Raw genomic sequence first — 57,671 nt, 5'->3', positions numbered from 1 at the left:
GTCATTTTCTGCCATTTTTATCACACCATAAGAACCTTGATATACCAGCTTATGTATTAAACCATACTATTAAAGGTGATACTTATGGGACTTCCAGCAACCAAACGTTATCTGATTGAATTGTTGCACATGCATAAACTTACTTACGAACAAGTAGCTCAATATACAGGTTTACCTGTTGAAAGGGTAAAGGCCATAAAGAAAGGTGAAGAACCCACGGATATAGAACAATATAAATTAAAACAGGTAGCCTTTTCCTTATCTGACCTCCGCTCGAAAGATACAGGCGAAACGATGGATTAAATAAAATTTAAGAATGAATGATGTTGAATTCATTAAACATCCTCTCATAAAACCTGATACCGTCGAGCAGAGATTATACCAGCTCTCCCTTGCAGGGGAAGCTATTAAGAAATCAAGTCTCATAGTGCTTCCTACAGGCCTTGGGAAAACCATAGTAGCATTACTCGTGATGGTATCATGTCTGCCTAAAGGGAAAGTATTGCTTCTTTCCCCGACAAAACCGCTTGTGGAACAGCATGCGGCTTTTTTCAAGGATACTCTTAATATTCCTCCTGAAAACGTTGTATTGTTTACCGGGAATACAAATCCTGGCAAACGGGAAAGCATGTATGAGAAAGCCCAGCTTATCATCTCCACACCCCAGGTCATAGAGAATGACCTGCTCGGAAAAAAAATAAGCCTTGAAAACGTTTCCTGCATCATCTTCGACGAAGCGCACAGGGCAACCGGGAATTATTCCTATGTTTATATCGCGAGAAAGTATATAGAGCAAAACCCCGCCCCTCTCGTCCTTGGAATTACGGCAAGTCCCGGAAGTAATTCTGAAAAGATACAGGAGGTTTGTGCAAATCTCCATTTAAAGTCAGTTGAGATAAGGACTGATTCAGACCCGGATGTTAAACCGTATATTTTTGATAAGGATATCGAAAGGATATATGTTTCCGTACCTGTCGAAATGAAAGGTCTGAAGGGATTAATGGATAAAGTCCTGAATGACAGGCTGACAAAATTACAGGAACTCGGGCTTTTATCAGATTTCCAGAAACGGCTCTCAAAAAGGGAAATGCTTGATCTCCAGGTGCGTTTGCAGGCGCAGGTTCGTTCTTTTCCAGACCAGAAGATATACCAGGGGATATCCCTTCTTGCCGAGATCTTCAAGGTCAGCCATGCTATCGAGATATCAGAAACACAGGGGTCATCAGCCCTGTCAAAATACTTTGAGCGGCTTGAGAATGAGGCATTATCGAGGGAGGGAAGTAAAGCTGCAAAGCGCCTCATGGAGGACCTGAGTATGCGCCAGGCTGTGCATCATCTCGGGGGCTGTGATGGCAACAACCCGAAATTGAATGTGGTAAAAGAGCTTGTTGAAAAGCAAATTCGTGACGCACCTCAATCACGTGTTATCGTATTCACCAATTACAGGGATACAGCAGAACTTGTTGCAAATTCACTTAAAGAGATAGCGGGTATCAAGCCTGTAAGGTTCGTCGGGCAGGCAAGTAAATATAAAGACACAGGTCTCACCCAGAAACAGCAGGTAGACATTATCCAGAAATTCAAGGACGGGGAATATAACACTCTGGTTGCAACTTCCGTTGCCGAGGAAGGACTGGATATACCTGCCACTGACCTTGTGGTGTTTTTTGAACCCGTGCCATCTGAAATAAGGAGCATACAGCGAAAAGGAAGGACAGGAAGAAAACACGCAGGAAGAGTTGTTGTCCTCATGGCAAAAGGATCAAAAGATGAGGCATATCACTGGAGTAGTAATTACAAGGAGAGACGGATGGTCAAGACCATGAAAAACCTGGATATTGACCTTGATGCTTCGGAAGATAAAACAGACGAACCAGACGGGCAAATGAAATTAATGGATTTTTCAGCTTCCCAGCTATCGAATTCGAATTCCGGGGTTCATAAGGTGAAAATCTATGTCGATAAGAGGGAGATCCGTTCCCATGTTGCACATTCCCTTGAAAATATGGGTGCAGAAGTGATCTTAAGAACACTTGAAGTGGGAGATTACATAGTGAGTGACCGTGTTGGCATAGAGAGAAAAACAACAGAAGATTTCCTTAGCACTTTCCTTGATGGCAGGGACCTCTTTGGCCAGATATCAGACCTTGCGCGCGCTTACAGGCGCCCACTCCTTATAATTGAGGGCGAGGGACTTTATTCAAAGCGCCAGATCAATCCCAATGCAATTCGCGGCGCGCTTTCAACTGTTGCAATTGATTTTGGTGTCCCGGTGTTATTCAGCAGGGATGAAGAAGATACTGCGTCACTGATAAGTGTAATTGCAAAAAGGGAACAGGCAGACGACCCGAAAAAGGAAATAAACCTTCACGGGATGAAATCTGCCTCAACACTTCCTGAACAGCAGGAATATCTGGTGTCTGCTATCTCAGAAATAGGACCGGTCGTGGCAAGAAACCTGCTGCGGCACTTTGGCAGCGTAGAACGGATCATGACAGCGACACGTGAGGAATTGATGGCCGTGGAACTTGTGGGACCAAAGACAGCAGACAGGATAAGAGAAGTTGTGAGCGGGGGGTATAAAGGTTAAACTCTAATGGTTTAACATCTGTATTCAAGAATTCATATCCTTGATATCTTTTTCATGAACCATTTAACAGGGATGAACATAGACACTTGTTCCTGATATTTCCTGTATTCATCCCCGAATGTTGAGAGCAGTCTTTTCTCTTCAATGAACGCACCTATAAGAAAATAACCTGTTATCAGCAGCACTGCTGTTAAATCAAGCAGAGTCATTTGCATCTGAGTAACCAGAAGGAGAATTCCTGCTGTGTAAAGCGGATGGCGGACTTTTGCATAAGCTCCGCGTGTAACAAGTACTTTTTTCTTCTGCCTCTTTATGCCGATAAATTCAAGGACGTCTGTCTGCAACAGGGCATACCCGAACATACCGATAGCGCCCAGGCGCACAAGGACAACAACCGGATACAAATTCTGCGGGATCACATAAATTACAGGGGTGGAATTTGAATACGATATCCACACCATCAAAGCAGGAGCAAATAAGGGAATGCTGATCAAAGAATATAGTAGCCTGTAATACCTGAAGGCTTTTCCAGGCAGCTTTTCTACCTTATTTTTGACATGATCCGTAGCAAGAAGACTGTGAATGACCGCAAAAAAAATGAAATATAAAAAGAACTTTATTATGTTGTCCATTGCGTATTATTTTATTGTGGTTAAACTATTTAATTGCTTGTGTCTTATACCTGAAAATCTATTTATGTAAACAGGTTCTTATTATATGCGGGAGGTTGCAAAAGGGAAAAATCGCAAATGGAGCATGTTATACAGATTTGAAGATAAAAAGCCCGTTATTGCAAAAAATGCTTTTATCGCGGATACTGCATGTCTTATCGGAGACGTATCAATAGGTGAAGGAACAAGCGTGTGGTTCAATACTGTCATTCGCGCTGACAGGGCAAAAATAAATATAGGTAAAAATTGCAGTATCCAGGATAACACTGTAATACATTCTGACGAAATTGATGTTGAAATTGGTGACGGGGTTATCATAGGTCACTCTTGCGTGATGCATGGGCGCTCCATTGAAAACAATGCCCTTATTGGCATGAATGCCACAATACTTCATGGGGCCCGGATAGGGGAATCAGCAATAATCGGAGCAGGCGCGTTAGTGCCTCCGGGTTATAAAATACCTGCCCACAGTGTGGCTCTGGGTGTGCCATGTAAAATTATCAGGATGGCAACAGAAGAAGATCTTGCTATGATAAGAAATACGCAGAATAATTATGAAAAATTGACCAGACAATATTTGAAATCAATAAAAATCAATAGAAATCAACAAAAATAAGGTGAATACTTGAGAAATATTGAAATTGACGAATTCAGTGCAACCCCGATAACTGAGCGAAAAGTCGAAGTTGTAGAACGAAAAGGACTTGGACATCCTGATTATATCTGTGATTCCATAATGAACGAGGTCTCCATTCGCCTGTGTAAGGAATATATGGAGAGGTTTGGAGCTATCATGCACCATAATATCGATAAGGGGATGCTTGTTGCAGGCGAGGTGAAGACAAAATTTGGAGGCGGGGTGATACTAAAACCGATGCGCATCATTTTCGGGGACAGGGCTACTTTTGAGGTCGAAAATGAGGTTATAGATGTAAATACTATTGCTATTGAAGCCGCAAAAGAATGGATTAATGAGAACTTGCGCTTTGTAAATAGTGATTCTATTCTTTATCAGGTTGAACTTGCAAGGGGTTCGGCAGAACTTACGGATATATTCAAGAGAAAAGATGCAATACTTGGCGCTAATGATACCTCGGCGGCTGTTGGATATGCACCTATGACACCCACGGAGACACTGGTTCTTGAAACTGAGAAGTATTTGAACTCCCCGGATTTTAAGAAAAGATTCCCTGAATCGGGTGAGGATATTAAGGTCATGGGTTTGCGGGAAAAGAATAAACTCAATTTGACCATTGCAGACCCTCTTATAGATATGTATGTCGAATCAGAAGCAGGGTATTTCAGGAAAAAAGAAGAATTGCTGGAAGAGATACGAACTTATGTTACCGGGAAGATGGAATTTGAACCTTCCATTTCCCTGAACACGCTTGACAGGGAAAGGCGGGGCATGGGCGGGATTTACCTCACCGTAACCGGAACTTCTGCTGAGGATGCGGATTCCGGCCAGGTGGGGCGCGGGAACCGCGTGAACGGCATCATTCCATTGAACCGTCCGGTAAGCAGTGAAGCAGCCGCCGGAAAAAACCCTGTAAGCCATGTGGGAAAAATATACAACGCCCTGAGCCACAGGATCGCAAATAAGATATATGCCAATGTCCCGGACATAAAAGAAGTCTATGTATGGCTTTTGAGCCAGATAGGAGAGCCAATCGACCAGCCAAGGATAGCAGCAGCGCAGGTCATTATGGAGAGAGGAACTCTTGAAAGTGTGGAAAAAGAGATAGATGAGGTTATCGACAGGGAACTTGCCAGCATCCAGGAATTCTGCATGGAACTGGCGTATGGGAAAATACCAGTTAACTGATCAGCGATCTTTTAGTTCTTTAACCTTTTCCGGCAGCCTCTTCTTAATCATTTCAAGAAGTGCATCGTAATCCCCTTCAGCAAGCGAGCGCACATCCTCGTCTCCTCGCAAAATAAGATCCACAAGGTAAACAAGCTCCTCATCCGTCAGCCTGTTAGCCCTGTTCGCAAAGTCCTCCGGGGATTCGGATAACTTATGCGAGACCGGAAGCAGGATGAATTTGTAGTCATGTCCGGGCGCGGGACCGGTTGCGCCTTCGAGTTCGGGAGCGAGTTTATTGAGGATTTTTTTATCAAGGTCTGATAATTGTCTCATGAAGTTCTCCATTCATTAAATAGTGCATCATAAAAACATCACGACCAAATCATTCTTAATTTTTTCAAAATCTCTATATAGAGTAACTAATTTAAAATCACTATCTTTCGCGATTTTATACTGGTAAGCATCATCAAAATCCAGCCCGAATTTCCTTCTCATATCAGACAGATTTTGATATGATAGTTTTGATAAAGTAATAATTTTTACATTCGGAAGAATATCTTTTACAAATTTCTGGAAAATTTTTTCTTTTTTATTCCTGAATAATATTACTCCAATCGAATGCAAAGAAAAGTCAGAAATGCATAGGTTCCCAATGTTTTTTTCGAGAAATTCTTTGCAGGCTTCTTGTCTTTCTTGTGTTAGCAGAACTTCCAAAAAAATATTTGTATCAATGAGGTACATTACCTCCACTCCAATGCTTTATGTTGGAGTGATACTGAGGTATATTTTTTTTTTAGGTCTGACAAACCTCCTTCCCAGTCAAATTTAAACTTATTTTTTTTTGCTCTTCGTTGATATGTTCCTTTTTGCAATAAAAATTCTATATAATCCAAAACTTCTTCTTTCAGATCTTCTGGCAATTGATCTAATTTTGATGTGATAACTTGTGTTTCCATTTTATCACCGAGCGCATTTACACATATATCATAGTCATATTATAAGATGATTGGATATCTATAGCTATCGGATATTTAAAACACCAGATTCACATCCGCTTCAAGTATCATGTCAGTCAATTCCGGAAGCGTTATCTTTTTTATCCCGTTTATGATCTCCGAATCTGTTATGTTGCGTTTTGCAATATCCTTATCAAGTGCATAGAAACCCACAAGTTCTATGTTCTTTGTGATCTCAGATTCCACGGACGGGACATCCTTGAACCAGACTGCCAGATCCCCGTATCCTGTTTTCTGTCCTTTCACGATCGAATGAACGCCGCCACTGACGAAAATCACAGAAGCCTCATTTCCTGCTGCGACCTGCGAAGCAGCCATCGGGATTGCTGAAAATGCATCTTCTTTTCCATAAGGGGGCTGCGTTACGATTACATTTACTTTTTTGCTCATGTTGATCACCCTATAAGTATTGTCTTATCGGATTCTGCTGTCCATTCGCCAAGGTCATAGAGTCCGCCGATAATGACGCCCTCTGTCTGCTGTTTTGTTACGCCTCTGGCATCCGTGCATTTTATACAGGCGATAGCATCTGCTTTTGGCTGTTTTATCCCTTTTTTGACTATTGTCCCGAAAATTGTCTCTACCGGAGGAAACTCTTTTGGTGCCTGGTCCCTGTGGGCGATTATTGTTGCATCAAGATAGTTAAAGAAGTTGACAGTTATGCCTTTTTCTTTAGCCGCGTGTGCAAGTCTTATCAATGTAAATACTCCTTCATCCCTGTATGGGCCGTTTATCGAAACGATCGTAAGTTGTTTTCCTGTCATTTTATCACCTTCACCTAAAACCAGACTACCCTGTCATATTCCATTATGTAATCAAGAAGTGCGCCGATTTCTTTTATTTCCACACCGCCAATTAATTTGTTGGTGAGCGATCTTGAAAGTACTGCTTTATCGTCAGCATATATCCTGATGCCCTTCTTCTGGGCTGCTGCGAGTTTATTTCCAAACTCGGACTTTCTTGCAGCGGTTATGCCGTCTTCAATGAGATATAATGAGACATCATTTCCTTTTTCTTTTGCATTCAACCCGATATCAAGCACAAGGTCGGGTGTTTCCGTAGTATACGGGTCTTTCGATAGGACGAGTAACAGATTTGTCATTTTTCTTTCTCTGATTCTATGATTAGAGGGGTTAATAATTATCGATTGAGTTTTAAATGTTTCCATGTAGGCAATATTAGTGAACTACCTCACGCTTTGAGGCTTCCTGCGTCATTGTGTCTGTGCTCAGACTACTCGGGCAGGCTTTGAATTCCGCAGTTCCTGCGGTATTTGATCTTTTTAGTATATTGATTGCAGCATTATGGTCTCTATCCAGAACAAGGCCACAGAAAGGACAAGAATGTTTCCTGACTGAAATGTTCTTCGATACGAAATTACCACATTTGCTGCAATTCTGACTTGTGTTCCTGGCATTGACCAATTCAACTATTTTCCCAGCGTATTCTGCTTTGGATTTTGTAAATCTGATCAACTGATACCATCCTGCATCGTTGATGGATTTTGCAAGACGATGGTTGTGCACCATGTTTTTTATCTGCAAATCCTCAAATACGATTTTATCATAGGTATCTACCAGTATTCTTGATGTTTTATTAGCAAAATCTTTTCTTTGATTCCTGATTGTCCTGTGTGTTCTGGCTACGATCGTAGCCTGATTCTTTCTGTTATTACTTCTTTTCTTTTTCCTTGAAAGCTTGATCTGTTCTCTTGTTAATCTCTTTTCGGAACATCTCAGGAACTTGGGCGGTTCTATTTGTTCACCATTGCTAAGGGTTAGTAATGATCTCAATCCAACATCTATGCCTATTGGTCTCTTGATCTCAACTGGAATTATTGGTCTGTCTATTTTAACTGAAAATATTGCATACCATTGATCAACATCCTTCTTAATCGTACATGTCTTGATTTTACCCTCTATCTCTCGATGCTGAACGATCTTGACAACTCCGATTTTAGAAATGTTAAGTTTCTCCTCTTCAAGATTAATCCCACTTTGTGGATATGTGAATGAATTGTATCTATCTCTTCCCTGGAATCTTGGGTATCCGAAGCCTTTGAAGAAATTCTTAAAACTCCTCTCTACTCTTTTTAAGGTATTTTGAAGCACTTGCGAATGTACTTCTTTCTGAAAAATAGTTTTATTATCAGGAAGAGCGTTCGCTTGATCTACATATGAGATCCATTCGGGTTTTCCCCATGGAGTAACTTCGAAGGTTTTACATAGATTATTAAGCTCAGATTGTCGTTTTCTCTCTGCAAGTGAATCATTGTATAGGTGTCTGCATATGGAAAGTGTTCTGTTCAGTTTAACTTCCTGATTCTTGTTCGGGTATATCCTGAATTGATATGCTTTTCTCATTTCCCACAACATCTTTATATTGTTTTGAAACTATTTATCGTTATGCATCTCCTTGATGTGCTTTCTCGACAATTGCTTTTCCGGCATAGGCATTACAATTAAAAAAGGGGGTAAGATTTCATCCCGTTGGTAAAGCAAATGGATTTTCTCTACCCTTTAACCTACGATTTTATTACCCATGCCAACCATTTCGCAGGAAGTATGCCGAGGTAGCCCAGCGGCCTAAGGCGCCGGTTTTGAAAACCGGTTGTGCACCGCACAGCGGGAGTTCAAATCTCCCCCTCGGCGTTTTGTTAATTTTCACTTCTCTTTCGGGTAGGTATAAATCACCATCCACTGCACTCCGAACTTATCCGTAAAACATTAGCCCTCGTATGCTTTCCTCAATTCTCCAATGTCAAACTTTTTCATTTTCAGGAAAGCATTGGTAACGCGTTCCACCTTCTCTTTATCGTGGTCTCGCAGCATCTCGTCCAGGCCAGCGGGAGCAACCTGCCATGAAACACCGAACTTATCCTTGAGCCAGCCGCATACACTTTCTTGCCCTCCGTCTGCTGTGAGTCTCTCCCAGTAGTAATCGATTTCTTCCTGGTTTTTGCATTTAACCATAAGCGAAATGGCCTCATTGAAGCTAAAGTCGTGCTTACGAGCGCTATCCATAGCCGCAAACCCCTGATTCTCAAGCGTGAAGTCGGCATGTTTTATTGTTCCTTCTTTGTCGGGTTCCTCGCCTTTGCCGTAGCGTAGGATGTTGCCAATCTCCACATTCTTGAATACCGATGTGTAAAAAATGATCGCAGCCTCTGCTTTTCCGGACTGCCCACCCACAAACATAAGCGTCGGGGTGATTTTCTGCTTAATCTTACGATCGCCCATGAACATCACCTGCCATGAAAGACCGTACCTGTCCTGCGTCCATCCATATTTTTCGCTGAAGGGATATTTACCAAGCTCCATGAGTGCCACACCCCCTTCAGAGAGTTTTTCCCATATTGTATCGACTTCCTCCTTAGTACTACAAGCAACAAGAAATGATATAGCTGGAGTGAATTTGAATATCGGTCCGCCGTTAAGTGCAATGAATTCTTGCCCCTCAATCTCAAATTCAGTGGTCATTACCGTTCCCTCTGCTCTTCCTGATGCCTTCGCGCCTGCTTCGCCATAGCGAGTAATATTCATGACCCTGGAATTTTTGAAAACAGAAGTGTAAAATTCCGCCGCTTCTTCTGCCTGATGGTCAAACCATAAGCAGGGATTGATTTTTTGTTTGATGTTCATGTTTGTCATAATTTACTCCTATTATTTTTCCTACTTCTTGCCTTCATTGGCCAGTCGTTTGCGTCTTTCAATTTCCGCTTCACTTGGATTATCAAGCCCAAACGATCCGGTCTTGAGTTCCCCGGCGGGTTCATAGGTAGTGATGATGACACCGGTGGTAGATATCTTGCTATCGGTAAGCTTGAGACTGGCAGGCTTTGTCCCGTCGCTAAATAGCCTTTTTCCCTTCCCTATCGTAACCGGGAAAATCCATAACCGGAACTCATCGATAAGATCATGTTTAAGCAGCGTTTGAATAAGATTGCCGCTGCCGTGCACCTGGATATCTGGACCGGTTTGTTCCTTGAGATTTCTTATTGCCTGCTCCACATTTCCTGTAACAAGTGTGGAATTATTCCAATCCACTTCATCAAGCGTTCTGGAGACAACATACTTCCTGACGCTGTTCAGTTTATCGGCAATCGGATCATCTTTAATGTATGGCCAGTACGCAGCAAAGATTTCATAGGTCTTCCTGCCCAATAATAATTCAGAAGGCTTTGCCATAAATTCGCCCATGACCTGCCCCATCATGTCATCCCAGTAATTGACAGACCATCCGCCATAAGTAAAACCGCCTGCCGGATCTTCCTCTGGTCCCCCTGGCGCCTGCATAACCCCATCAAGCGTTATAAATGTGGTTACAATAAGTTTTCTCATAATCGTTTCTCCTGAGGTTTAAGTATATTCCTCCGACTACTGTTGCATGGGCTCTGGCTCAAGCATGCTCACGCGGTTGCCTTCTGTGTCTATGAATGACACATAAAGTCCGACACCAGGGATACTGTCAGGTTTTCCGAGTACCTGTCCTCCCAGCACTTTTCCGCCTGCTTCTTCCACCATTTTCATCGCCTCCTTGATATCGTCAACTGCAATGACGACTGATGGATACTGCAACAGAGGATCGGTGCTCTCGTAAAAGCCGCCGTTGATTGCGCCGGGTCTCCTGGGAAGACCGGTTTTCTCATCGCTTTCGGTGGTAGCGACCAGCACATACTCGCCCATCTCCTTACCAAGCTGTTCCGTCTTCCAGCCAAAGGCAGTCTCGTAAAAATTCCTCATACGATCCTTATCTTTCGCCGGCATTTCAAAATGTACGACAGGATTCATTTTCATTATATTCCCCCATATAAGATAATTATGTAATTGATGATATAAGGATTTTTCGCGGGTTCATAAATTTCACCCTGAGAGACCAAGTTCTTTCATGGCTTTCTCCTCATCCTGGTGAGCTATGAACATGATGATTTTTGGTTCGGTGTCGGTTTCTTGGACAAAATACGTAACATCAAATTCGATCAGCTTATTCCCGGTCTTTTTGAACGTCGCTCCCCAGTGGACTTTGATCATCGAATATTCATTGCTGATTGGGATTTCGTCCATGGACAGGATTTTTGCGGATGTCTGCCCTACGCTTCTGTAAAATTCCGCAGCCTTGCCCGCCATCCTGGCGAATTCATCTCTTCCCAGCGCGATACTGCCCTTAGGACCTGCTGAAATGAAATGTTCTGCAAACAACGGCACCTGCTTTTCAACATCAAGTGAATTGAATGCTTTTTCGTAATCTGCAAATAGTTTTTTTATAGAATCTCTCATAATATTAGTCCTCCAGTAACTTCTTCAAACTTGCGAACATCATTCTCTCTGGTTCCCGTTTGAGAATTACGCCCCTGTCCTCATATGTTCATTTTGTTAGATTGATTTGTTTTCATCATATTAAAATGCCCCTATTTGGGAAATTGGTTTGAATCGCCTGACAACGATCACACATTTCTATAATATCCACGCCGATAAACCAAACGCCCGGATACGCCGAGAATAGGGCTTCACCGGATAATTTCGGTTAATGCCTGTTCATAAATCACAAGGTCATGAGGGCTATGAAGAATGAATCGGACTTCTTTAATATAAGAGAATCCTTCCAGGAATCCAATGACCGCGTTGAGAGCTACCGCGCTTGCTTTTTCAACTGGGTATCCATAGGCTCCCGTGCTAATCGAAGGAAAAGATATTGTTTTAATCCCGTTTTCGATCGCAACCTTAAGACTATTCTTATAGGAATCTGCAAGCAGTTGCGGTTCTTTATTATTTCCGCCGTGCCAGACAGGACCAACAGTATGTATCACTTTTTTTGCTTTTAGTGCTCCGCCTGTTGTGATTACTGCCTGACCTGATGGCAATCCATCAGGATATCTCTTGCGTATTATTTTGCATTCTTTCAAAATATCAGGCCCGCCCTTCCTGTGAATTGCGCCGTCCACCCCGCCACCGCCCATAAGGTCCGGGTTGGCGGCATTGACAATAGCTTCAGTTTCCTGTTCTGTGATATCCCCGCATATGAGGATCAGTCTGGTGTTTCCAATTAGCGTTTGCATAATAGGAGAAAAAGCACTCATATCGCTTCTTTTCCTCTTTCTCCGGTTCTTATACGAATTATTTCTTCTACCGGCAGGATAAAAATCTTACCATCACCAATATTTCCTGTCTTTCCGGATTCACAGATTATTTCTATGACCTTTTCCACAGCAGCATCATCCACAACAAGTTCAATTTTGGTCTTGGCAAGCATATCCACCCTGTATTCCTGAGTACGGTATTGTAATACAACTCCTTTTTGACGTCCGCGCCCTTTTACTTCGTAGGTGGTTAGACCTATAAAACCAGCGGTTGCCAGTGCTTTCTTGATTTCCCCTAGTTTTTCTGACCTGATTATTGCTTCAATTTTTTTCATGAGATCACCAGCCTGTTTTGCTTAAGCTATCCTTCTTTTTAAACATATGCCTTCTCTCCATGCTGAGTAATATCAAGACCTTCTACCTCTTCATCATCGCGGACACGAAGACCCATGGTTGCATTGAGTATCTTTAATATAATAACTGTCATTACAAATGAATAAACGCCAGTCACGACAATGGCTACAATTTGCGATATTATCAGACTGGAGCTACCAAAAACCAGACCATTTGCTCCGGCAGAATTAATCGCAATCGATGCGAAAATCCCGGTAGCAAGGACACCCCATGCGCTTCCCACACCATGACATGCAAATACATCAAGTGAGTCGTCGATATTGGTTTTGTGGTTCTTGAAGTGCATTGCAAAATAGCATAAGATCCCGGCTGCGCCGCCTATGATTATTGCTGCAAGCGGCCCCACATATCCTGATGCCGGTGTAATTGCAGCAAGACCTGCGACTCCGCCTGTGACAATTCCAAGGGCATTTGGTTTTCCGCCATGCTTCCAGCTTACTGCCATCCAGGTGAGCGCTCCTGCGGCTGCGGATGTATTTGTCGCGATGAAAGCATTTGCGGCAAGGCTTCCAGCAGAAACTGCACTTCCCGCGTTGAACCCGAACCAGCCAAACCACAGAAGGATTCCGCCCAGTATTGTCATCGGGACATTATGCGGCGCCATGTTTTCGCTCTTAAAACCAATGCGTTTCCCGATGATGATCGCTGCAGCAAGCGCTGATAACCCTGCGCTTGTATGTACAACAAGACCGCCTGCGAAATCAAGGGCGCCAAGTTCCCGCAGCCAACCCCCTGTTCCCCAGACCCAATGCGCTATTGGATCATATACGATTGTAGTCCAGATGAGAGTGAAAACAATAAAGGTGCTGAATTTCATCCGGTCAGCAAAAGCGCCAGTGATGAGGACCGGGGTTATGATTGCGAACATCGCCTGGTATATCATGAATACGGATGCCGGTATCGTAGGGGCATAATCAGCATTGGTAGCGGCTCCAACACCATTTAGCCCGACCCACTGGAGCCCGCCAATCAGGCCTTGCCCGCCAACGTCCGGACCGAATGCAAGACTGTACCCTAAAAGTATCCACTGGATGCTGATAAGTGCAAGAACGATGAAGCTTTGTGTGATAATTGAAAGTACGTTCTTTTTCCGTACCATCCCACCGTAAAAAAGACCGACGGCGGGGGTCATGAGCATGACAAGGGCGGTTGAAATGAGTACCCAGACGGTATCTGCACCGTTGATGGGGCTATCAATGGATTCTGCGGCGAGGGCGGGTATTGAAAATAACAACACGAGGATGATGAACACAATGAGCTGTTTTATCATATATTGAACCTCAAATCTTTACAAGGCAAAAGGCAATCCACTGAAGATTTTATTGTATATAAAAGTAACCCAAATATTTTTTCCAGTGTTTTATTCATTATTCAGGAATTTCTTAATAACAGACTCAACCTGACATTCAACAGATGCGAGTTCATCTCCGGCATCTATTATCACAAACCTTTCAGGTTCTCTTTCTGCAAGTTTTAGAAAATTTCCCTGAACTGTCTTTAAGAACTCAATCTTTTCGAATTTTGTTTTTTCTCCGCGAACACCGCATCTTGTTACAGCAATGGCTGGATCGATAGTGAAAAGAATGGTCAGATCGGGAATGATTGTCCAGCCTTTGTGGATACCTATAACAAATTCCATCGCATCATCGAAAATATTAGATAGAGTTGCACCCTGATATGCATACCTGCTGTCAGAATATCGGTCTGATATTACGTTCTTTCCTTCTTCAATAGCAGGTTTTATTACCCTGGCAATATGTTCGGCATGGTCTGCCACAAACAGGAAAAGTTCCGCAAGAGGGTCAGTATCAGATTCAATCGATGTTTTCACTGCTTTTCCAATCCAGTTATGAGTGGGTTCCCGTGTGAAAACAACTTCTGGAAATTTATTTTTAAGCATATTTGCAATACTTGATTTTCCTGTGCCGTCAATCCCTTCAAGAGTGATTAATTTTCCTTTTGGTACCATTTACTACCTATATCCTGGTAAATAATGAAAAAGCTTATGCATTTCTCAAATTTATTTACCAATGGGAAAGTGAAAATCATGGATATTCAAACCACAACACAAACAGAATTGATCGATATAACTGACCGGGTTCGTACAGCAGTACGGGAAAGTGGGGTAAAGGATGGTATTTGCGTCATCTCCACGCGCCACAGCACAGGCAGTATAATAATCAACGAGAACGAACGCGGGCTCAGGAATGATATATTGGAGATGTTAGAAAACCTTGTTCTGGAAAACAAAAGCTACGCCCATAACCAGATAGATAATAATGCACACGCACACCTGCGTGCCGTGCTTCTGGGAATGAGCGAAACAATCCCGGTCGAAGATGGGCATCCTGTGCTTGGCACATGGCAAAGCATTTTCTTCGTCGAACTTGACGGCCCCCGCAAGCGCACTGTAAATATAAAAATAATGGAAAGCTAGAAAGTTTCCAGCTCTCCCCTTGTAGTCATATCGGTGATCTTTGTAATATCGTTGAGCCATTTATCAATTATAACTTCAGACTCGGATTTGATGGCTTTCATATTGGCGCCATCCTGCGGTATTATCTGGGCGCTTGCGATCAATGGCTCATCGATCGGATGACCGATCTGGGAAAGAATCCTGATATACGCATCTTCGATGCCAGGGACATTTGCTGCAATATCCTTGGCAATCTGGTTAGAAAGAAGGTTGTATAGTTTTCCTACATGGTTTATTGGATTCTTCCCGCTTGTGGCTTCCATGCTCATGGGCCTGTTGGGCGTGATCAGGCCGTTGCACCTGTTGCCGCGCCCGACTGAGCCATCGTCACCCATTTCAGCAGAAGTTCCTGTAACTGTCAGGTAAATCGAGCCTGTTTTTTCATCATCACCCGTATTTATGAAGACTTCTACCTCGCGGTCGGTATATTCTTCAGCAAGGTCGCATATTTTGTCGCGGAGTTCATCCTTTATATTGAAGTAATGTGAATTGTCATCAATATGTTTGCCTATCATGGCGCATGCTACTGTGAGGGTTATTTTTTCATTCTTCCTCATACCCATGACCTTGATGTCTGTTCCGATGGCGGGAAGATCCTTCTTGAAATTCAAGACCATCTGGCGTTCGGTATTATAAACTATATTCTCCACTTCTGAAAACGGGGCATGGCCTACACCAAAAGATGTATCGTTGGCCATTGGCGCTTTCCTGCGATTAAAAACACTCTGGAGGTCTGTTGAGCCCGTACCAAGTTTACAATCTATGATAATATCATGTTCCGAATCAATATCAGGAAGAGTGGTTTTAAGATAATTCTTTGCAGCTCTTATTGCTGTGGTATCTGTGGCTATTTTTGTATCTTTAAATTCTTTTGTTGCCCTTCCAACAAGCAATACATAGATAGGTGAGATCAATTCCCCGCCCCGGCATTCAGGGCAGGAACGCCCGGCTACGACCTCGACCTGGTCTGTATTATGATGAAGGATTGTGCCGCATTTTTTGATATATTCATTGCAAAGCGCCCTGCTTACCGATTCTGCAAAACCGTCAGCCATGCTGTCCGGGTGCCCTACACCTTTTCGTTCTACTATTTCAATCTCCTGTTTTTCAATTGGAGTCTGTGTGATTTTTTCCACGCGAATGTTTCTTGCCATTTAATTACCTCAAAAGGTTTTCTTCAAATGATGCTATTTACCATATAATAACTTTTTGTTTATGTAAATCTATTTATTCATGTTAATTTAATGCTGGATAATAAATTTACAGAAAAATGAAAGAAATGACTTCTTTACCGGAAACTACAAAAACGCTCCTTAAAAAACATGGTTATCACCTTGCTGGAACCCACAGCGCTGTGAAAACATGCCTGTGGCTCAACAAAAGTATCCGTAATACGGGAGCATGTTATAAATCAAAGTTCTATGGGATGACATCCCACAGGTGTATACAGATGACTCCCACGCTTGTCTGCAACCACAGGTGCCTTCACTGCTGGCGGGCGGTCGAAGTACCAGTAGAAGTACCCCCTGTATGGGATTCGCCCGAAGATATTGTAAAGGGAGTTTTTAATGAACACCGCAGGCTTGTTTCAGGTTATGGCGGTTCGGAATTCATGGATAAAACAAGGTGGAAAGAGGCATTTTCCCCGAAACACGTAGCAATTTCGTTATCAGGCGAGCCAACAATGTATCCCTATCTTCCTGAATTGATAAAAGAGTTCCATAAAAATGATCTGACCACTTTTGTGGTCACAAACGGCACGATCCCTGACATGGTAAAAAAAATAAAACCCACGCAGCTTTATATAAGCCTTAATGCGCCGGATGAAAATACATATGAAAAAGCATGTTCCCCAATCGGGAATAGCTGGGAAAACATAAAGCAGTCTCTTGAAATCCTGAAGCGTCCGGGCACAAGGACGGCCATCAGGATAACCCTGACAAAAGGAGTGAATATGGTGGACCCGAGAGGTTACGCGCGGCTTATAGAACTTGCCCGGCCTGATTATGTAGAATTGAAAGCATATATGCATCTTGGTTTTTCAAGAAAGCGGCTTTCTCAGGATAATATGCCTTCACATGAGGAGGTTCTTGGTTTTTCAAAACAGGTTGCACAGGCGCTTGAATATTGTATTGCAGATGATTCGAGTGGAAGCCGGGTAGTGCTGCTATCGAAGGATGGCAGGAAACAAAATATATAACAAAATGCTTATGTGCTTTATATGCTTATTATCATCAGAATATGACTGAAGGAGAGGATAAGGTAATTCCGGAAGAGGATATACTCGGAGAACCAATTGAGATCCTGGTAAATCTTGCCAAAAATGGTGAAATCGACCCCTGGAATATCAACATCGTTGAACTTACGGACAAATTCTTAAAGATGGTAGACAATATTGAGAAAATGGATCTTCGCGTTTCGGGGCGAACTCTCCTTTACGCTTCGATATTGCTGCGCATGAAATCAAATGCACTGGTTGAAGTGGAAGAGCCTCAGGAGGAGATAGATATTGAGTCGGATAATTTTGAAATAAGCGATTATCCTGTACCTTCCATGCCCCTTCGCCGTTATTCGAAAAGACCGGTGACGCTTGAAGAATTACTGACTGAGCTAAAGAAGGCAGAAGCATTTGAAAAAAAGAGGCTTAATCGGGTTGACAATAAAAAAGATGAGATCAGGGCTACTCTTGAGGATGTTCTTTCAGTGGCCCACGAAGAAGATATAGAAAGCAGGATTGGGAAGATGAGATTAATATTAAATGAATTATTGGAAAAACAAAAATCTATTAAATTTTCGGAACTGTCCTCTCCCCTTGACAGGGCAGGGATGTTAATGGCTTATCTTGCGATTTTATTCCTTGCTACAAGAAAGGAGATATGGATTGAACAGGAAGAATTCTTTGGTGAAATTTTCATAAGCAGGGTGGCATCATGAGCAGGGATAAGGAGATACTGGAAGCTGCGCTTTTTGCGTCCGGTGAGCCCCTTCATATCGGGCAGCTTAAAAACCTGGTGCGGGGAAAGAATGTCAGGGAACTGCTCCGGCAACTGGCAGATGAATATATAGCGCACGATAGTGCTATTGAGATAAAGGAAATGGATGACAGGTTCATAATGCAGGTAAAACCGGAATTTGCTGACAGGGTAAGGTCAATAGCGCCTAAAGAGCTGCGCTCGCCGGTTCTGCGGACACTTGCCATGATAGCATATCACCAGCCCATAACAGTAGCAGAACTTGTTGACAGGAGAGGTCCTGCGACCTATGATCATGTGAGGGAACTTGAAGAAAGCGGTTTTATCTCAGCAGTCCAGCAGGGAAGAACGCGGCTTCTTGCGACTACGCAGAGATTTGCGGAGTATTTTAACCTTGAATCAGGCGATCCTGAAGCTATAAAAAGAAAGATCATAGAGCTTGCCAGGGAACAGAAAATGGGTCTTGACAAATGGCTCGGAAAGCAGGGGATCGGTGTAAGTCCCATGTATGAATCTTTGATGGAGCTTTGTGGTATAGCAGAATATACTGTGATCAATCCGTATACACCTACGGAAGAGGAGCATGACCGCATACAGGAAATGGGTGTTCTTGTAATTTCAAAAGGATATAAGGAAAGGGTGAGCAATATTTTTGACGGAAGGATAATCGAGATCCAGGCAACAACTTTTGAAGATATTATCAACTCCATTAATATCCTTGCAGAATACGGAAGCAAAAGAAAAGTAAAGGAAAGCATTGAATACATTTCTGAACTAAAGGCTCAGTATATCGATAAATCCAATTTCATAACTGCAAAAGTCATGCCCCAGACAGAAATGGTCTCGCGTATGATCAATGAAATGGGCCTGGGGATTTCAGCGGATGGCATAAAGATAGCGCCGGATTATGGTACATCGAGCGAAGGAAAGGAGATCGGAGGGGGGGCCGATATTCTGATACCCACTCATAAAAAGGCAGAAATGGATGTGGTGAAGAGGGTCTGCCAGAGGTATGATGCTGTGATCGAGGGATTGAACATTAAGAAAGGCAACTGCTTATGATTTACTTAATATAATTATTAACATTAACAACCGACAACTTTACAGCACCGGTCAGAAAAAGTATATATAGTAATGTTTTATAGTATTACTATCAGAATTCTGATATTAGGTAAAGTGGAGGGATTATATGAGTAAGAGATACATATTCGGTATTTTAGTTGCTACACTTATTGTCTGGGGTGTTGTTGGCTTCAACGCAGTAAATGCAACTTCTGAGGAAACTACAGTGAATCAAATTGATGAAAATACACAACAAATTGATGACAATGAATTTAGCACAGATAACGGGATGATGAATGTTCATGGGAAAATGAAAGAAGACCCGATTCATGCAAATGCGCATAGAATGCTTATGGAAGGCAGGCAAATCTTTCGCTTTGACACTTTCGGTGACGAGGCATTCTGGGGTGACACTCTTAAAATACACCAGGCCATTGCAGGCGAAGCAAACGGAGGGGTGGGGCCTGGCGTCAGCCCGAAGACCGCACTGGACGTGGGCTTAAAAGTTGATGTGGATGCGCTTCCCAGGGACCTGGTCGAAGACCTTGAAAAAGGAAATGTAAATCTTGATGATCCGGCTACAACGCTTGCTTTAATCAAACTCAACGCAGTTGTTGGTATTAACGGTTCATTTGATAATGACGGGAAACTCACGACTGTTGGGATTACATGTGCTGTTTGCCACTCAACAGTGGATGATTCGTTTGCTCCAGGCATCGGGCGAAGGCTGGACGGCTGGGCAAACCATGATCTCAATGTAGGCGCAATTGTAAATCTTTCTCCTGATCTTACTCTGGTAGCCAATCTTCTGAACGTTTCAGAACCTACAGTAAGAACAGTGCTTAACAGCTGGGGTCCCGGGAAATTCGATGCAGAACTGTTCCTGGATGGCAAAGCGTTTAATCCCCAGCAGATGACCGATGGCGTTGTAACAGGGACGAACGTATCAGGTGCTACTTTGATCCCGAACGCTTTCGGACTGGCAGGGTTCAACCAGCATACATGGACAGGCGCATGGGGTTCGGTCCCGTACTGGAACGCTTTTGTCGCCAATCTTGAAATGCACGGGAAAGGAGTGTTCTATGATCCCAGGTTGAATGACTCAACCAGGTTCCCGATAGCTGCTGCCAACGGATTTGGGAACGTGCGAACCGATCCTGATAGTGACCTGATCACGTCTAAACTTCCGGCCCTTCAGTTCTATCAACTGGCCATTCCATCGCCTGTGCCGAAGCCTGGCATAGACTTTGATAAGGAAGCTGCAGAGCGCGGAGATGAACTCTTCAGCGGAAAGGCGCAATGCAACAACTGCCATGTAGAACCGCTCTGGACCGAGCCAGGATGGAACCTGCATAAGCCATCTGAAATCGGTATAGACAGTTTCCAGGCAGACCGGGCGCCGGACGGAGTATATAAGACCATGAACCTCGCAGGTGTGTTTGTGCGCGAGAACGGTTTATTCATGAAGCCTGAGAACAAGGGCGGCTTCTATCATGATGGGCGCTTCAAGACATTGCTGGATGTAGTGGATCATTATAACACCTTCTTTAATCTGAACCTGACAGCCCAGGAAAAGGGAGACCTGGTGGAGTATGTAAAATCACTTTCAGCAGGTACTGTCAGCACACACACTAATATTATCAAGAACCCCGGGTTTGAATCCGGTACTGCTTCCTGGAACTTCTATACAAATGGAACCGGGACATTCACTACAGGCCCACCAGCCTCTGAGGGATCTAATTCTGCAAATATTGTTCTGAATAGTGGGGGTACGAATGTCCAATTATATCAGAAGGGGATACCACTGGAACCAAACACACGCTATCGGCTGACTTTTTCAGCATATTCGACGTCCGGACATGATCTTAGTGTGAATTTAATTAAGCACGGTTCACCATATACCAACTACGGTTTATCCTACAGGGCAAATCTTGGCACGAGCTGGCAGTCTTTTACGACTGAATTTGATACGACTGGTTTTGCAGGTGCGGTAACCGATGGACGTTTAATGTTCTGGCTTGCACCATTTGCGAAAGCAGGAGACAAGTACTTCATTGATAATGTGCAACTGGAGAAGATCTGATAAAAGAAATAAACAATATGAATTTACCTGAGAGCATGTCTGAATATTTATTCTGGACAGGATTAATTTCCATCCTGTAAATCCTGTAATCCTGTCCAAAAATGCCTCTGAATACTCACTCATAACCAATTATGTGCATCGAATCGGTGTGAAAACCAAATGTAGGTCAAATTTTCAGACAGGCTCTAAGAGAGATTGAAAAGAATTATATGGTAATGGAGTATATTAGTAAATCAGCCCTTGGTGGGGTTGAAACTCGAGCTGAGTAAATAAAATTTCTGACCTGAGTTTGTCTGTATGACTTTGGTTATGATGACTTTTAAGAAAAATATTGGGAGGAAAAAGTATGAAATGGAATAGGGACAGAATAAAATATATAGCATGCGCAATCGTGATGCTGATTGTTGCATCCAGCATTGGCTTCGCGGTGCCGCAACAGAGCGATGACCCTGCAAAAGTGGATGGAAAATATAATCGATCGCCTGATGATATTATAATTCCGGGAACAGGCAAGATCGTTAAAAAAGCCGACCTTGAGAAAAACATTGTAATAAAAACCGGAAAATTCAAGCAACCCGAGGAAAAAAATAAGAGTTCTTTTGGCAGCGATATGGTCGAAGTAATAAAGAACAATAAGTTAATCGATGAAAACCAGCATGATACTGCATTAAGCGTAACATGCGAGAATGGGGAATGCACTTACCAACTCATTAAGCTTGGTGAGATTCCAACTACGACAGTGCACGTGGAAACAGTAAACTATGCCGTTGAACAGGCATATTCATGGATACCAGATCCAACCAACAAGCCAAATTGGAATTTCGGCACATTCATGAAAGTTCCAGGGAACCACCTAACAAAGGAAGCCAGTTTAGCGCCTATTTTGGCTCATTAGTTGGCGCCACGACCATATTACAGCCCGTAATAGAATGGGGACAGACAGGATACCAATATTGGGTTATGAACCCGGTCTTTGTATGGACTGACCGAAGTATCTACGTTAACGGCACCAGAATAAGAGTGCCGGTTAGTAATTGGATCCAAGGGGGAGTGTTTACTTATAGTCCTCACTGGTGGATGCTATGGACGGCTGACAAAGGACCATCGGGTACCGCATCGCCTGCTCTTGCGAGTTCGGGGATATACATATACGATGGGGAGGCTATCGGAGTCACATCGTCGCAGCTAGAGGTTTATGACTTAAATTATTGCAACCAGTACCCGGGACCCGCTACAATTTTAACAGGGTTTAGTGATGCATTTGAACCCTCATGGGTGGCGCAGCAGCTAGTTACCGGGTGCGGTCTGGGTGTCCAGATCGATTCATCCGATAGTGTAACCCTTGAGACTGGAAATTGATTCTACGATTTCTATTTTTATTTTTTCTATAAGAGCTTGTCTGGATATTTTCATAACTGATAACGATTTTTCCCAATCGCCAACAGTGGCTATTTAAGTTTCCAATTGTCGAAATACTTATATTTTCAGACAAGCAGGATCTCTAACAACTTTTGACCCTTTTCTTCTATCACATTAAGTTTATCCTTTACCTCTGATTTTTTAAGATATATTTCATGTCTTCCACCATATTCATCTTCCGATTTAAGAGACAGTTCTTCGCCCGAAGGACTGTGTTTTTTTATCTCTGCTACCGTAGGAGCGAATATTGATGCAACCTTCTGCATAAGCTCAAAAACAAGTTTCTCCTCAAAAATATCCTTTTCTTCCAGGAATATGGTCTCTAACTTTTGTTTCTTGAGATAAAGATCATTTGTCTTCTCGGCAATTTTTTTCCCGAATTCCTGAAGTCTTAACATATTTAATTCATTTTTCAATTCAGGAACAGCATTAACGCTCGTCTCTACACCATTCTCCTCTGTATAGGACACATCAACTGAAAATTCTTCTGTTAAAATCATTTTCAGTCTGAATTGTTCAGCCCTGGCGCCGTATCTTTTCCTGAAAACGACTTCAAGCTCTTTATCTGAGAGAATAAGATCACTGAGAAGAAAAAAATCGATGTTCACATTATCAGGCACAAGTTCTTTTTTAAGGAAAGATTTTTTCATCCTTGCAGGTATTTCTATACCTTTTACAAAATCATGAGCCCTTACATGACTTTTCCAGAACCCGGATTCTGGTGATGCAATGTAAAAAAGGCAGGAAATTCCACTTTCATAGTCTACCTGTACGTTTGCAGAGTAACCTTTTTCTATAAGTTTGATAGTATATTTTTTGCCTGTCGCAGGTATGGGATCGTAGATAAAGAAGGTCTCCAGTAATTTCCTGTTCTCCTCGTTTGCCTCCTCAATCTTTTTTTCAAGCTGCGCGATCTCCCTGGATATTTCATCCGAGAACTTTGTCTTGCCTTCTTCTATCAATGTTTTCAAATATTCTTTGCTCCTGTCTGCATATTTAACGATCGTCTCCTGCTCTTTACTCCTGGTAACCGCTCCCTCAATCGCGTTCTCAACTGCAAGGATAAAGTTATCCATCTCATCTGTAACAGAATTCTTAAGTCTTCTCCTGTCTATTATCGTTTCTTTGAGATCAAAAACAGCATTTTCAAATTTTATAGTCTTAACACCTGTATCTACAAAACTGTTCAGCAGTCTCAGGAAGTCTATTTGCATCCGGAATTCAGTCGAATCCCCATAAAGAAATCTCATCAAGCACCTCTATTATCTCAACATTTATATCCATTTCTTTTTCCTGAAATAAACCAGCATTGAAATCCCTACACAGGTCATTACGATCCAGACAGCAGGATAACCCCAGCGCCACCTGAGTTCAGGCATAAATTCAAAATTCATCCCATAAACACCGGCTATAAAAGTCAGGGGAATAAATATTGTTGCAATTATCGTTAAAACCTTCATTATCTCGTTCATTTTATTGCTGATACTTGAAAGATAAACATCAAGCATACCCGATAGCACATCCCTGTAGGTCTCTATTGTATCAATCACCTGGATTGTGTGATCATAAACATCTTTAAGATATATGCGCGTCTGTTCCTGGATTAAAGCAGAATCGGATCTTTCAAGGGCACTGAGAACATCTCTTAAAGGCCACACCGACTTACGCAGGGAGATCATCTTTCTTTTTAAACAATGAATTCCATGTAATGTTGCAGGTTTTGGATTGGTAATCATTGTTTCTTCAACATCTTCGATATTCTCACCCAATTTTTCAAGAATTGAAAAATAACTGTCAACTATGAAATCCACCAGGCTATATGAAAGATAATCTGCTCCCATCTTCCTGGTACGGCCTTTACCAGTCCGGATTCTTTCTCTTATAGGATCGAAAATATTACCTTCTTTTTCCTGGAACGAAATTACAAAATTATGCCCAAAAATTATACTGATCTGTTCTATGTCTATATTGTGTGTTTTTTCATTATAATAGAGCATCTTTAAGACAATATAGATATGTGTCTCAAAATCCTCTATCTTGGGGCGCTGCTCTGTATTCAGGATGTCTTCAAGCAGAAGGGGATGGAAGCCAAATTTGTTTCCTATCTTTTCAATTATATCAACCTGGTGAAGGCCATCAATATTTATCCATGTGGTCGTTGGCTTGTCTTTGAAGGGAAAACACTCCTCAATTGTCCTGGCCTCTTTTTCCTCAAATTGATTTTCATCATAATCAAGTATCCTGATCCTTACATGTTCAGATTTTTTCTCCCCGATATGGATCAATGACCCTGGCGGAAGACCTGTTTTGACCGACCTTTTTTTCTTAGGCATTTTTAATCATCTTCAAAAATAAATAACTCCTCAATTTTCGATTTCAGCGCCTTTGCAACATCATGCGCTAACTTCAGCGACGGATTGTACTTTCCCTGCTCAAGAAAAACAATGGTCTCACGCCTGACCCCGACTTGTTGTGCAAGCTTTTCCTGAGTCAGGTCATATTTTGCGCGGAATTCCTTGATGCGGGTTTTCATCATATATCGCCTTTTTTGTGGAAATAAAATGCAAATAACGCATATTGTCCTCGTTCATCGACAAGAATAACTGTTGGTTTTGATTTTGTTGATTGATATATCGTTCTTACCAGCATAGTGGCCCAAATAGCAATAAAGAGTGACAGATGCTGATTTGATGTATTTTGAAGCCAACGCGCAAAAAAAATTAACACCAAAAAAATAAAAAAACCCGCTTCAAACAAAATATCTTTATCGGTTCTGAATTTCACTGCGCATCCCCTTTCTTTCAAAATATTGAATAAGCACAAACGGGATGGCAAGCACTGCCGCGCCAATTATCGAAAGAAGTTTCATTACATATCCTCTTTTTTCTCAAAATACCAATTGAATGCGCTGAATGTGAACACCATGAAGAAAAAGACAATGCTTAAAGCACCCCGAATATCCAGGTTTACGTTAACCTTATCCGCAAACATCAATACCGTTGTCAGAACTAACGTGGCAAACCAGGAGCCTGCAAGCGCGCGATACATTACTTTTCTTGTTCTTTCATCCTGCTCTACTCCCTCGCCATACTTGAAATGCCTGTACAGGCTTGTGAATAGCATCGATAACCCAACCGCGAATATGCCTGACAGTATGCCGGAACTTACGCTGCCCGGATAATTGCTCAATATCATTCCAAGCGCAAGAAAGCCCACAGCAACTGCAATGCTTATTTTATTTTCTTTTTTCATAATATCATCTTTGTTGCGTAGTTCTAACTTAATGTTATATATTTATAACATTTACTTAAAGCTTTCTATTGTCGATCCGATCATCCCTTTTTGTTCCTGTGTGAGAAAAGGAGATAAAGTAGTTCATGTCAGGCAAGTTTTGTCTGCTGCGACTTTGCCTTTAATCCGTCAAGGTCGATCAGGTCTTTAATAATATCTATAAGGACTTTGTTCCCAAGAAGTTGTATCTCACTTATGTCCCCGTTCATCTCAAAAGCCGGATCATCTACTGGAATTTTTATGCGTGTTACGGCCGTGCGGTGTTCATTGAGGAGGGCATCCTTTGACTCCTTTACTGTGTCGGTCTTTCGCGCTTCGATACCCAGCAATTCAAGCTCATATTTGAAAGACGGGCGGTGGAAAAGTGAAGAAAGAATAAATACTGCAATTTCTAACCTTTTTGAAATATCAATATCTTTCAAATGCTCTTTCACAATACTATAAACATCACGTTTCATACCGGGTTTTAAAATATATACTTTTGATGGCGGTATGTCGAGCTCTTCCACGTAACCGATTTCATGCAAAGCCCGAAGATATCCTGTAAGTATCAGCCTGTGCTGGTCGTATCCGTTCTTTTTCAATTCCCTTGCTATGCTGCTGATTGACATCTGCTTATTTGCCATCACTTTTGTAAGGATATTGTAATATTCTGACATGAACAAATTAGATTTGGTAACAAACCTGATATACGTTTGGGTGTCAAACATCATTATCATAGAATATTAACTTATATAAATCAAAAATAGTCGATAGATCTCACTTCTTTCAAGTTCTCCTCACATAAAGCTTACAGTTCCACGGATCACTCCCCGACTTTTCTCACAACTACCGACCCATCCTTCATCCTGACAAGTCTCTCCTTAACTATCCCGTATTTATGATAGCTCATAGCTTCGACATGACCAATGCCCAGATTTTTCATAATCAGTTTAGCATCTTCCTGCGCTATGTCAAGTTCTTCTACCGGAGGCGAAACATTGACTTTTTTCTTTGATAAGATCGCCCCATCCTTCATACTGGCCCCTGCGTATCCCTTTGCATCATTTAAAATAAGTATGCCCTTCTTCATATACGCCCCGGCAAATTCACCTGCTGCTCCTTCAATAATTATAAGACCGCCATCAAGATGCGCGCCAGTATTCATGCCTGCATCTCCTGTGATATGGATCTTGCCTTTTTGCATCAAAAGCCCTGTTCCATTATATGCCTCACCCTCAACTGTGATTGCAGCTTCGCAGTTGCATCTTGCAGCTATTGTTCCTCGCATGATTCCATCATCGAGTAGCAGATGTTTTTTTCGCAAATCATATTTGTTCTTGATAAGCACATCCTTCCCTGTTCCATTGCACAGGATATCCGTAATAGACCGAAACTTCCTGTAACCTGGTTCATCCGATACCGCCTCTATTACATTTCCAGTGGGCTGCTCCACATTTCCTTTAATATATATGGTTCCTGAAACCATGCCCATCCCCATTTCTGATGAGACATCCCCATCGATATAGAGTTTTCCTGCACTTTCAATAGCTCCCGTCCCTCCGAAATGCCTGAGGTTCACTCCCATGCTGTAACCCAGACCTTTGCCTGCATTACCTGAAATATGCACCTCCTTCCCTTTCCTCAACTCATTTACAAGGTCAAAATAAGTGTAACTCGTACCAGCCTGGGAAGGGATGATTGTCCCCGGACGGATTTTATTATTCTGCCATGTGAAATTGTATGTGTAATCGCACAGGTTATCGATGCGGTCTTTTAAAGCCAGGAACATAGGATTCGAACTGTTGACCTATCTTAAAAATACTTTGTATTGCAGATCATACAAGTTTCTTAGGGTCAAGAACTCCTGTCAGCACTGCTGTAACCTTAACGGTTCCTTCGAGGGATTCATCAATTTTTGCGCCCCACACGATTCGTCCTGTATTTGGCGCCTTCTGGAGAATGATCTCACCTGCTTGCGTTACTTCACCCAGTGTCATGTCTTCGCCGCCTGTAATATGAATAAGTACACCATATGTCCCTGAAATATCAGATACATCAAGAAGCGGCGATGCAAGAGCCAGTTCAACTGCTTTCTGTATGCGTTTCTCCCCTTGCGCCTGCCCTATCCCGACAGCTGATATTCCTCCGCGCTCAACTATGCTTCGAAGGTCTGAATAATCAAGGTTCACAAGACTTGCATTTGTAATTGTTTCAGAGATATTCTTTATGAACGCACCCACAAACTCATTCGCTACGGCAAAACCTTCTCGTAAAGGCAAAGATCCGGCAATATCCCTCAACCTTGAATTATCTATCACGACCAGGGAATCGCAATTATTGGCAAGGGATTTAATTCCGCTGATAGCTTTCTTTCTCCGTGAAAGTTCATAACTGAATGGCATCATGACGCATCCTATGGTCAATATCCCTGCTTCCTGTGTTGCCTCAGCAACTATATGCGCAGCGCCTGTGCCTGTACCTCCACCCATTCCCGCTATAATGAATATCAGTGTTGAACCAGCAAGTTCCTTTTTTATTTCCTTTATGCTTTTTCTTGCCGCTTCTGTACCTCTTTCTGCATAACCGCCGCACCCTTTTCCCCCATAAGCCTCTTCTCCCATTATGATCTTTACATCGGCTTTCACTTCTAATAAATGAGGAGCATCAGTATCCGCTGAGATAATTTTGATTCCTGCTATCTCTTTTTGGGCTATCCATGAGACTATGTTACAGCCCGCTCCACCAAGACCAATGATCGCTACTGTGGGTTTTGCTGCTTTTGCCAGCTCTGATATTCTTGAATCAAGTGTCATGAAAATCTCCTCCGGAAATGTTATCTTTGTACCTTAATTATTAACCTTTTTATCTCTGTATTAAGATATATAGTTAACCAATGGATATGCTTCAGAAAAAATTTATATAATAAGCAGTACAATCAATAGATTGGAGGTTAGAAATAATGTTTAACACACATAGATTTAGAAAGTGCTCGAGTTGCGATGGCAAGGGGTGGAGATACAAACCTGCTTATGCCCAGCTTGTTAAATGGCTGGGTTCACCAGCTAAGAAGCGTTGTGAAATGTGCAGTGGCTTAGGGGCTATATAAGTCCATCTCAAAAATCTCCTCTTTTTTCCAGTTCCAGTATTAATATTCACATCTTTGCGCTCTTCGCGAGCTTTGCAGTGTATGATTTTTTCCACGATATCCTTTCTTCGCCTGAATATATATACAGGTCAGGTTTCCTTACAAATGCCACGAGAGTCATCCCGACCATTTTTGAAAGCCGAACTCCGGTACTTAAAGGCGCAGCCTTGCTCACAACGATAGGAATCCCGGCACGCGCCGCCTTTGCCACCATCCCGCCTGAAAGCCTTCCGGTGGTTACAAGGGCGCAATTCGAAAGGTCTCTACCTGAAAGTAGCGCTGCTCCGGCAGCTTTGTCAACGGAACACGCCCTGCTGACATCCTCAGAAAACGATACGATATCGCCTCCTTCAGTGCAAATAAGCGAGGAATGCGTGCCGCCAGTCCGTCTCCATATTTTCCCCTGCTCTTTTATTTGCTCGATAGCATTCAGCAGCACTTCTTTTTTCATCCGGACGCTTGATGATATGGATTCAATCCCTTCCCATGAAGACTTGATGCCTATGCAGCCTGAGCTTCTGACTTCCTTCCATAGTTCAAGCTCACCGGCATCAATTGTGCTTTCGCAAAAAACGGTATTTTCCTGTACATTTATTGAACGTATATCCCCGATTCCCTTAAGCACACCCTCACATACAAGAAACCCGGCAGCAAGTTCACGAAGTTTTCCCGGAAGGGCAAGAAGGGTAACGAGGTGGCGCCCGTTCAGCATGATCTTTATGCTTTCTTCTTCCACAACATCCAGCTCGAGTTCTTTTCTATCTGATCCGGAAATTTCCATACACTTTGTCAAAATATATGGGGCAGAAGGATCATGCGCCTCATCCTTCCAGTAACTTGTCCATTTTCCTGCTTTTTCAGCGTGCCAGTTAGCTTTCATTCGCATGCTAAAAGTGCAGTAATGTATAAACGTATTTCCTATTTATCTCACACGAGATGTAATTATTATAAGTCCTTGACATTATTTTTCTTAGATATTATTCTACAACCTTATATCGTATAATAGTTTTAAAACCCTCTAAAAATAACTGAACTGACAAGAAGCTGGCTGACTTACGCCAAGAATTCTGGCGGTTTCTTCCCGTTTTAATCCATGGATTTGATCTTAGATTTCTTCTGCCTGCTCTTTTGTCCATCTTTGAATCAATGAATCAATCATTACACATTCGGTTTGAAAACCATCATTTACATCCTGCCATGGTGGAATCGCCAAAATTCCCTGATTCTTGATTCCATTCCCACGTATCTCGTGAATGTGGTTGACAATAGGAGTTATCCTTAGCAAGTTTAATTATTCTCTGCATTATTTTAACTACAGGTCTTTTTGCATTTCCATTGGAGTCAAATTCATTACTCGAATTTAATATAATATATCCAAACAATATATTCAAAAGTTTAGGTTTATCCAGATCATAATTGAGTTTTTCTTTGAAAAGTTTCCCCAGGGGATTCCTTTCTTTGGAGTAGAGTTTTTCGCATTCTTGGATTTCATAAATCATAAATGTATATCTTCTGTCACAAAATTCTGACATAGCCTTAGCAATTTCTTCATGGTTAAAATTGTCGAATTCTATATTCTTATTCCATAATTGGATATATTCTTCTTTCGTAACTTTTCTTTTTGGATAGCGTTTGGATGTTAAACCAATAAGTTTGTGTTTAATTTTAAATACGCGTCCTTCATTATCTAAAACTACAAAAACAATGGTTTGTCTAAAATGATAATCATCAATGAATTTCTCTAAAGCACCAGATTTTTCCGTACTTTTTTCACCTTCAAATCCCCCTATGCCATGTATATTTATAACTTCGATACCTAATGTTGAAAAAGAAATCCCAAAGAGTTCTTTGGCAAGCCGAGGGAATTGTTCTTCTTCCCCATTACCCTCAACTACAAGAATTAACTTAGGCCTTGGGTTGAGATGGTATTCATTGGCAAGAAATTCTAAATATTGCAATTCGTCATTCGTAACCTCTTTTCCATATCTTCGTTCTTTCCAATTATTATACAATTCATCTGGAGAGGGTAATTTTATGCCCGTTAAGTCTTCATAGAAAAATCGCAACATTTTTTCCATCGAATGAAGAGTTTGAGCAAACAAGGCTTTACCTTTCAATTTTTTCTTCTTTTCTATAGAAACAAAATTGATAAGATCATACCATATTTCCAAAGGATCAATATCATTAGCATATGTAGCCGTCAGTTCTTGTAAATGTTTCAGTTCATCAATGCCAATTCCGATATCTAAAAGTACTTTTTTAGCATCCCAGTTACGGCAATATTCATGCCAATTCTTATAATGATAAAATTTATCGTATCCAGGTACTTGGATTGTCCGCTTATCTGATTGTGTTAAGGGGAAATATCTATTTGAAATTATTTGACAAATTATTACAGCTTTTTCTCCTCTAATCCCATTTTTCTTTAAACTGTCAATAGTTAATTTTGACCAGCTTGAAATGTTTTCTATCAATTTATTAATTGTTTCAATATCATAATCGACCCACCATTCAAACCCTATATGACAACATTCAGTTGATTGGATTAGATTGTAAAGGCTATAACATTGAAAAATTGAATAGAAATTTTCCATTTTTCTATTTTCATCAAAAAATGTCTTCCATTTTTGGAAAGGTCTGGATGACGGCTCCCATAAGAATCCTTCTTTTAACCAGTTACTCGGATCTTCTCCAAATGAAAAATAAACATAATTTTCTTTAGTGTCTCCTGACCAATCTTCACCTTCTTTCAATGGCCCTAAATCTCGATATGCACTGCCTTCGTTAATATATTCGACTTTAATTTTTATTTTCGGATTCTGAACACGCGCAATAGGATAAAAAATTCCCAACTTTTCAAATTGCTCTAATTGTTCTTTTGATGTTACAATGCCGCAATCATTGCAATATGAAATGAATCTATCTGTTGAAAGAAAAGGATCAGTTAAAAAGGATTCATTCTTAATTATGTATTCCAGATTTATTTTTTCATTTATGGGCATATTTATTAATCATTTTGTTAAGTTCATTTTGAATACTTTATAATAGCTTATAAACAATAAAGTAATCCTTAACCACATTTTAATCCTTCCGTGCCCATCTCACTTGCAGCCTCAAGAATATCTATCATATATTCTCTGTCACGCTGCATAAACAGCCTCCGCCGAACTCAAAATAGCGTTTTTCCGAATATAATTCCTGCTGGATTCAATTCCCCTGCGGCTGACTATATCCACTTCACGTCCAAAAATCTCTTTAAGTTCTTTTTCCATGTGGATGAGATCGAACAGTGTATGCTTTGCATCTTCGCTGAAAGTCACAAGTACATCAATGTCGCTGTCCGGACGAAAATCATCGCAGAGTACCGAACCGAAAAAAGCGAATTCACGTATTTTCCACTTTTTGCAGAATTCTGCTATGGTTTCTTTGGGGATGTTTATGCGGGGTGTGGTCATTGAGTGCCTCAACATTTTGTTTTTATATATTTCATTACATCTCATTAAATATATCCTTGCCAGTGGAGACTTTCTATTACATTTTCAGTTTGATATATAAAAATATAACAAAGAACCCGAAAGGCGATTTCGTGAATGGCTGGAAATATACAGGCACACCATCCAGCCTGTAGAACGTACCGTCGCATTCCATGGCGTCGATAACGCCGGGCAATACGACATCAGAAGCCAGTGTTGTCGGGCACGGAGCGATGTCAATACATGCCATGGGTATTTCCTTCAGGTATTCCGCGCATGTTGCAGGGAAATGAGAAACAAGGTCAGCCGACATTACAAATGCGGCATCTACGTCCCTTTCCCTTAGCACGTCAACAGATGTGAATTCACCGAGATTGTATATCGGGAAACCTTGTGAGAAGTCAAGCCCGAAGATACCAGATAGGATTTAATACCATAAATGCCATTATTACCATGCTGGTAAATATGGAAATAGTAACGATAGACAATGCAGGAAGGCTCGTCATTCCCGAATTCATTCGGAAAAAATTACATTTAACAAAAAATGTGCCGCTTCTTATTACTGAATTGGATGATGATAAAATATTGATCAAAAAACTGGATAGAGATGAAATTGAGAAAAAGCTCAGAGAGGAACTTAAAGGAGCAGATATAAATCAAATAGTTTCTGAAGTTAGAACCGAAGTGCATGAAGTCGCCAAAAAGAGATATGCAGCAATTCTTGGTTGATACAAATTTATTTGTTGCAGCGATCAAGAATCCCGAAAAGAAAGCTGGTGCTCTTGACTTAATTTTGGAACTTATATCAAATAGGGAAATTCATCTTGTGGGCAACGACCTGCTTTTATTGGAATTCGATAAGTATTCCGAGAAATTTAAATCCGGAACAACGACCTATTTGATAGAAAAATTAAAAGATAAAATGGAAGTTGTTGAAGTCGGTGAAAATTATATCAAAACATGTTCACAATACATTACAAAAAATAATATTGTTGATATTATTCATGCAGCCACATGTCTTCAGGAAAATGCGATATTGATTACTAACGACAAACATTTTGATAGAATATCGAAAGAGAATATTATACAAGTTTGGAATATAAGTAGTGCAATAAAGAATCTTTTATGATCAACCCGTGTCGCCAACGCATTTTGGTAAGCGGAGTGAAATAAAAAACTCGAAAAAAGTACCCCCGAATCCGTAACCAACTCACAAACCTCCAGCCAGAGTTAGTTCCGGGTCCGTATCAGTTCGCTGTTTATCTCAACCTCTTTATCTTCTCAAATAACTGTTTCATCGTATCCTCATTACTCTGCGTGAACCCGAAAGGCGATTTCGTGAATGGCTGGAAATACACAGGCACATCATCCAGCCTGTAGAACGTACCATCGCATTCCATGGCATCGATAACACCGGGCAATACGACATCAGAAGCCAGTGTTGTGGGGCACGGGGCGATATCAATGCACGCCATGGGTATCTCCTTTAAGTATTCCGCGCATGTTGCAGGAAAGTGAGAAACAAGGTCAGCAGACATTACAAATGCGGCATCTACATCTTTTTCCCTTAGCACATCAACAGACGTGTATTCGCCGGGATTGTATCTCGGGAATCCGCGCGCAAAGTCGATCCCGAACGGGTAGCCATAAAGATAAGAAGCTATCTGGTTAAATCCTGCGACATTGCAGTGACCGCGTAGAGCTCCTATTACGAACTTGGTGTGGTTATTGAGTTCCTTTACAAGGTTAAACGCAAGCTCTGCATTCCTGTGCTTCCCGTATGAGGATGCAATACCCAGTCCCACATATATCGCCCCGAAGTTTGTGCTTTTCATCATCCCAAGCATTTCTTCCATAGTAGAAATGGGAACGCCGGTTATTTCCTCAACCGAAGGATGCGGTTTCTTACCGTGCAGAAGCGTGAGGAGAGCAGAGAGCAGTTCATAATCCGTATTGGGCTTAAGCTGTATATGCAGATCAGAGGCTTCGGCGGTGATACTTCTTCTCGGATCCACTGTAATTATGGTCCTGTCAAACCTCCCGCGCTTTGTCCAGTATCCCCGCGGGAAAACGCTGTAACGCGACATGTGCCTTGGCATGGATTCAAGCGGGTTTGTCCCCCAGTAAATCGCAAGGCTACCCCTCTGCTTTGGCTGCCCTGCTGTGGACCCTACTCTTCCTGCTTCCTGTATGCCCATGGCAGTCGGGCCGTGGCATTCGGTGGCATTGGAATCAACAACTGCACCAAGGTACTCGGCAATATGCAGACCCACTTCCATGGCTTCGCATGAAGTCTCACTGCCCATAAAGAGCAGGGGACGCTTTGCATTCACCAGTATTTCGGCAGCCCTGTCCAGCGCCTCATTCCATTGCGCTTTCCTGAATGTTCCATTTTCTTTAATCTGAGGCTCCCTTATCCTGTGGTGGCTCACAAGCTCATGGAACTTGGCATTACCCATCTTGCATGCGTTCTTTACATTGATGTTTTCACCATTGTAATCCACCTGGATATCATCACATGATGCCCCGCACACAGGGCAGATTATATTCTTGCTGACCATGTTATCTCCTTCCTGCATAGACTTTTAATACGATATCCTCTGAAGTTCTCACTTCTTCCTCCGTGGCTTCTATGAACACCGGACTTCCTTTATACAGAGGAGAACCTGTCGAGAAGGTCTCAGGTTCCACCACCACATTAGCCCATATCGCTCTTGGCATGAATATCATCTCTTCTGCTACAGAATCTTCGCACTTTGCAGTGACAACGACTTCACGGGTTTCATCATTTGAAATCACTTTTATCCTTTCAGGACAGCCCAGTTCTTTGAATATCCTGGGATGAATCACTGCCACAGCGCATTCCTTCTGGTATTCCGGTGAAAGCTTGTCTCCTCCTTTGGCAAGCCTTCCTTCATTTATCGTGCTTCCTGAATTCAATAATACCCGGAGTCTCATTTTCCCACCCCCTCATTGGCTTCTTCTGATGTAAACAGAATTCCTTTTGGGTTCTTGCTTATCGCAAAGTCGCCTGTGAACTTCCCAAATTCGCCTGATAGTACTGTTTCACCGATTTTTGGGTTTTTCTCAGTTCCCATATAATCAAAGCCTGGCGAAAACTGTCTGATTTTTCCGCACACAACGAATGTGCCTCCTGACATCTGGGCACCTGCGCCGCGGATCGCATCACCTTTTACCACAATAAGACCGCTATTCATTCGTATCCCCGCAAAGTTCTCAACATTTCCGCCAACATGTATCTCTCCTCCGCTCATTCCGCCTCCGAGCTGGCTCTTTGCGCTTCCGTCAATGATTATTTTACCTCCGTTCATTCCCCGCCAGCTTCCCCTGTAGGCACATCCTACATGGTCGCCTGTATTTCCGGTTATGTGCAGGGTCCCGCCTTTCATCTCCATACCTGCCCATGATCCTGCATTCCCTTTCACAAGAATGCTTCCCCCGATCATCTCTGATCCCACATGCATGCCTGCCGAACCGTCTATCACTATCTCGCCGGCTTTCATACCATGCCCGATATGCTTTACCCTGGATACATCGCCTTCGATAATGATCTTCATATCTGCGGCAGCTCTCGCGCTCCCATCAACATCAAAGAATTCGGAAAGAGAGAGTTGTTTTGATCCCTGCCAGACGATCAACTGTCCAATTTCACCCTTTGTCTTTCCCGCAAAGATATCCGGGTTAATGACCTCTGCCTCAACCATTATATCGATGCTGCCTTTTGGCCTCAGTATTACTTCGTTCATCGGTTCACCTTCCCACGATCGCTTCAATGGGTTTATTTACCTGCACAGGCGAAGGGTTGCGAATATACTTATCAGGCACAGGGTAATTCGCAAAGCCCAGAGTATAGTACTTGAACCATTGTTTAACATCTTTTAGCATTTCTTTCTCAATCCCGTCGTCTGTATGCGGTTCACTGAAGAATGTCCTGCCCTGTGGAACCGACATTATCTCTCCGTTTTGCGCCACAACCCCGCCGTCCTTTATAGTGTAAGCGGCATTCTGGAATCCTTTCGTGATCTTTGTATAATCGTTCACATCGAATTTCGTCGGATCGAAATCATATATGGTTACATCCCCATCAGCTCCCGGACTGAGATGCCCTTTCCTGTGTGCTATTCCCACAGTCCTCGCTGGATTTGCACGTGTCAGGATCGCTATTTCGTACAGAGTCATTTCGCGATCTACACCGCCAAGGCTGCTCCTGTCCTGCGCCCACTTGTGACATTCTGCAAAAGTGGCTTGCCTTGCTTTCTCTGACATGAGCCATGTGATCACCTGCGGGTACCTGGTAAAAGGCCCTCCGTTGGGGTGGTCTGTGGTCATAATGGTCTTCCATGGATCATTGACCATAAGCAAAAGCTCTAAGCCGATCGCCCATTCAACGCTGTGAACAGGATTTGCTTTCAGGTAATTGAATGAAAGTATACCTGAACCGCATTCAAGCTCAATATCTTTATTAGACCACTTGTTGCCTGTAAGCTGGTAGAGATGATGTATGGCTGGCCCGTCTCCTGTCATTACGGTTGCTGGCCCGAATGGTACTGCCCCATTATCAATAACCACATGATCGGTTTTATTTACATAATCTACCAGGCCTTTTGCTCCTGACTCAAAATCCCCCCATGATGTGCCGCCAAAAGAATTGAACTGGGCATGCGCCAGATATACGCTCTGTTTTCTCTTTGGGTCGATTTTTGTCTCTTGCCATTCCACATCCATTTTGCACTCCACCTTAACATCGCGTGTTATTTCAAGGGAATCTCTTGTTACCTCCCAGCATCCGGGATTTCCCAGGTTGTTGGCATGAAGGTGCAGCGACATTGGCATTCCAAGCATTTCATTCACTTCTGCAAGCCCGTGGATAATTTCCCCGGGTGTGATCCCAAAATGTATGTTTGGCTCGTCAAGGGATTTTGTAACATCCACTCCCCAGCCCCAGTTCTCAACTCCAGCCGGATTGACGCATTTTATGCCATAAGCTTTATGCGTTTTCATCATCCAGGCAACGTAAGCCGCAGCTTTCTCGATATTCCCTTCTTTCAGGTAGCGCATTATGAACCAGTTATTGCCAAGCACAAGGTACCCGCCCATATCAAGGATCGGGGTTGCACGCATCTCTTCATGGGTATGCCGCGCTTCCATCGGAGGTATTGCTGCCTCAAAAACAGTGGTATATCCCATTTTTGCATAATCATAACCCTGTACATACACCGAAGGCACGGTATTCCCGCTCCCGCTATGGGTGAGATCAGTTTTCTTTGTAACCCATTTGTAGCGGTCTTCAGGACACATCATCCTTCCGCCGTTAACTTTGGCACCTGCTACATGGGAATGCGAATCAACACCCCCTGGCATCACGGTTTTACCTTTCGCATCAATTATCTTTGCATCCCGTAAACTATTGCCTTTTATTTCTTCTACGATCTTTCCATTTTTTATAAAAACATCCTTTATTTCCCCGTCTATTTCATTCAATGGATCAAAGACATACCCATTTCTAATTACAACTGTACCAGGCATTACGCCACCTCCTTTTTCTCAAGCCGTATAGCCTCTGTGGGGCAAATCAGGCTGCATGTGGCACACGAACCGCATACTTCCTGATCAACAACTTTCACTTTTCCGTTCTCAACCTCAAGCAGGGGTTTCGTATCGAGTTCATTGAGATGGCCTGCTGCAAGATATGGGTCCGACAGGGAGTTAACAGGACAGGCGATAATGCAATTGCCACAGCCAAGGCATGCTTCTTCATCAGTGATAAGTGTCGAGGTCAGCAAAGGTCTTGGAGTGGGCTGCGCTGTAAGCTTTTTCTCAAATATCTGCTTTTTGTTCATGTCAGGTAGTATTGCAGTCTTCTTTACTGTTATTGCTCCCACAGGACAGGCTACAGAGCATGCGCCGCAGTATATGCAAGCATCCTTCCTGTGTGTCACTTTCTCAATCCTCTCGCCGGCCTTCCACTCCTTGTTGAACAGGGCATTGCAGGGACAGGTATCCACACATGTGCGGCACGCCTGGCACACATTCTCATCACGCGAGAATTCGCCTGAAAAGGGTTTTTCCATTGTTATGGCTTCAACAGGGCATATCTGGGCGCACCATCCGCAGTGCACGCAGCTTTTCAGATCGATGATGGTTTTGCCATCCATGCGTAGATTTGCATCCTGCGAAAGTTTGCGATTTTGAACTTCTATGCACTCCTGAGGGCATACTTCTTCGCACATCCCGCATTTCACACATTTTTCATTGACAAGCGTGGGTTTCAATGCGCCATATAGATAAGAGTTATCAATCTCGGCTTTGCCAGCTTTTCTCACTTCAAGTGCGCCAGTCGGGCATACCTTCGAACACATGCTGCATATTGTGCATCCTCCGCCTCCTTTCGAAAGGAAGTCCTTATTGATAAGACCCCGCGCCACCGCCCCCACAGAGCCAATCACGATATCTTCTTTCGGGCAGATCATCGTACATGTAGCACATCCTATACACTTTTCCGGAAGATATACCAGTGTCTTATCTTCCTTCGTTTGAAATATAACCTCTTTCATATTTTACTCCTTAAAACTCCATTATTTTCCATACACGAAAGGCATAAAGCCTCATCTTTTGCCCCATCGTTTTTCTTAACAAAACTCTCACCGCAATTAATGCAAAGAGTTATGCGTTTTTCAGGTTTTTCCTGCAATTCGATGTCCATAATATCATATGTGTAGACACCTTCCCTGGCATCTATCAGGATGGATATCGCTTCCTCATGAGGAACTTTGCATAGTTTCATGTACCACTCATGCAGCCTGGGATATTGTGCGGTTTTTGCAGGATCAAGCATTATCCTGACACTTCTGACAGGTTTCTTATCAACATCTGCTTTCTTGTTAACTATCACAGCCATCTTTCCATGATCCTTGATCTTCAATTTCTTGTTCCCGATAGTGCATCCTGCAAGGACCTGGAACGGGTCAGGAAGGCAGTTGTACGTTTCACAGGTGACATAGAGCTGCTCTCCAGGATCAGCATCAAGCACCCTTTTTGCAATGTTGAGCATCTGGATGCCGATGAATGCTCCGGTGCTTAAGTATCCATGAAATGAACTTACCCGCTCTATCTGGAAAAGAAGATAGGGATCGGTGATTTTTTTTAAAACATTTTCCATCGGGATTTTATTTCCTGCTTCTACTTCGAAGGGATTGCCATAATCCGAATGAATACAAACATCAGGTGCAGCCTGATTCAAACCTGTCACCTCAGTTCAGGGACTTGTTACATTCCCGGCATCTTCCTCAGGCACGAATAGCGCCTCCCCGAATTCATCCTTGCCATAATTCCTTATTATATCCTGTCCTTCCGGAGATGTCGCATAATTGATATACTTCATGGCAAGGTCGTATTTCACATTCGGGAATTTGGCAGGGTTCACAGCCATGACATGATATGGATTGAAAAGGTATTTCAGGTCAGATTCGAAAAGAATCTTCAATTTTATTTTATCCTTCATTGCAAGATATGTTCCCCTGTCCGAGAGTGTATAACCATTCTTGATGTCAGCGGTTGTGATCGTGTCTCCCATGCCTTTGCCCACTGACTGGTACCAAGTTCCTGCAGGTGTGATATTGGCGGCTTTCCAGATTGATTTTTCCATTACGTGAGTGCCTGACTCATCACCACGGGAAATAAAAGGAGCCTGTTTTGCTGCGATTTTACGAAAAGCATCAGTAGCATTGCTGGCATCTTTTATCCCTGCCGGGTCGTTCTCAGGTCCGATTATCACGAAATAATTGTACATCATATAAGTGCGGTTGATGAAACTGCCGTTGGCGACAGCTTTTAATTCGGACTGGACTGCATGCACCATCAGAACGTCTGCTGCTCCGAGTTCGCCTGTAGCTATTGCTTTTCCTGTGCCCTCGCATATCGTTGATATATTTACATTATTTTCTTTCTCGAACCTTTTGTTAAATACATCGAGTAATCCGGTATCGCAGGTTGAAGTTGTAGTAGCCAGACGCAGCTTCTGCGGGGCAGATACTGTGGATATTGTTGATGATGGAGTTGTTGTATTCCCGGCCGGTGCCTGCTGGACACATCCGGCAAATAACGACATTAAAACCAATGCTAATAATATGTGTGCAAATAGATTTTTCATATAATTACCGCCTTATATTCGTTTGAACATAACGCTATTGTAAATAAATTCTTCGAAAAACTTCTCAATCTTAGTTCAGCATGTTTTACATAATATCCGGGCTATCAAAATATTATGACAATCGAACAAAATGAAAAATTCAAACGACAACCAGCTCTCAGGCTCTTTGCTGCTGAGCTGGCAGAATCCAAACAAACGATAACCGAACACGTTGACGGGAGAGATTACGATAGTCGCTACCAGCTAACGCCGTCCGGGGTTAAAGTAAAAAGAGTCTTTATGACAGGTGTTCTTGTAGAAGTCGATAATGTCGAATCTTCAGGAGACTATCTGCGAGGCAGAATAATTGATCCGACAGGAGCATTCAACGTGTACGCGGGCCAATACCAACCAGATGCTTTACGAGCCCTATCCGGTTTCACTATACCCTGCTTCGTAGCAGTAGTTGGTAAAGCTAATGCATACAGACCTGATGAAAAAACAACAATTGTATCCATAAGACCTGAAACTATCGTTGAAATCGATGCAAAAACACGGGATTACTGGATTAAAGAAACCGTATCCAGGACCATAGAACGGGTTGAAAGAAGCCAGCTACCGGAGACAGAAAAAGAAAAATACAGGCAAATTTGCAGGAACGCTTTAACAAAACTCATCGATTTGCCACAGGAGATAAGTAAATATCTACCGGAGATTCCGAAAGAACCAATGGAAACAACAGCATCAGCAGAACAAACAGTACCAACAGAACCTCATCAAGGGGATATTCCTGCCAGCCCACTTATTGAACAATCTATTCGAAAGGATGAACAATCGGACGAAGTGAGAACAAAAATATTGTCCTTAATGATAGAAGTAAGTGACAGAGTGCCCCAGAAGGTAGTAAGCTACATAGAGCTTGTGGAAACTGCAAGGGAAATTCTGGGTATTAAAGAAGAAACGGCTATTGAAGCCATTAAAAGGCTCATGGATGAAGGTAGATGCAATGAACCTATAGTTGGATTCCTCCACCCGATTATAAATGAAGAAGAACCGCTAGCTGCGTCATCATCTACTTCTGAAATAGATACAGAACGTGACTCTGAAAATCTGAACCCACAAGAAATAAAAGAACATAAAACCCGACTCAATAACCCGGTAAAATCACGGAAAAGAAAAAAGAAAACCGAAGAGAAAGTGATGAGGAAGACTCAAAAAGCACTTTTCCCATCCGAATAGCATGTTCAGGTGATGTTCCTGCTTGTTCCCGCTTCGAATCAAGCCCTAAAGTTCAAATTATACAATTAAAATTGTTACAAACATAACATTTAAATATGATGTATTTGTCATTTAACGCATGAAATGGATATTACTGATAATTAAATCTACAAATGTTTCATCAAGAGACCGGATGTTTATCTGGCGAAATATAAAAAACACTGCCGCTGTTTCGTTATCTCATTCAGTATATTTATTACACGACACTGAGGAAAACAGGATTATCGCCTTAAATATTGAAGAAATAGTACATGAAAGAAATGGTGAAGTTTTACAGTTTTTTGCAGATACTTTTAATGAAGGGAAGGAGCAGAAGTTAAATAAACTGATTGCAGAAGAAATTGGTGCGGAAATTAAGGAATTTTCTAATGAATGTGAAGATTTTATTTCTGATGTAACTAAAAGAATTTCAAATAAAAAATTCAAGGTCTTTGAACTGGAAGAATTGAGCGATGATATTCATAAACTTGATCGATGGAGAATAAAGCTGATCCGGAAACATGGTCTTGACACAACTAATATAGGGATTTTGAATGAAGAAATCAGGAAATGTAAAGAACGATTAAACGAATTTGAAGATAAAGTCCTTCAAAAAGGCAAAGCAGCAGGTCAATAGACAGCTTATGCTCATTGATGCTTTTTACCTGTCTGTTGATTATCTTCTTACTATAATTCCGGTAATGGTGATAGGAGTTGTAGCAGCGGAATTCCTGGTAGAGATCGGCTGGATACACAAGATAGGCTTTATGGTTTCACCATTGACAAGATTTGCACATTTGCGCGAAGAATGCAGCATAAGTTTCATCACAGCATTCGGTTCTCCGGCTGCATCCAATTCGATGCTCAAAAAATTATATGATGATGGACTTATCGAACGAAAAGAGCTGATTGTAGCTTCATTGATAAATTCGTTTCCATCCATAATAATGCACTGGAGAACGCTGTTGCCGGTTTTTATTCCTCTTCTCGGAATGGCAGGAATGATCTACCTGGGAATTCTCACTGCTGTCGGCCTCTTAAGGACGCTTGTCACTTTATTGATCGGACGTTTCCTGCTGAGTGAGAAGCAGTATGTACCGAATAATATAATCCATCAACCGCATTCGTTTTCAAAATCCTTAAAAATGAGTTTTGAAAAGTCGAGAAAAACAATATACAGGATTATTACAATGACCGTTCCGGTCACAATACTTGTTTTCGTCATGATCGATGCAGGATTTTTCGAAGTGCTGGCATCTTTCTTAAAAGAACATGCTGTTTTCGTGCCTGTTCCGGGAGAAGCACTACCGATAATAGCCGCACAATTTACAGCCAATATTGCAGCATATACCATTGCCGGAAACCTGTTATCTACAGGAATACTTAACACGAAAGAAATAGTAGTGTCTTTACTTGTTGGAAAGATCCTTTCAAGCATTATGAGTATAAGAATCCTGATCCCATATTATGTGGGAATATTCGGCTCAAAACTTGGAACACAAATTATGATCTATTCTGCATTACTCAGGGAGGGAATATTGATCATTGCTACTGTTATGCTTGCGATGTTCTGGCAGGGCTGAATTTTGTCCCGAAAGCCACATTAAATCGATAGATTTATACAGGGTGATAACTAAAGACTTTGTATGAAATGCAAAGAGTGTGGCCATGAATTTACTGGTAATACAAAATTCTGTTCTGAATGTGGAGAATCTGTTCGTGGCGATAGCAGGGGGAGAAGGGATGAAATTTTAAAAACAGAGGGATGGTATATTTGCAAACAGGGAAACCTATAATCTGCACAGACTGTAACCATAAAATAGAGGGTGAGTATTTTGTGCAAAAAAAGAATGGCAATGAGGAATATTATCATCCTTATTGTGCCAAAAAATACGGAAAAATAAAGTTGCCAATCCAGATAAGATTTACCCTGAGTTTAATATTATATAAATTATTAGATATATTTCAACTTCTGGATGTTTTTCATTATCATCTATCTTAAAAATCTTTATAACAGCTCTTATATTCAATCAACAATTATTTATGGTATTTTCAGCGACTTTGTGTAATAAGTGAGGTTTTGAAGGGACTTTTTCCAAAGGCGTGGTGAGGGATAGTCATATATAGTATAGATGTTATAACAATGTTATAACATGATTAAAACAATCAGGAAAATAGGAAACAGCAAAGGAATAATAATTCCGGAATATATCTTGCAGGAAATAGGTTCTCCTGTGGCAGTAAACATAACTTTAACCGAAGACGGCATACTTCTAAATCCAGTATTCGAGAAGCCTGTTAGCCGTAAGCCACGGAATATGGATGAAACTAATGGATTTTATAATTTGATGAAATCAAAAATTGAAGACAATATCGATAAAGGAAAAACCACATGGGTAAGTAAAAAGATAATGGAGAGAAAACTGTGACATCAGAACTGCAAAAGGTTGCATCCATACAAAATTTAGTCGATAAAAAACTATATTTTATGGGACTCTTAACACGGGAAGCTGAAAAAAAGAGAAGTGCAGCCTATCGTTGTTGGAGAGTCAGCCGTTGATTTTTATACAGAAGGGATTTACCCAAGTTATGATATTGATTTAGTGAGCAACAGAAAAAAAATTGGTGAAATATTAGAAACAGTATTCGGTTTTAAACCAAACGGAAGACACTGGATAAATGAGCAGATAGGTCTTTCTGTAGAAGTACCAAGCAGTCATTTAGCAGGAAACAAAGATAAGATAAATACAATACGAATTGAAGGTATAGAGGTTCGTGTAATTGGAATTGAAGACTTGATAATAGACCGTCTTAATGCATGTATTCACTGGAAGTCTATAAGAGATTGTGAGCAGGCACGGTTTCTGATTCAATATTATAGAAACAGAATTGACTTTAGATATTTGGAGGATAGGTCAAAAAATGAAGGTGTGCTCAAAGTATTCAGAGAAATGTGGTCTCTACAGCCTGAATGAGAAAAAGCGACTGTTTACACAAAATCCAAATAGATTTAAAATTTTGTGGATTGTTATGCAGAATACTATAATTTCTTCCCTGTCATCTTGTTATCGGGTTTTTCATCCCGCCCGGTCTTCTCTCTGTAATATCCTGCACGAGCAGCAAAGCTCCCCCGGTTTTACCTTCGATATCAATAAGAGGTATTACGGTCAGTTCCAGGAGCCTTTTCTCGCCTGATGACGCTGTGTATTGAAGTTTCTCTTCAGGGTGGATTTTTTTCTTTCCTCCTGCTCCCTCGATTTTTTGCTTCAATACTTTGGCTTCGATGCCCAGATTCAGATTGAATATGTTTTTTCCGACCGCACCAGACCGTTTTATTTTCCATATATTCTCATCAGCAGGGTTCCATAACTTGATCGTATGGTTTTCATCAAGTTCGATAAGGCCCTGGTTAATGTTCTGCAAAATCATTTTATTGATTTGTTCCCTTGAGTTGAAACGCTCGCTCCTGGCCATGAGCTCATCCCTTGTGGCTCCCAGTTCTTCATTAAGGGATCTTAACTCCTCTTTCGTTGATTCAAGCTCATGGGATTTAACCAGAAGATCATAAGTGGCAGATATAAGTTTCTTATTAGTGGCCACGAGCTTTTCTTTTATCGATTTGAATTCCTCGTTTAATTTACTGATATCCTCCCTGCACTTTACATGTCCGAGCGTATCGATACTTGTTATTATCACACCTCGCATCTCTCCGGTCTGGTCTATCAGCGGAGTAAGGACTATATCCATGAGCCTCTTCTCACCCTTAAAATCAGTGACCTCTGTATCTTCAAACCTGGTGATTTTTCTGAGTCGTCCCGTCTCCTCGATTTTCTGCAGGATGCCGGGTATACGCTCATTTATTCCGAGTTCATAGAGACTTTTGCCTATCGCGTTCTCAGGCTTTATCAGCCATATCTCCCCGGCAGAGCGGTTCCAGTGGGACACAATGTTATTGGTATTAATAACTATAAGACCGAAGTTGAGATTCTGGATGATACCGCGATTGTAAAGATCCATGGCTTCAAGCTCTCTTTTAGCTTCTCTGGCGGCCCTTTCGATGATCAGGTCCTCCAGTATCTCACGCCTCTCTATCCTGGGTACTATGACTGCTTCAGGTTGAGTTGATTTCTGGTAAATCCCTGACTCACCGTACACAGGTTTGAACAGCTTTGAGTTCCGGGGTGTAATTTCGTATCTTCCAAATACTACATAGCCATTATCATTCAGAGCAAAGTGCATCTTTTCCATGAGCTTGTTCTGCTGTTCAAGGTTATAGTAAACCAGCGCGTACCTGTATATAATGAGGTCAATGTTATAAAAAGGCGCATCAACTGTCAGGTTCTGCTTGCTGAAGATCACTCTCTGCCGTATATCAGTGCGGATGAGATAGCCTGAGTTTTCAGGGATAAAGTATTTATTAAGGTCTTCTTTCCTGATATTTTTAAGCCTGTCCATGTGGTATGTTCCTGTTCGCGCTTTAACAATCTCATTACCGTCTAAATCAGTCGCATATATCCTTATGTTGTAATCATAGAATGAATCACCCAGCTTATCAGCAAGCATTATCCCTATAGAATAAGGCTCAGACCCTTCTGCACAGGTTGCGCTCCACACCCTGATAGAACTGTCTCTTCTCTTGTCTGGTATTATCCGCGGGATTATCTCCTCTTTGAGTACCTCCAGGGCTTCGGGATCGAAAAAGAAATCATACCTGTTTATAAGCAGCGCATTGAATAGCTGTCCGTATTCATCAGGTTGCCTGTCCAGCAGTCCCATGTATTCTTTGTAAGAAGTGAGTTTGTTCGCTTTGAGCCTTCCCTGCGCAACATCCCTGATTTTGTCCCTGCTGTATTCACTCAGGTCCAGTCCGCGCGCCTCCCGCACCTTCTGCACTAATGCTTCGACCTCATCTTTCCCGGCGGCAGACTTATCATTGTTTTGCATCTATTCACCCCTTACCAGAACCTCTATGGCATGAGCTATATCCTGGAGCGGCAGGATAAAGTCCACCGCACCTGTGGCAATAGCTGCCTGGGGCATCCCGAAGAATTCGGATGTTTTCTCATCCGAGGCGATCGTTGTCCCTCCTCTTTCTTTTATAGCCCGGATACCCATCGAACCATCAGACCCTGTCCCTGTCAGGATAACGCCTATAGACCTGTCACCAAAATCAGCTGCCACAGATTCGAACAGGAGGTCTATCGAAGGGCGGACGAAATGCACGAATGCGGTGGAGGTTAGCACTATTTTCCCGTCGTTTGCAAGCATATGCTTGTTCGGCGGCGCAATGTATACAGCATTGATATTTAGATCCTCCCCGTGCTCGGCCTCCTTTACCTTCATCTTGCAGTTCCGCTGCAATATCTCAGCCATCAGGCTCTTATGCCTTGGTTCAAGATGCTGGACAACGAGTACAGCAACAGGCAGGTCTCCAGACAAACCTGATAAAACAGTTGATAGTGCTTTGAGCCCTCCTGCAGATGAACCTATCGCGACAATATTAAATTGCCCCATTTTCCACTTCCTGGTCAGAATCCAGACAGAATTTATCATGGATAATATCGTTCTTATGTTTAATAAGTCTTGGGTTTTCGATATTAGGAAATGAACAAACTTCTTGTATTTTGAGATAACATTGAATATCATAGTTGCTATCTATAACAATGGCTTTGTATGACTAACAAGGGAAAGAAATCAAAAACCAATAACAAAGAAAGACATGAGCTCCCAAAGGAATCTGACAGTAAAGAAGACGGGGAATCTGTTCCCGATATAGAAAATAAAACTGCTGATGAAGAGGGCATCTTCCCCATAGTAGGCATAGGCGCCTCAGCAGGCGGTCTTGATGCTTTAGAAAAATTTTTCACAAATATGCCATCCGACAGCAGAGTGGCTTTCGTGGTCGTCATGCACTTCGATCCTACAGGCAAGAGCATTATGGCAGATATATTAAAGAAGTACACAAATATGGAGGTATTTCAGGTAGATGACGGGATGAGAATCAGGCAGAACTGTGTGTACATCATTCCGCCCAACAAGGACATGGCAATACTGCACAGGACGCTGCACTTATACGAACCTGTAGTGCACAGGGGAGTAAGACACCCGATAGATTTCTTTTTCAGGTCTTTATCAGATGACCAGAAGGAATATGCTATCTGCATCGTTCTCTCAGGGACAGGCACCGAAGGCACCCTGGGATTACGAGCCATAAAGGGCGAGGGCGGGGCGGTCATGGTGCAAAGTATAGAATCCGCTGCCTACGATGGCATGCCAAGAAGCGCCATAGCCACAGGGCTTGTTGATTTCATCCTGCCGCCTGAGAAGATGCCTGAGCAACTGTTAAACTATGTAAAACAATTCTATGCTACAGGTATAAGACCTGAAAAAATAGTGAGCGAACAGATCACTAATTACCTGCAGAAAATAATTATACTTATCCGGAACCAGACAGGGCTGGATTTTTCACAATACAAACAAAGCACACTTATCCGCAGGATCGACCGGCGGATGAACCTGCACCAGATTAGCAGGATATCGGATTATGTCCGCTACCTCCAGGAGAACCCGGCTGAGATCCAGATTCTCCATAAAGAGTTTTTAATTGGAGTTACAAGTTTTTTCAGGGAACCTGAGGCTTTCAAGGCTCTCAAAGAAGAGGTAGTGCCGGAGATATTTAAAAATAAGACACCTGACCAGACTGTGAGGATATGGGTTCCTGCGTGCTCAACCGGTGAAGAAGCATATTCTTTAGCCATAATCCTGAAAGAATACATGGATGAGACAAAAAGCGATATCAAAGCCCAGATTTTTGCCACCGACGTTGACAGGGAAGCGATTGAGGCAGCCCGCACCGGTGTTTATCCTGAGAATATCGCTCTCGATGTATCTCCTGAGCGTTTGAGCCGTTTTTTTATAAAAAACTCCGACAGTTATAATGTAAATAAAGATATAAGGGAAATGGTGGTCTTTGCACCGCAAAACGTCATAAGCGACCCGCCTTTCCTCAGGATGGATCTTATCAGTTGCAGGAATCTTATGATATACCTTGTACCAGAGGTACAGAAAAAATTACTTCTCATTTTCCAATATTCTCTGAACCAGGATGGATTTCTTTTCATTGGAAGTTCAGAAACTATAGGTGAGTCCACAGATCTCTACTCCCCTGTTGATAAAAAATGGAAGCTCTTTAAACGTAAAGGGGAGAGGACACCTCTGCTCCCTGTACCGGGAGTTATACCCTCAGCTCTAAGGGTCGAGGTGCCGGGACGGGGTGAAATAAAAACCAGACCGGTCAATATTGGCGAACTGATCGAAAAGATGCTGCTCGATACCTATACACCGCCGAGTGTTATTGTAAATGAAAAAGGTGATATTCTATATATCCACGGGAGGACGGGTAAGTATCTGGAGCCGGCGTCCGGCAGACCGAGTCTGAACGTGCGGGAGATGGCGCGCCAGGGCATAAGGACCGAGTTGAACATAGCACTTCATACAGTCGTAACGCAAAAAAAGGACGCTATCTTTCGGAATTTGAATGTAAAAACAAACGGCTCTGTTCAAACCATCAACCTGACGGTCAGGCCCATAAACGAGCCGGAAAGATTGCAGGGGCTGATAATGGTGGTCTTTGAGGATGTGCCGCCCCGCGAAGTCCCAAAGCCGGCTGAGCTAACATCCGGATCGAAACAGACTGAAGAATATGTTACTGAAATGGAGAAAGAGTTAAAGTACACAAGAGAAAATCTGCAGGCAACAATAGAGGAACTTCAGACCTCAAACGAGGAACTCAAATCGACCAACGAGGAATTGCAGTCAGCCAACGAGGAACTGCAGAGCACGAACGAGGAGCTGAATGCATCCAAAGAAGAACTGCAATCGCTCAACGAGGAGCTGGTAACGCTCAACGCGGAGCACCAGACCAAGATCGACGAACTCTCAAAATCTGCCAGCGACCTGAGCAATGTGCTCATAAGCACGGAGATCGCCACTATCTTTCTGGATAATAGCCTGATCATTAAAGGTTTTACCCCTTCAGCTAACAGGATAATGAATCTCATTCGGACCGACATTGGTCGCCCGATCAGTGATATTGTTCTGAACCTGAAGGACGTGGATCTGGCTAAAGATTCGGATCAGGTGCTCGACAATTTAGTCTTCAGGGAAAAAGAGGTAGAAGATACAAGAAATAAAAAACGGTATTTAATGAGGATTACGCCCTACCGGACAATTGATAACGTTATCGATGGAGTTGTTATTTCATTCATTGATATCACCAGGCTCAAGCATGCTGAGATGATGCTGGAGCAGGATTACCGGGTATTTACCACGAGCATAATAGATACGATAAGAGAGCCTCTTCTGGTACTGGATGAAAACCTTACGATCATACTTGCAAATCGATCTTTTTACAGGATGTTTAAAGTTTCGCCGGATGAGACTGAAAGCAGATTCATCTACGACCTTGGTTACCGCCAGTGGGATATTCCGCAATTGAGAAAACTGCTTGAGGAGATCGTACCGAAGAGCACTCAGTTCAATGATTTCAGGGTCGAGCATGACTTCCCCGGGATAGGACAAAAGGTATTACTGCTCAATGCGCGCAGAATCTATCAGGAAGGTAAGGGCACAGAGAGAATCCTTCTTGCCATTGAAGATATAACGGGGCGCAGCCAGGAGAAAAGCTGATGTAACCAACATCGTCAGGTTAATTAATAAATGGTTACTAATACCATACTGGTTGTGTGAAATGACTGAAAAGGTAAAGACATCAGATAACAACAAAAAGCAGAACCCGGATCTCTCAAAAGGAGACCAGAACCCCGGAAATACCGAAGAGCCTTCTTCTCAAGCCTGGAGCGAAACCGATAAACAAGATGAAAAGGAAACTTTCCCTATAGTGGGCATAGGTGCATCAGCAGGTGGACTTGAGGCTTTAGAGAAATTTTTTGCTAACATGCCTTCTGACAGCGAAATAGCTTTTATAATCGTTATGCACTTTGATCCCAAAGCCAAGAGCGTCATGCCTGATATATTAAAGAGATATACAAAAATGGAAGTCTTTCAGGTAGAAGACGGGATGAAGGTCAGGCAGAACTGCGTGTACATCATTCCACCCAACAAGGATATGGCAATTCTGCACGGGATACTGCATCTTTATGAACCCATAGTGCACAGGGGTGTCCGGCATCCAATAGATTTCTTTTTCAGATCATTAGCCGATGACCAGAAAGAAAAGGCTATCTGCATTATTCTCTCAGGAACAGGGACGGAAGGCACCCTGGGCTTGAAAGCCATAAAAGGTGAAGGAGGCATGGTCATTGTCCAGAACATAGAATCCGCACTCTATGACGGCATGCCCAGGAGCGCCATAGCCACGGAGCTTGTTGATTTCATCCTGCCGCCTGAGAAGATTCCTGAGCAACTGTTAAACTATGTAAAACAATTCTACGCTACAGGTATAAGACCCGCAAAAGTCATAAGCGAGCAGATTGCCAGTCATCTCCAGAAAATAATTATTCTTGTCCGGGATAACACAGGGCTGGATTTCTCCCACTACAAACAGGGTACTCTCATACGCAGGATAGAGCGGAGGATGAATCTTCACCAGATAGATAAAATAGCAGATTATGTCCATTACCTTCAGGAGAACCAGCCTGAGATTTATATTCTCTACAAAGAATTTTTAATTGGGGTTACCAGTTTTTTCAGGGATCCTGATGCTTTTGAGAACCTGAAAAAAAACTCAATACCGGAGGTACTGAAGGGCAGGAATTATTCTCAACCGGTGCGCTGCTGGGTGACTGCATGTTCCACCGGTGAAGAAGCCTATTCCTTAGCCATAATCTTCAGAGAATATATGGATGAGGTAAAGAGCAACTTCAAAATCCAGATCTTCGCCACCGATGTGGACAGGGAGGCGATTGAAGTAGCCCGTACCGGTGTTTATCCTGAGAACATCGCAATTGATGTATCTCCTGAGCGTTTGAGCCGTTTTTTTGTTAAAAAATCCGACCTGCCGGGCTACAGTATTAAGAAAGATATAAGAGAGATGGTGGTATTTGCACCCCAAAATGTCATAAGTGACCCACCTTTCTTAAAGATAGACCTTATCATTTGCAGGAACCTGTTGATTTACCTCGTCCCAGATGTACAGAAAAAACTATTGTATCTTTTCCACTATTCTTTAAACCCGGCCGGGTTCCTTTTCCTTGGAAGTTCAGAGACCATAGGAGAACTCACAGATCTCTATACTGCTGTTGATAAAAAATGGAAAATCTTCAGAAGCACAGGTGAGAAGGCACATTTACCTCTGATAGCACCACCAGTCCCTGCACCGAGGATTGAGGTTACCAGACCGGGTGAAGTAAGACATGGACAGGCAAGGATTGCAGAACAGGCAGAGAAAATACTGCTTGATGCCTACGCCCCTCCCTGCGTTATTGCGAATGAAAAAGGTGATATCCTCTATATCCACGGCAGAACTGGCAAATACCTTGAACCTGCACCTGGCAGACCGAGCTGGAATATACTTGAGATGGCGCGTGAAGGTATAAGAACGGAACTGAACATAGCACTTCACACAGCAGTAACGCAGAAAAAGGATGCCATCTTTCGGGATTTGAGCGTAAAGACAAACGGCGGTTATCAAACCATTAATTTAACTATAAAGCCCATCAGGGAGCCGGAAACCATGGCCGGGCTGATACTGGTCACTTTTGAGGATGTACCGGTGCATGAACATGAAGTATCAGAAGAAAAAAAAGCGGTCTATGAGCCAGAAGAGCTTAAAAAGTATGTTTCGAATCTGGAAAAGGAATTGAAATCCACAAGGGAGAACCTCCAGGCAACAATAGAGGAATTGCAGGCTTCCAACGAGGAGCTAAGATCGACAAATGAGGAGCTACAATCAGCAAATGAGGAACTGCAGAGCACAAACGAGGAGCTGAATGCATCCAAAGAGGAGCTGCAGTCGCTCAACGAGGAGCTGGTAACTCTCAACTCAGAGCATCAGACCAAGATTGAAGAGTTGTCAAGAACCGTGAGCGACCTGAACAATGTCATCTCAAGCAGTGAGATCGCTACCATCTTTCTGGATGGCGATTCACGCATTAAAGGTTTTACTCCGGCTGCCACAAGGATAATAAACCTGATCAGGACTGATATCGGAAGACCAATCATCGATATTGCCACGAACCTGGTGTACAAGGATCTGAGTAAAGATGCAGACGAAGTGCTCAACACTTTAGTACCCAGGGAGTCAGAGATGCAGGATACCAAAAATAAAAAGTGGTACCTGATGAAAATTTTACCCTACCGGACTGCTGAAAACATTATTGAAGGTGTTGTTATTACATTCATTAATATCACAGAGCGAAAGAGATGTGAGAAATTAGAGCATGATGCCAGAGTATTTACTGACAACATCATAGATACAATGCGCGAGTCTGTTCTGGTGCTAGATAAAGACCTGAAAGTTATAATGGCCAATAAGTCTTTTTACAGGACATTTCAGGTTTCGCAGGAAGACACTATGAACAAACACCTCTACGACACAGGCAACCGCCAGTGGGACATCCCGGAGTTGAAAGAAAAGCTTGAGGATGTCTTACAGAAAGGCACTGCGCTCAATGATTTCGTAGTTGAACATGAGTTTTCCGGCACAGGGCGAAAGGTAATGCTGCTCAATGCACACAAGATATATCAGCCGGAGGGCGCAGAGAGAATACTCCTGGCTATTGAAGACATTACTGAATGTTTGGACAGGATTTACAGGATGAAAATTAATCCTGTCCAGAATAGATATTCAGACAAGCTCTAATGCGAGTATAAACTGAACTCAAGCAGAGCGGGAGATAAAAGAATTACATCTAAACAAGAAAAATCAGAAACCCTGCGCAAACAGGCTGAAATAGCGTTGAAACCTCAGACAGTAGACTTGCAGAAGCTATCGACCAAGGATGTCCAACATCTGGTTCATGAACTGCAAGTGCACCAGATGGAACTGGAAATGCAGAACGAAGAGCTTCGCAGGACACAGAGCGAACTTGAAGACTCACGCAACAGGTATTCTAACCTATATGATTTCGCTCCAATAGGTTATTTTACTTTTGATAAAAACGGGCTTATCATAGAAGTAAACCTAACTGGTGCTAATAAATTAAGAATAGAGAGGAGTTTTTTGATTAAAACACCGTTTTCTCTTTACGTGGATTTTAATAGTAAAGATGTGTTTTATCGCCATCTGCGTAATGTTTTTAGAACCAAAACCAGGCAAAGTTGCGAAATTAGACTTGTGGATAAGAATAAGAATCAATTCGATGTCCAGCTGGAGAGCCTTGCAGTGCAGGATAGAGAGGGTAACTTCAGCCAATGTAGAACAGCGATAATCGACATCACAGAGAGAAAAAGGCTTGAATCGCAGTTATTGCGGGCGCAGCGGATGGAGAGCATAGGCATTCTTTCAGGCGGCATAGCGCATAATCTTAACAATATGCTCACGCCAATGATGCTGTCTCTGCGTATGCTAAAGGAAAAATTCAAAGATGAACAGAGCCAGAAATTGCTTACTATCCTTGAAATGAACTCCCAGCGCAGTGCTGATTTAATAAAGCAGGTCATGTCATTTGCACGGGGTGTTGAAGGTGAACGCAAACCTCTTGAGGTAACACATCTTATATCTGAAATTGAGAAAATTGCAGAAGAGACATTCCCAAGAGATATCAAACTCCAGACTGATGTACCGGATGATCTCTTTACCATCTCAGGAGATGCCACACAGTTGCACCAGGTTATAATGAATTTGTGCGTGAATGCCCGTGATGCCATGCCAGGTGGCGGTGTATTGAGTATCATAGCCTCGAATTTTTTTGTTGATAAGAACTATGTGATGATGCATACCGATGCAAAGGTTGGTTCTTACGTTGTCATTGCAGTCTCGGATACCGGAACAGGTATTTCTCCTAAAATAATGGATAGGATTTTTGAACCGTTTTTCACAACAAAGGAGCATGGCAAAGGCACAGGTCTTGGTCTTTCAACTGCTCTTGCGATAGTGAAAAGCCACGGCGGATTCATTAATGTGTATAGCGAAATCGGGAAAGGAACAGCATTCAGAATATATTTGCCTGCGATTAAAACAGAAATAGCTGAAATACACAAGGTATGTGAGGAGCGGAAACAACCTGAATTGCTCGCAGGAAAAGGGGAATGGATTCTTGTTGTTGAAGATGAAGAAGCAATTCGTAATGTTACTTTTTCGATATTGGAAGATAACGGGTATAAAGTGCTTAATGCTAACGATGGTGCAGAAGCAGTAGCATTGTATGCTGGAAATATAGATAAAATCAAAGTTATTCTAATGGATATGATGATGCCGGTAATGGATGGCCAGTCAAGCATCCGGGCGATCCGGAGAATTAATCCCGATGTCAAGATCATTGCAGTAAGCGGATTGACAGAAAAAGATAGACTTGCGAAAGTCTCAGACCTTGCAGATGCTTTTTTGCCAAAACCTTACACCACCGGGAAGTTACTCAAAACCATACATGAGGTTTTGTGTGCAAAATAGGGGTTTTTCAGAATGTGGTTAAGGTACGCTCCGGTTGGGCATTCGTTCAGCATCAGGAATTGACTGGATGATTGGCTTCAAAATATAGATCTGTCGGATCTGACAAGTGTACGCCGCCTCAGCTTCGCTTCACTCAACATCGGCGGCTGCTTGCCATACTTGTATTATTCTTCTGGTTTGAGCGCCTCGCCCACCCTTCGGGCGACCTCGGCGATATGCAGAACCGTTTTCGAAACCAGTTTTAGGAGAGAGGAAGATGGACAATTGACAAATACATTTACTTGTTCATCTTGTATGATATGTATCTTAAAATGAAATGGAAAGATCATAGACGACTTGTTATAGCGGCAGCAAGGAAGCAGTAAGTCCCTCATGCCACATATAGAGGATTATTAGAAGGTGTAATATACCCGGATAAGACCAATAGCTGGAGGAAGGAACATGGAAGATCAATGGAATCGCACCATAATCCAAACATCGGTAAGATTATAGACTTGATAGGGCAAGCCCGCCGCTTCTGGATAAGCGGTAAAGAAAACGATGCTGGATTTCAACTTGGACAGGCTCTGCATCATATTCATGATGGCCTGATCAACAAGAATGATTGTTTCTGAGAGTCGTCACGGGTCGTCATCTGAATTTCTTTAAGTTCTCATAAGATATGTTATTAAAGTGGACGAATCCTCAACATCAACATCAAAAGGCTTTTATTCTAATGACTCTGAGAAGAGATTATGAGTTCGGAAATTGAAAATGAGGTCCTGACCGAATTAAAGCACGCTGCTAGACCACTGGTGGAACTTGGTCTATACGGATCCACCAGAGAATTCATCAGGGATGTAACTTCAGAATTCATCAAAAACAAAATAGAATTTTATAAAAAACAGCTCAAGGCTTTTGAGAAAAAATATGGTGCGTCTTTTGGCACTTTTTCAAAGAAACTGGAAAAAGGCGCATCTATCCCTGAGGAAGACGACTGGATGGAATGGGAAGCTGCCGAAAACATGTTAAAAGTGTGGAAGCAAGCGGCCAAAGAGACTGGTGTAAGTGCATAGAACAGTTAAAATTTTAAGGGAATCCAGTATCATTGAATCTATTCTCTCTATTGATTCGGATGCTTTTGGTGAATACTATAGGCTAAAAATTCAGGTACGCTTGATAAACGGCTGGAAACTCCACGTCTGGGAACATGCCATGCCTGGATTGCGAAGATACGCTTATCATGTGTCATCAGGGTCGAATCTTATTGTGAGATGGGATAACGCACCGCACCACAGGCAAATAAAGACTTTTCCATATCATAAGCATTCCAAGGAAGAGGTTCTTGAATCGAAAGAAGTAGAAATAGAAGAGATTTTAAAAGAACTGGAACGAATGATCAAGGATCAAATCTAATAATAATATTTAATTAATGAATTTAAAAAATAAAGGACTGAAGAGATTATGGACTTGAGCAAGGCAATATCTCGGAAAATATATGAGTGGTTGCTCTTTTTCCTCCTTGGCTATCTTTCAACTGGATCGCACATTCTTTTAAGATGCATCCTGATAGCACCATATTGCATGGGTACATTTCTGCCGACGGTGCCTATCCCTAACCCAGACAAAAGCCTCTGGATTATCCCTGAAAGGATGATTCACGAGCCAAGTGGCAAGGTAAGGCGATGAGAAGATTATCCTCACTCTACGCATGCCGGTCTTCCCATCTACCATGAGAACGGCTCCATACTGGTCAAACTTCACATGCTTGATCTTAAGGTTTCCAAGCTCGCTTATCCTGGCGCCGCTCTCATTCTTGTAGTCTCGCTTCGTTGCTTCAGACCTATCCATACGCTCTATAGCTCCCACAAGTTTAATAACATCCTGTTTGGAAGCCTTACTGAAATCTTTTCCAAACACCTCTGCCAATACTTTGAGCTCCATTAAATGCTTTATCACCCTCACCACTTTCAGGTCTTCTGCAAAACAATAGCTCTCATACTCAAATATTACCTGCTTATTCGCCTCACTGGTGTTTGAACTTCTTACTCTTTCCTCAGTCGTCCTGAGATTCTTTTCATAGTTGTACAACATTCCTTACTTCACTCCCATCATATTGCTTAAACCCTCAGAGAGCAATGTGAAACTAATCATGAACCTGCTGGTTCATAGATAAACATGAAAAATAAATACTGCTGTATCGTCTTATTATTCTTGCGGTATAAGCAGAGAAAACCAA

Annotated in this window: 61 protein-coding genes, 1 tRNA gene and 2 pseudogenes (1 of these 64 running past the window's edge); 24 read left to right on the top strand and 40 right to left on the bottom strand. The window is 42.3% G+C overall.

The window, feature by feature from the left end:
- Positions 1–15, bottom strand: partial view of a hypothetical protein gene (locus FIB07_06805; protein ID NJD52563.1) — the beginning only. The gene continues 306 nt to the left of window position 1, outside the view; the window shows 15 of its 321 coding nt (coding positions 1–15); it begins with the start codon at positions 13–15; the stop codon falls past the left edge of the window.
- A gap of 69 nt (positions 16–84) precedes the next feature.
- Here FIB07_06805 and FIB07_06800 point away from each other — a divergent pair, with 69 nt between their 5' ends.
- Together FIB07_06800 and FIB07_06795 are read left to right on the top strand one after the other, a co-directional pair.
- Complete coding sequence (locus FIB07_06800) at positions 85–303, top strand: sigma-70 family RNA polymerase sigma factor (GenBank protein ID NJD52562.1); 219 nt, start codon at positions 85–87, stop codon at positions 301–303.
- A 13-nt stretch (positions 304–316) separates the two neighbouring features.
- Complete coding sequence (locus tag FIB07_06795) at positions 317–2,590, top strand: DEAD/DEAH box helicase (GenBank protein ID NJD52561.1); 2,274 nt, start codon at positions 317–319, stop codon at positions 2,588–2,590.
- Between the two features lie 32 nt (positions 2,591–2,622).
- Here the strand turns inward: FIB07_06795 and FIB07_06790 are convergent, their stop codons facing one another.
- On the bottom strand, positions 2,623–3,222 hold the full coding sequence (locus FIB07_06790) for an isoprenylcysteine carboxylmethyltransferase family protein (GenBank protein ID NJD52560.1): 600 nt from the start codon (positions 3,220–3,222) through the stop codon (positions 2,623–2,625).
- Between the two features lie 124 nt (positions 3,223–3,346).
- Here FIB07_06790 and FIB07_06785 point away from each other — a divergent pair, with 124 nt between their 5' ends.
- Positions 3,347–3,877, top strand: a complete 531-nt coding sequence (locus FIB07_06785; protein NJD52559.1) for a gamma carbonic anhydrase family protein — start codon at positions 3,347–3,349, stop codon at positions 3,875–3,877.
- A gap of 9 nt (positions 3,878–3,886) precedes the next feature.
- On the top strand, positions 3,887–5,086 hold the full coding sequence (locus FIB07_06780; GenBank protein ID NJD52558.1) for a methionine adenosyltransferase: 1,200 nt from the start codon (positions 3,887–3,889) through the stop codon (positions 5,084–5,086).
- Here the strand turns inward: FIB07_06780 and FIB07_06775 are convergent, their stop codons facing one another.
- The 7 genes and pseudogenes from FIB07_06775 to FIB07_06745 all read right to left on the bottom strand — a co-directional run bounded on the left by FIB07_06775 (position 5,087) and on the right by FIB07_06745 (position 8,447).
- A complete protein-coding gene (locus FIB07_06775) occupies positions 5,087–5,401 on the bottom strand; it encodes a hypothetical protein (protein NJD52557.1) in 315 nt (104 codons plus the stop codon).
- A 27-nt stretch (positions 5,402–5,428) separates the two neighbouring features.
- Positions 5,429–5,809 (bottom strand): PIN domain-containing protein, encoded by a 381-nt coding sequence (locus tag FIB07_06770; protein NJD52556.1) that lies wholly within the window; start codon positions 5,807–5,809, stop codon positions 5,429–5,431.
- Positions 5,809–6,024 carry a DUF2281 domain-containing protein gene (locus FIB07_06765; GenBank protein ID NJD52555.1) on the bottom strand — a complete coding sequence of 72 codons (216 nt, stop codon included), beginning with the start codon at positions 6,022–6,024 and terminating at the stop codon, positions 5,809–5,811. The genes FIB07_06770 and FIB07_06765 overlap by 1 nt, the downstream gene beginning before the upstream one ends.
- A gap of 75 nt (positions 6,025–6,099) precedes the next feature.
- A complete protein-coding gene (locus FIB07_06760; protein NJD52554.1) occupies positions 6,100–6,474 on the bottom strand; it encodes a hypothetical protein in 375 nt (124 codons plus the stop codon).
- Between the two features lie 5 nt (positions 6,475–6,479).
- Positions 6,480–6,848, bottom strand: coding sequence for a sulfur reduction protein DsrE (locus FIB07_06755; GenBank protein NJD52553.1), 369 nt, complete (start codon positions 6,846–6,848; stop codon positions 6,480–6,482).
- Between the two features lie 14 nt (positions 6,849–6,862).
- Positions 6,863–7,252 (bottom strand): DsrE family protein, encoded by a 390-nt coding sequence (locus FIB07_06750; protein ID NJD52552.1) that lies wholly within the window; start codon positions 7,250–7,252, stop codon positions 6,863–6,865.
- Between the two features lie 97 nt (positions 7,253–7,349).
- Positions 7,350–8,447 (bottom strand): annotated as a pseudogene (locus tag FIB07_06745) (IS200/IS605 family element transposase accessory protein TnpB).
- A gap of 203 nt (positions 8,448–8,650) precedes the next feature.
- On the opposite strand from FIB07_06745, the gene FIB07_06740 reads away from it, so the two are divergent.
- A tRNA-Ser gene (locus FIB07_06740) sits at positions 8,651–8,735 on the top strand.
- A 75-nt stretch (positions 8,736–8,810) separates the two neighbouring features.
- On the opposite strand, the gene FIB07_06735 is transcribed toward FIB07_06740, so the two are convergent.
- The 8 genes from FIB07_06735 to FIB07_06700 form a co-directional block, all read right to left on the bottom strand.
- Positions 8,811–9,734: a VOC family protein gene (locus FIB07_06735; protein NJD52551.1), complete on the bottom strand. Its 924-nt coding sequence runs from the start codon at positions 9,732–9,734 to the stop codon at positions 8,811–8,813.
- A gap of 21 nt (positions 9,735–9,755) precedes the next feature.
- A complete protein-coding gene (locus FIB07_06730) occupies positions 9,756–10,424 on the bottom strand; it encodes a dihydrofolate reductase (protein NJD52550.1) in 669 nt (222 codons plus the stop codon).
- Positions 10,425–10,460: 36 nt separating this feature from the next.
- Entirely contained in the window at positions 10,461–10,874 is a 414-nt protein-coding gene (locus FIB07_06725; GenBank protein NJD52549.1) for a VOC family protein, read from the bottom strand.
- 72 nt (positions 10,875–10,946) lie between these two features.
- Positions 10,947–11,360, bottom strand: coding sequence for a hypothetical protein (locus FIB07_06720; GenBank protein ID NJD52548.1), 414 nt, complete (start codon positions 11,358–11,360; stop codon positions 10,947–10,949).
- 230 nt (positions 11,361–11,590) lie between these two features.
- The gene (locus tag FIB07_06715; protein ID NJD52547.1) at positions 11,591–12,139 is read right to left on the bottom strand and encodes an O-acetyl-ADP-ribose deacetylase; all 549 of its coding nucleotides are present in this window, start codon (positions 12,137–12,139) and stop codon (positions 11,591–11,593) included.
- 17 nt (positions 12,140–12,156) lie between these two features.
- Positions 12,157–12,495: a P-II family nitrogen regulator gene (locus tag FIB07_06710; GenBank protein NJD52546.1), complete on the bottom strand. Its 339-nt coding sequence runs from the start codon at positions 12,493–12,495 to the stop codon at positions 12,157–12,159.
- Positions 12,496–12,533: 38 nt separating this feature from the next.
- Positions 12,534–13,844: an ammonium transporter gene (locus tag FIB07_06705; protein ID NJD52545.1), complete on the bottom strand. Its 1,311-nt coding sequence runs from the start codon at positions 13,842–13,844 to the stop codon at positions 12,534–12,536.
- A gap of 90 nt (positions 13,845–13,934) precedes the next feature.
- Positions 13,935–14,543: a dTMP kinase gene (locus FIB07_06700; GenBank protein ID NJD52544.1), complete on the bottom strand. Its 609-nt coding sequence runs from the start codon at positions 14,541–14,543 to the stop codon at positions 13,935–13,937.
- A gap of 78 nt (positions 14,544–14,621) precedes the next feature.
- Here FIB07_06700 and FIB07_06695 point away from each other — a divergent pair, with 78 nt between their 5' ends.
- On the top strand, positions 14,622–15,011 hold the full coding sequence (locus FIB07_06695; protein ID NJD52543.1) for a YjbQ family protein: 390 nt from the start codon (positions 14,622–14,624) through the stop codon (positions 15,009–15,011).
- Here FIB07_06695 and FIB07_06690 read toward each other — a convergent pair.
- Positions 15,008–16,204: a methionine adenosyltransferase gene (locus FIB07_06690; GenBank protein NJD52542.1), complete on the bottom strand. Its 1,197-nt coding sequence runs from the start codon at positions 16,202–16,204 to the stop codon at positions 15,008–15,010. The genes FIB07_06695 and FIB07_06690 overlap by 4 nt on opposite strands.
- A gap of 116 nt (positions 16,205–16,320) precedes the next feature.
- Here FIB07_06690 and FIB07_06685 point away from each other — a divergent pair, with 116 nt between their 5' ends.
- The 6 genes from FIB07_06685 to FIB07_06660 all read left to right on the top strand — a co-directional run bounded on the left by FIB07_06685 (position 16,321) and on the right by FIB07_06660 (position 22,526).
- On the top strand, positions 16,321–17,250 hold the full coding sequence (locus FIB07_06685) for a 4-demethylwyosine synthase TYW1 (protein NJD52541.1): 930 nt from the start codon (positions 16,321–16,323) through the stop codon (positions 17,248–17,250).
- Between the two features lie 41 nt (positions 17,251–17,291).
- Positions 17,292–17,984, top strand: a complete 693-nt coding sequence (locus FIB07_06680; GenBank protein ID NJD52540.1) for a segregation/condensation protein A — start codon at positions 17,292–17,294, stop codon at positions 17,982–17,984.
- Entirely contained in the window at positions 17,981–19,084 is a 1,104-nt protein-coding gene (gene scpB, locus FIB07_06675) for an SMC-Scp complex subunit ScpB (protein NJD52539.1), read from the top strand. The genes FIB07_06680 and scpB overlap by 4 nt, the downstream gene beginning before the upstream one ends.
- A 127-nt stretch (positions 19,085–19,211) precedes the next feature.
- Complete coding sequence (locus FIB07_06670) at positions 19,212–21,167, top strand: hypothetical protein (protein NJD52538.1); 1,956 nt, start codon at positions 19,212–19,214, stop codon at positions 21,165–21,167.
- Positions 21,168–21,513: 346 nt separating this feature from the next.
- The gene (locus tag FIB07_06665) at positions 21,514–22,062 is read left to right on the top strand and encodes a hypothetical protein (GenBank protein ID NJD52537.1); all 549 of its coding nucleotides are present in this window, start codon (positions 21,514–21,516) and stop codon (positions 22,060–22,062) included.
- 155 nt (positions 22,063–22,217) lie between these two features.
- Positions 22,218–22,526: a hypothetical protein gene (locus tag FIB07_06660; protein NJD52536.1), complete on the top strand. Its 309-nt coding sequence runs from the start codon at positions 22,218–22,220 to the stop codon at positions 22,524–22,526.
- Positions 22,527–22,651: 125 nt separating this feature from the next.
- Here the strand turns inward: FIB07_06660 and FIB07_06655 are convergent, their stop codons facing one another.
- The 12 genes and pseudogenes from FIB07_06655 to FIB07_06600 all read right to left on the bottom strand — a co-directional run bounded on the left by FIB07_06655 (position 22,652) and on the right by FIB07_06600 (position 32,889).
- Positions 22,652–23,836: a hypothetical protein gene (locus tag FIB07_06655; protein ID NJD52535.1), complete on the bottom strand. Its 1,185-nt coding sequence runs from the start codon at positions 23,834–23,836 to the stop codon at positions 22,652–22,654.
- 24 nt (positions 23,837–23,860) lie between these two features.
- On the bottom strand, positions 23,861–24,919 hold the full coding sequence (gene corA / locus FIB07_06650) for a magnesium/cobalt transporter CorA (protein ID NJD52534.1): 1,059 nt from the start codon (positions 24,917–24,919) through the stop codon (positions 23,861–23,863).
- Between the two features lie 2 nt (positions 24,920–24,921).
- Positions 24,922–25,119, bottom strand: coding sequence for a helix-turn-helix transcriptional regulator (locus tag FIB07_06645; protein NJD52533.1), 198 nt, complete (start codon positions 25,117–25,119; stop codon positions 24,922–24,924).
- On the bottom strand, positions 25,119–25,370 hold the full coding sequence (locus tag FIB07_06640) for a hypothetical protein (GenBank protein NJD52532.1): 252 nt from the start codon (positions 25,368–25,370) through the stop codon (positions 25,119–25,121). Before FIB07_06640 ends, FIB07_06645 begins: the two co-directional genes overlap by 1 nt.
- A gap of 84 nt (positions 25,371–25,454) precedes the next feature.
- Complete coding sequence (locus tag FIB07_06635) at positions 25,455–25,838, bottom strand: hypothetical protein (protein NJD52531.1); 384 nt, start codon at positions 25,836–25,838, stop codon at positions 25,455–25,457.
- A gap of 128 nt (positions 25,839–25,966) precedes the next feature.
- A complete protein-coding gene (locus tag FIB07_06630) occupies positions 25,967–26,536 on the bottom strand; it encodes a hypothetical protein (protein ID NJD52530.1) in 570 nt (189 codons plus the stop codon).
- 146 nt (positions 26,537–26,682) lie between these two features.
- The gene (locus FIB07_06625) at positions 26,683–27,648 is read right to left on the bottom strand and encodes a formylmethanofuran dehydrogenase (protein NJD52529.1); all 966 of its coding nucleotides are present in this window, start codon (positions 27,646–27,648) and stop codon (positions 26,683–26,685) included.
- A gap of 46 nt (positions 27,649–27,694) precedes the next feature.
- Positions 27,695–28,672, bottom strand: coding sequence for a cell division protein FtsZ (ftsZ, locus tag FIB07_06620; GenBank protein NJD52528.1), 978 nt, complete (start codon positions 28,670–28,672; stop codon positions 27,695–27,697).
- Between the two features lie 339 nt (positions 28,673–29,011).
- Positions 29,012–29,890, bottom strand: a complete 879-nt coding sequence (gene fdhD / locus FIB07_06615) for a formate dehydrogenase accessory sulfurtransferase FdhD (protein NJD52527.1) — start codon at positions 29,888–29,890, stop codon at positions 29,012–29,014.
- A 295-nt stretch (positions 29,891–30,185) separates the two neighbouring features.
- Entirely contained in the window at positions 30,186–32,006 is a 1,821-nt protein-coding gene (locus FIB07_06610) for a hypothetical protein (protein NJD52526.1), read from the bottom strand.
- Positions 32,007–32,144: 138 nt separating this feature from the next.
- The gene (locus tag FIB07_06605) at positions 32,145–32,459 is read right to left on the bottom strand and encodes a nucleotidyltransferase (GenBank protein ID NJD52525.1); all 315 of its coding nucleotides are present in this window, start codon (positions 32,457–32,459) and stop codon (positions 32,145–32,147) included.
- Between the two features lie 76 nt (positions 32,460–32,535).
- A pseudogene (locus FIB07_06600) lies at positions 32,536–32,889 on the bottom strand (formylmethanofuran dehydrogenase subunit B).
- Here FIB07_06600 and FIB07_06595 point away from each other — a divergent pair.
- Entirely contained in the window at positions 32,871–33,206 is a 336-nt protein-coding gene (locus tag FIB07_06595) for a hypothetical protein (protein NJD52524.1), read from the top strand. The pseudogene FIB07_06600 and the gene FIB07_06595 sit on opposite strands and share 19 nt — an antisense overlap.
- Positions 33,166–33,606, top strand: coding sequence for a PIN domain-containing protein (locus tag FIB07_06590; GenBank protein NJD52523.1), 441 nt, complete (start codon positions 33,166–33,168; stop codon positions 33,604–33,606). Before FIB07_06595 ends, FIB07_06590 begins: the two co-directional genes overlap by 41 nt.
- 130 nt (positions 33,607–33,736) lie before the next feature.
- Here FIB07_06590 and FIB07_06585 read toward each other — a convergent pair whose 3' ends face one another.
- From FIB07_06585 to FIB07_06555, 7 genes are all read right to left on the bottom strand, one after another.
- Positions 33,737–35,038 carry a formylmethanofuran dehydrogenase subunit B gene (locus FIB07_06585; protein ID NJD52522.1) on the bottom strand — a complete coding sequence of 434 codons (1,302 nt, stop codon included), beginning with the start codon at positions 35,036–35,038 and terminating at the stop codon, positions 33,737–33,739.
- 1 nt (position 35,039) lies between these two features.
- Entirely contained in the window at positions 35,040–35,435 is a 396-nt protein-coding gene (locus FIB07_06580) for a formylmethanofuran dehydrogenase (protein NJD52521.1), read from the bottom strand.
- Positions 35,432–36,244 carry a formylmethanofuran dehydrogenase subunit C gene (locus FIB07_06575; protein NJD52520.1) on the bottom strand — a complete coding sequence of 271 codons (813 nt, stop codon included), beginning with the start codon at positions 36,242–36,244 and terminating at the stop codon, positions 35,432–35,434. The genes FIB07_06580 and FIB07_06575 overlap by 4 nt, the downstream gene beginning before the upstream one ends.
- Before the next feature lie 4 nt (positions 36,245–36,248).
- The gene (locus tag FIB07_06570) at positions 36,249–38,024 is read right to left on the bottom strand and encodes a formylmethanofuran dehydrogenase subunit A (protein NJD52519.1); all 1,776 of its coding nucleotides are present in this window, start codon (positions 38,022–38,024) and stop codon (positions 36,249–36,251) included.
- Positions 38,024–39,052: a 4Fe-4S dicluster domain-containing protein gene (locus tag FIB07_06565; GenBank protein ID NJD52518.1), complete on the bottom strand. Its 1,029-nt coding sequence runs from the start codon at positions 39,050–39,052 to the stop codon at positions 38,024–38,026. Before FIB07_06565 ends, FIB07_06570 begins: the two co-directional genes overlap by 1 nt.
- Positions 39,049–39,657, bottom strand: coding sequence for a formylmethanofuran dehydrogenase (locus FIB07_06560; protein ID NJD52517.1), 609 nt, complete (start codon positions 39,655–39,657; stop codon positions 39,049–39,051). Before FIB07_06560 ends, FIB07_06565 begins: the two co-directional genes overlap by 4 nt.
- Before the next feature lie 96 nt (positions 39,658–39,753).
- Complete coding sequence (locus FIB07_06555) at positions 39,754–40,647, bottom strand: tungsten ABC transporter substrate-binding protein (protein NJD52516.1); 894 nt, start codon at positions 40,645–40,647, stop codon at positions 39,754–39,756.
- A gap of 114 nt (positions 40,648–40,761) precedes the next feature.
- On the opposite strand from FIB07_06555, the gene FIB07_06550 reads away from it, so the two are divergent.
- From FIB07_06550 to FIB07_06530, 5 genes are all read left to right on the top strand, one after another.
- Positions 40,762–41,865, top strand: a complete 1,104-nt coding sequence (locus FIB07_06550) for a hypothetical protein (protein ID NJD52515.1) — start codon at positions 40,762–40,764, stop codon at positions 41,863–41,865.
- A 118-nt stretch (positions 41,866–41,983) separates the two neighbouring features.
- Positions 41,984–42,520, top strand: coding sequence for a hypothetical protein (locus tag FIB07_06545; GenBank protein ID NJD52514.1), 537 nt, complete (start codon positions 41,984–41,986; stop codon positions 42,518–42,520).
- 7 nt (positions 42,521–42,527) lie between these two features.
- Complete coding sequence (locus tag FIB07_06540) at positions 42,528–43,466, top strand: nucleoside recognition protein (GenBank protein ID NJD52513.1); 939 nt, start codon at positions 42,528–42,530, stop codon at positions 43,464–43,466.
- Between the two features lie 570 nt (positions 43,467–44,036).
- Positions 44,037–44,312: a hypothetical protein gene (locus tag FIB07_06535; protein NJD52512.1), complete on the top strand. Its 276-nt coding sequence runs from the start codon at positions 44,037–44,039 to the stop codon at positions 44,310–44,312.
- 96 nt (positions 44,313–44,408) lie between these two features.
- Positions 44,409–44,858: a hypothetical protein gene (locus FIB07_06530; protein NJD52511.1), complete on the top strand. Its 450-nt coding sequence runs from the start codon at positions 44,409–44,411 to the stop codon at positions 44,856–44,858.
- 82 nt (positions 44,859–44,940) lie between these two features.
- Here FIB07_06530 and FIB07_06525 read toward each other — a convergent pair whose 3' ends face one another.
- Complete coding sequence (locus FIB07_06525; protein ID NJD52510.1) at positions 44,941–46,827, bottom strand: PAS domain-containing protein; 1,887 nt, start codon at positions 46,825–46,827, stop codon at positions 44,941–44,943.
- A complete protein-coding gene (locus tag FIB07_06520; GenBank protein ID NJD52509.1) occupies positions 46,828–47,436 on the bottom strand; it encodes a chemotaxis protein CheB in 609 nt (202 codons plus the stop codon).
- 120 nt (positions 47,437–47,556) lie between these two features.
- On the opposite strand from FIB07_06520, the gene FIB07_06515 reads away from it, so the two are divergent.
- The 5 genes from FIB07_06515 (at position 47,557) to FIB07_06495 (ending at position 56,848) form a co-directional block, all read left to right on the top strand.
- Complete coding sequence (locus FIB07_06515) at positions 47,557–50,571, top strand: PAS domain-containing protein (protein NJD52508.1); 3,015 nt, start codon at positions 47,557–47,559, stop codon at positions 50,569–50,571.
- A 61-nt stretch (positions 50,572–50,632) separates the two neighbouring features.
- Positions 50,633–53,704 (top strand): PAS domain-containing protein, encoded by a 3,072-nt coding sequence (locus FIB07_06510; GenBank protein ID NJD52507.1) that lies wholly within the window; start codon positions 50,633–50,635, stop codon positions 53,702–53,704.
- Positions 53,705–53,881: 177 nt separating this feature from the next.
- The gene (locus tag FIB07_06505; protein NJD52506.1) at positions 53,882–55,453 is read left to right on the top strand and encodes a response regulator; all 1,572 of its coding nucleotides are present in this window, start codon (positions 53,882–53,884) and stop codon (positions 55,451–55,453) included.
- Between the two features lie 734 nt (positions 55,454–56,187).
- Positions 56,188–56,508 carry a hypothetical protein gene (locus FIB07_06500; protein ID NJD52505.1) on the top strand — a complete coding sequence of 107 codons (321 nt, stop codon included), beginning with the start codon at positions 56,188–56,190 and terminating at the stop codon, positions 56,506–56,508.
- Positions 56,501–56,848, top strand: a complete 348-nt coding sequence (locus tag FIB07_06495) for a hypothetical protein (GenBank protein NJD52504.1) — start codon at positions 56,501–56,503, stop codon at positions 56,846–56,848. Before FIB07_06500 ends, FIB07_06495 begins: the two co-directional genes overlap by 8 nt.
- A 138-nt stretch (positions 56,849–56,986) precedes the next feature.
- Here FIB07_06495 and FIB07_06490 read toward each other — a convergent pair whose 3' ends face one another.
- Positions 56,987–57,526, bottom strand: coding sequence for a hypothetical protein (locus tag FIB07_06490; protein ID NJD52503.1), 540 nt, complete (start codon positions 57,524–57,526; stop codon positions 56,987–56,989).
- Between the last annotated feature and the right edge of the window lie 145 nt (positions 57,527–57,671).

This window comes from Candidatus Methanoperedens sp. (assembly GCA_012026795.1).
Classification (GTDB): domain Archaea; phylum Halobacteriota; class Methanosarcinia; order Methanosarcinales; family Methanoperedenaceae; genus Methanoperedens.
This window is presented reverse-complemented; position numbering and strand designations above follow the sequence as displayed.

What these genes read in the sequence shown, in the direction of transcription:
- ftsZ (NJD52528.1), bottom strand. Translation starts at nt 28,672, where the DNA reads ATGACACTTGATTCAAGAATATCAGAGCTGGCAAAAGCAGCAAAACCC.
- FIB07_06795 (NJD52561.1), top strand. Translation starts at nt 317, where the DNA reads ATGAATGATGTTGAATTCATTAAACATCCTCTCATAAAACCTGATACC.
- FIB07_06560 (NJD52517.1), bottom strand. Translation starts at nt 39,657, where the DNA reads ATGGAAAATGTTTTAAAAAAAATCACCGATCCCTATCTTCTTTTCCAG.
- FIB07_06665 (NJD52537.1), top strand. Translation starts at nt 21,514, where the DNA reads ATGAAATGGAATAGGGACAGAATAAAATATATAGCATGCGCAATCGTG.
- FIB07_06685 (NJD52541.1), top strand. Translation starts at nt 16,321, where the DNA reads ATGAAAGAAATGACTTCTTTACCGGAAACTACAAAAACGCTCCTTAAA.
- FIB07_06715 (NJD52547.1), bottom strand. Translation starts at nt 12,139, where the DNA reads ATGCAAACGCTAATTGGAAACACCAGACTGATCCTCATATGCGGGGAT.
- FIB07_06790 (NJD52560.1), bottom strand. Translation starts at nt 3,222, where the DNA reads ATGGACAACATAATAAAGTTCTTTTTATATTTCATTTTTTTTGCGGTC.
- FIB07_06695 (NJD52543.1), top strand. Translation starts at nt 14,622, where the DNA reads ATGGATATTCAAACCACAACACAAACAGAATTGATCGATATAACTGAC.
- FIB07_06635 (NJD52531.1), bottom strand. Translation starts at nt 25,838, where the DNA reads ATGAAAAAAGAAAATAAAATAAGCATTGCAGTTGCTGTGGGCTTTCTT.
- FIB07_06700 (NJD52544.1), bottom strand. Translation starts at nt 14,543, where the DNA reads ATGGTACCAAAAGGAAAATTAATCACTCTTGAAGGGATTGACGGCACA.
- FIB07_06610 (NJD52526.1), bottom strand. Translation starts at nt 32,006, where the DNA reads ATGCCCATAAATGAAAAAATAAATCTGGAATACATAATTAAGAATGAA.
- FIB07_06800 (NJD52562.1), top strand. Translation starts at nt 85, where the DNA reads ATGGGACTTCCAGCAACCAAACGTTATCTGATTGAATTGTTGCACATG.
- FIB07_06655 (NJD52535.1), bottom strand. Translation starts at nt 23,836, where the DNA reads ATGAGATTTCTTTATGGGGATTCGACTGAATTCCGGATGCAAATAGAC.
- FIB07_06515 (NJD52508.1), top strand. Translation starts at nt 47,557, where the DNA reads ATGACTAACAAGGGAAAGAAATCAAAAACCAATAACAAAGAAAGACAT.
- FIB07_06545 (NJD52514.1), top strand. Translation starts at nt 41,984, where the DNA reads ATGAAATGGATATTACTGATAATTAAATCTACAAATGTTTCATCAAGA.
- FIB07_06565 (NJD52518.1), bottom strand. Translation starts at nt 39,052, where the DNA reads ATGAAAGAGGTTATATTTCAAACGAAGGAAGATAAGACACTGGTATAT.
- FIB07_06775 (NJD52557.1), bottom strand. Translation starts at nt 5,401, where the DNA reads ATGAGACAATTATCAGACCTTGATAAAAAAATCCTCAATAAACTCGCT.
- FIB07_06720 (NJD52548.1), bottom strand. Translation starts at nt 11,360, where the DNA reads ATGAGAGATTCTATAAAAAAACTATTTGCAGATTACGAAAAAGCATTC.
- corA (NJD52534.1), bottom strand. Translation starts at nt 24,919, where the DNA reads ATGCCTAAGAAAAAAAGGTCGGTCAAAACAGGTCTTCCGCCAGGGTCA.
- FIB07_06755 (NJD52553.1), bottom strand. Translation starts at nt 6,848, where the DNA reads ATGACAGGAAAACAACTTACGATCGTTTCGATAAACGGCCCATACAGG.
- FIB07_06770 (NJD52556.1), bottom strand. Translation starts at nt 5,809, where the DNA reads ATGTACCTCATTGATACAAATATTTTTTTGGAAGTTCTGCTAACACAA.
- FIB07_06510 (NJD52507.1), top strand. Translation starts at nt 50,633, where the DNA reads ATGACTGAAAAGGTAAAGACATCAGATAACAACAAAAAGCAGAACCCG.
- FIB07_06645 (NJD52533.1), bottom strand. Translation starts at nt 25,119, where the DNA reads ATGAAAACCCGCATCAAGGAATTCCGCGCAAAATATGACCTGACTCAG.
- FIB07_06710 (NJD52546.1), bottom strand. Translation starts at nt 12,495, where the DNA reads ATGAAAAAAATTGAAGCAATAATCAGGTCAGAAAAACTAGGGGAAATC.
- FIB07_06605 (NJD52525.1), bottom strand. Translation starts at nt 32,459, where the DNA reads ATGACCACACCCCGCATAAACATCCCCAAAGAAACCATAGCAGAATTC.
- FIB07_06585 (NJD52522.1), bottom strand. Translation starts at nt 35,038, where the DNA reads ATGGTCAGCAAGAATATAATCTGCCCTGTGTGCGGGGCATCATGTGAT.
- FIB07_06735 (NJD52551.1), bottom strand. Translation starts at nt 9,734, where the DNA reads ATGACAAACATGAACATCAAACAAAAAATCAATCCCTGCTTATGGTTT.
- FIB07_06505 (NJD52506.1), top strand. Translation starts at nt 53,882, where the DNA reads ATGGAACTGGAAATGCAGAACGAAGAGCTTCGCAGGACACAGAGCGAA.
- FIB07_06625 (NJD52529.1), bottom strand. Translation starts at nt 27,648, where the DNA reads ATGTTCCTGGCTTTAAAAGACCGCATCGATAACCTGTGCGATTACACA.
- FIB07_06725 (NJD52549.1), bottom strand. Translation starts at nt 10,874, where the DNA reads ATGAATCCTGTCGTACATTTTGAAATGCCGGCGAAAGATAAGGATCGT.
- FIB07_06550 (NJD52515.1), top strand. Translation starts at nt 40,762, where the DNA reads ATGACAATCGAACAAAATGAAAAATTCAAACGACAACCAGCTCTCAGG.
- FIB07_06750 (NJD52552.1), bottom strand. Translation starts at nt 7,252, where the DNA reads ATGGAAACATTTAAAACTCAATCGATAATTATTAACCCCTCTAATCAT.
- FIB07_06525 (NJD52510.1), bottom strand. Translation starts at nt 46,827, where the DNA reads ATGCAAAACAATGATAAGTCTGCCGCCGGGAAAGATGAGGTCGAAGCA.
- FIB07_06670 (NJD52538.1), top strand. Translation starts at nt 19,212, where the DNA reads ATGAGTAAGAGATACATATTCGGTATTTTAGTTGCTACACTTATTGTC.
- FIB07_06760 (NJD52554.1), bottom strand. Translation starts at nt 6,474, where the DNA reads ATGAGCAAAAAAGTAAATGTAATCGTAACGCAGCCCCCTTATGGAAAA.
- FIB07_06555 (NJD52516.1), bottom strand. Translation starts at nt 40,647, where the DNA reads ATGAAAAATCTATTTGCACACATATTATTAGCATTGGTTTTAATGTCG.
- FIB07_06705 (NJD52545.1), bottom strand. Translation starts at nt 13,844, where the DNA reads ATGATAAAACAGCTCATTGTGTTCATCATCCTCGTGTTGTTATTTTCA.
- scpB (NJD52539.1), top strand. Translation starts at nt 17,981, where the DNA reads ATGAGCAGGGATAAGGAGATACTGGAAGCTGCGCTTTTTGCGTCCGGT.
- FIB07_06730 (NJD52550.1), bottom strand. Translation starts at nt 10,424, where the DNA reads ATGAGAAAACTTATTGTAACCACATTTATAACGCTTGATGGGGTTATG.
- FIB07_06630 (NJD52530.1), bottom strand. Translation starts at nt 26,536, where the DNA reads ATGTCAGAATATTACAATATCCTTACAAAAGTGATGGCAAATAAGCAG.
- FIB07_06575 (NJD52520.1), bottom strand. Translation starts at nt 36,244, where the DNA reads ATGAACGAAGTAATACTGAGGCCAAAAGGCAGCATCGATATAATGGTT.
- FIB07_06580 (NJD52521.1), bottom strand. Translation starts at nt 35,435, where the DNA reads ATGAGACTCCGGGTATTATTGAATTCAGGAAGCACGATAAATGAAGGA.
- FIB07_06500 (NJD52505.1), top strand. Translation starts at nt 56,188, where the DNA reads ATGAGTTCGGAAATTGAAAATGAGGTCCTGACCGAATTAAAGCACGCT.
- FIB07_06540 (NJD52513.1), top strand. Translation starts at nt 42,528, where the DNA reads ATGCTCATTGATGCTTTTTACCTGTCTGTTGATTATCTTCTTACTATA.
- FIB07_06520 (NJD52509.1), bottom strand. Translation starts at nt 47,436, where the DNA reads ATGATAAATTCTGTCTGGATTCTGACCAGGAAGTGGAAAATGGGGCAA.
- FIB07_06680 (NJD52540.1), top strand. Translation starts at nt 17,292, where the DNA reads ATGACTGAAGGAGAGGATAAGGTAATTCCGGAAGAGGATATACTCGGA.
- fdhD (NJD52527.1), bottom strand. Translation starts at nt 29,890, where the DNA reads ATGCGAATGAAAGCTAACTGGCACGCTGAAAAAGCAGGAAAATGGACA.
- FIB07_06785 (NJD52559.1), top strand. Translation starts at nt 3,347, where the DNA reads ATGTTATACAGATTTGAAGATAAAAAGCCCGTTATTGCAAAAAATGCT.
- FIB07_06570 (NJD52519.1), bottom strand. Translation starts at nt 38,024, where the DNA reads ATGCCTGGTACAGTTGTAATTAGAAATGGGTATGTCTTTGATCCATTG.
- FIB07_06490 (NJD52503.1), bottom strand. Translation starts at nt 57,526, where the DNA reads ATGTTGTACAACTATGAAAAGAATCTCAGGACGACTGAGGAAAGAGTA.
- FIB07_06690 (NJD52542.1), bottom strand. Translation starts at nt 16,204, where the DNA reads ATGGCAAGAAACATTCGCGTGGAAAAAATCACACAGACTCCAATTGAA.
- FIB07_06535 (NJD52512.1), top strand. Translation starts at nt 44,037, where the DNA reads ATGATTAAAACAATCAGGAAAATAGGAAACAGCAAAGGAATAATAATT.
- FIB07_06590 (NJD52523.1), top strand. Translation starts at nt 33,166, where the DNA reads ATGAAGTCGCCAAAAAGAGATATGCAGCAATTCTTGGTTGATACAAAT.
- FIB07_06765 (NJD52555.1), bottom strand. Translation starts at nt 6,024, where the DNA reads ATGGAAACACAAGTTATCACATCAAAATTAGATCAATTGCCAGAAGAT.